The sequence below is a fragment of the Bacillus sp. ISL-77 genome (genome assembly GCF_018613105.1).
This window is the reverse complement of sequence record NZ_JAGGQY010000078.1, coordinates 57,672-106,174: the sequence shown is the minus strand read 5'-3', so window position 1 is coordinate 106,174 and position 48,503 is coordinate 57,672. Positions and strand designations below refer to the sequence as shown.

General features: G+C 37.8%; 43 protein-coding genes and 2 pseudogenes (1 of these 45 only partly in view). 11 read left to right on the top strand and 34 right to left on the bottom strand.

The features are described 5' to 3' along the window. Nucleotides 1-425: 425 nt before the first annotated feature. Both J7E77_RS27070 and J7E77_RS27065 read left to right on the top strand, forming a co-directional pair. The gene (locus J7E77_RS27070) at nt 426-722 is read left to right on the top strand and encodes a hypothetical protein (RefSeq protein ID WP_214718266.1); all 297 of its coding nucleotides are present in this window, start codon (nt 426-428) and stop codon (nt 720-722) included. Between the two features lie 309 nt (nt 723-1,031). Next, nucleotides 1,032-1,502, top strand: a complete 471-nt coding sequence (locus J7E77_RS27065; protein WP_214718263.1) for a DinB family protein — start codon at nt 1,032-1,034, stop codon at nt 1,500-1,502. Nucleotides 1,503-1,794: 292 nt separating this feature from the next. Here J7E77_RS27065 and J7E77_RS27060 read toward each other — a convergent pair. Next, nucleotides 1,795-1,926, bottom strand: a pseudogene (locus J7E77_RS27060) (DinB family protein); the annotation flags it as partial. A gap of 692 nt (nt 1,927-2,618) precedes the next feature. On the opposite strand from J7E77_RS27060, the gene J7E77_RS27055 reads away from it, so the two are divergent. Beyond that, a complete protein-coding gene (locus tag J7E77_RS27055) occupies nt 2,619-3,494 on the top strand; it encodes a DMT family transporter (protein WP_214718260.1) in 876 nt (291 codons plus the stop codon). Nucleotides 3,495-3,796: 302 nt separating this feature from the next. Here J7E77_RS27055 and J7E77_RS27050 read toward each other — a convergent pair whose 3' ends face one another. Continuing rightward, complete coding sequence (locus J7E77_RS27050) at nt 3,797-6,031, bottom strand: SpoIID/LytB domain-containing protein (protein ID WP_214718259.1); 2,235 nt, start codon at nt 6,029-6,031, stop codon at nt 3,797-3,799. Between the two features lie 367 nt (nt 6,032-6,398). Between J7E77_RS27050 and J7E77_RS27045 the strand changes: the two genes are divergently transcribed. After that, nucleotides 6,399-6,824, top strand: coding sequence for a hypothetical protein (locus tag J7E77_RS27045; RefSeq protein WP_214718257.1), 426 nt, complete (start codon nt 6,399-6,401; stop codon nt 6,822-6,824). Nucleotides 6,825-7,052: 228 nt separating this feature from the next. On the opposite strand, the gene J7E77_RS27040 is transcribed toward J7E77_RS27045, so the two are convergent. From J7E77_RS27040 to dapA, 7 genes are all read right to left on the bottom strand, one after another. Then, complete coding sequence (locus J7E77_RS27040) at nt 7,053-8,036, bottom strand: proline dehydrogenase family protein (protein WP_214718255.1); 984 nt, start codon at nt 8,034-8,036, stop codon at nt 7,053-7,055. Nucleotides 8,037-8,147: 111 nt separating this feature from the next. After that, on the bottom strand, nt 8,148-8,834 hold the full coding sequence (locus J7E77_RS27035; RefSeq protein ID WP_214718282.1) for a FadR/GntR family transcriptional regulator: 687 nt from the start codon (nt 8,832-8,834) through the stop codon (nt 8,148-8,150). Between the two features lie 123 nt (nt 8,835-8,957). Then, entirely contained in the window at nt 8,958-10,085 is a 1,128-nt protein-coding gene (locus tag J7E77_RS27030; RefSeq protein WP_214718253.1) for a glycerate kinase, read from the bottom strand. A 155-nt stretch (nt 10,086-10,240) separates the two neighbouring features. Further along, a complete protein-coding gene (gudD, locus tag J7E77_RS27025; RefSeq protein WP_214718251.1) occupies nt 10,241-11,593 on the bottom strand; it encodes a glucarate dehydratase in 1,353 nt (450 codons plus the stop codon). A gap of 87 nt (nt 11,594-11,680) precedes the next feature. Then, nucleotides 11,681-12,565, bottom strand: a complete 885-nt coding sequence (gene garR, locus J7E77_RS27020; protein WP_214718249.1) for a 2-hydroxy-3-oxopropionate reductase — start codon at nt 12,563-12,565, stop codon at nt 11,681-11,683. Between the two features lie 76 nt (nt 12,566-12,641). Continuing rightward, the gene (locus J7E77_RS27015) at nt 12,642-13,967 is read right to left on the bottom strand and encodes a gluconate:H+ symporter (RefSeq protein ID WP_214718247.1); all 1,326 of its coding nucleotides are present in this window, start codon (nt 13,965-13,967) and stop codon (nt 12,642-12,644) included. A gap of 25 nt (nt 13,968-13,992) precedes the next feature. Further along, nucleotides 13,993-14,889: a 4-hydroxy-tetrahydrodipicolinate synthase gene (gene dapA / locus J7E77_RS27010; RefSeq protein WP_214718246.1), complete on the bottom strand. Its 897-nt coding sequence runs from the start codon at nt 14,887-14,889 to the stop codon at nt 13,993-13,995. A gap of 227 nt (nt 14,890-15,116) precedes the next feature. Between dapA and J7E77_RS27005 the strand changes: the two genes are divergently transcribed. Continuing rightward, complete coding sequence (locus tag J7E77_RS27005) at nt 15,117-16,166, top strand: CdaR family transcriptional regulator (RefSeq protein ID WP_214718243.1); 1,050 nt, start codon at nt 15,117-15,119, stop codon at nt 16,164-16,166. Nucleotides 16,167-16,272: 106 nt separating this feature from the next. On the opposite strand, the gene J7E77_RS27000 is transcribed toward J7E77_RS27005, so the two are convergent. Both J7E77_RS27000 and narI read right to left on the bottom strand, forming a co-directional pair. After that, nucleotides 16,273-17,604, bottom strand: coding sequence for a hypothetical protein (locus tag J7E77_RS27000; protein WP_214718241.1), 1,332 nt, complete (start codon nt 17,602-17,604; stop codon nt 16,273-16,275). A gap of 252 nt (nt 17,605-17,856) precedes the next feature. Beyond that, the gene (gene narI / locus J7E77_RS26995) at nt 17,857-18,537 is read right to left on the bottom strand and encodes a respiratory nitrate reductase subunit gamma (RefSeq protein ID WP_214718281.1); all 681 of its coding nucleotides are present in this window, start codon (nt 18,535-18,537) and stop codon (nt 17,857-17,859) included. Nucleotides 18,538-18,787: 250 nt separating this feature from the next. On the opposite strand from narI, the gene J7E77_RS26990 reads away from it, so the two are divergent. Further along, nucleotides 18,788-19,243 (top strand): S1 domain-containing RNA-binding protein, encoded by a 456-nt coding sequence (locus J7E77_RS26990; RefSeq protein WP_166259638.1) that lies wholly within the window; start codon nt 18,788-18,790, stop codon nt 19,241-19,243. 141 nt (nt 19,244-19,384) lie between these two features. Here J7E77_RS26990 and cysI read toward each other — a convergent pair whose 3' ends face one another. The 13 genes and pseudogenes from cysI to J7E77_RS26925 all read right to left on the bottom strand — a co-directional run bounded on the left by cysI (nt 19,385) and on the right by J7E77_RS26925 (nt 34,723). Continuing rightward, nucleotides 19,385-21,103, bottom strand: a complete 1,719-nt coding sequence (gene cysI, locus J7E77_RS26985) for an assimilatory sulfite reductase (NADPH) hemoprotein subunit (RefSeq protein WP_214718239.1) — start codon at nt 21,101-21,103, stop codon at nt 19,385-19,387. A 27-nt stretch (nt 21,104-21,130) separates the two neighbouring features. Next, a complete protein-coding gene (locus J7E77_RS26980; protein ID WP_214718237.1) occupies nt 21,131-22,951 on the bottom strand; it encodes an assimilatory sulfite reductase (NADPH) flavoprotein subunit in 1,821 nt (606 codons plus the stop codon). A 311-nt stretch (nt 22,952-23,262) separates the two neighbouring features. Then, nucleotides 23,263-24,408 (bottom strand): cell division protein FtsZ, encoded by a 1,146-nt coding sequence (gene ftsZ, locus J7E77_RS26975; protein WP_214718235.1) that lies wholly within the window; start codon nt 24,406-24,408, stop codon nt 23,263-23,265. Between the two features lie 448 nt (nt 24,409-24,856). Next, nucleotides 24,857-25,360, bottom strand: a complete 504-nt coding sequence (locus tag J7E77_RS26970; RefSeq protein WP_214718233.1) for a DinB family protein — start codon at nt 25,358-25,360, stop codon at nt 24,857-24,859. Between the two features lie 98 nt (nt 25,361-25,458). Beyond that, nucleotides 25,459-25,986, bottom strand: a complete 528-nt coding sequence (gene hpt, locus J7E77_RS26965) for a hypoxanthine phosphoribosyltransferase (RefSeq protein ID WP_214718231.1) — start codon at nt 25,984-25,986, stop codon at nt 25,459-25,461. Nucleotides 25,987-26,065: 79 nt separating this feature from the next. Then, nucleotides 26,066-28,668, bottom strand: a pseudogene (gene adhE, locus J7E77_RS26960) (bifunctional acetaldehyde-CoA/alcohol dehydrogenase). Nucleotides 28,669-28,828: 160 nt separating this feature from the next. Beyond that, nucleotides 28,829-29,056 carry a hypothetical protein gene (locus J7E77_RS26955; RefSeq protein ID WP_214718228.1) on the bottom strand — a complete coding sequence of 76 codons (228 nt, stop codon included), beginning with the start codon at nt 29,054-29,056 and terminating at the stop codon, nt 28,829-28,831. Between the two features lie 301 nt (nt 29,057-29,357). Then, nucleotides 29,358-30,014, bottom strand: a complete 657-nt coding sequence (locus tag J7E77_RS26950; RefSeq protein ID WP_214718227.1) for a DUF2238 domain-containing protein — start codon at nt 30,012-30,014, stop codon at nt 29,358-29,360. Nucleotides 30,015-30,431: 417 nt separating this feature from the next. Continuing rightward, nucleotides 30,432-31,160 carry an amino acid ABC transporter ATP-binding protein gene (locus tag J7E77_RS26945; RefSeq protein WP_285290739.1) on the bottom strand — a complete coding sequence of 243 codons (729 nt, stop codon included), beginning with the start codon at nt 31,158-31,160 and terminating at the stop codon, nt 30,432-30,434. Then, on the bottom strand, nt 31,157-31,801 hold the full coding sequence (locus tag J7E77_RS26940; protein WP_214718225.1) for an amino acid ABC transporter permease: 645 nt from the start codon (nt 31,799-31,801) through the stop codon (nt 31,157-31,159). The genes J7E77_RS26945 and J7E77_RS26940 overlap by 4 nt, the downstream gene beginning before the upstream one ends. Nucleotides 31,802-31,862: 61 nt before the next feature. Continuing rightward, a complete protein-coding gene (locus J7E77_RS26935) occupies nt 31,863-32,633 on the bottom strand; it encodes a transporter substrate-binding domain-containing protein (protein ID WP_214718223.1) in 771 nt (256 codons plus the stop codon). A 384-nt stretch (nt 32,634-33,017) separates the two neighbouring features. Then, complete coding sequence (locus tag J7E77_RS26930) at nt 33,018-34,208, bottom strand: MalY/PatB family protein (protein ID WP_214718221.1); 1,191 nt, start codon at nt 34,206-34,208, stop codon at nt 33,018-33,020. Between the two features lie 203 nt (nt 34,209-34,411). After that, nucleotides 34,412-34,723 (bottom strand): MerR family transcriptional regulator, encoded by a 312-nt coding sequence (locus J7E77_RS26925; protein WP_088087928.1) that lies wholly within the window; start codon nt 34,721-34,723, stop codon nt 34,412-34,414. A gap of 480 nt (nt 34,724-35,203) precedes the next feature. Between J7E77_RS26925 and J7E77_RS26920 the strand changes: the two genes are divergently transcribed. The 3 genes from J7E77_RS26920 (at nt 35,204) to J7E77_RS26910 (ending at nt 38,313) form a co-directional block, all read left to right on the top strand. Further along, on the top strand, nt 35,204-36,178 hold the full coding sequence (locus J7E77_RS26920) for a 2-hydroxyacid dehydrogenase (RefSeq protein WP_214718219.1): 975 nt from the start codon (nt 35,204-35,206) through the stop codon (nt 36,176-36,178). A 21-nt stretch (nt 36,179-36,199) separates the two neighbouring features. Further along, nucleotides 36,200-36,877: a YdeI/OmpD-associated family protein gene (locus J7E77_RS26915; RefSeq protein WP_214718217.1), complete on the top strand. Its 678-nt coding sequence runs from the start codon at nt 36,200-36,202 to the stop codon at nt 36,875-36,877. A 299-nt stretch (nt 36,878-37,176) separates the two neighbouring features. Then, entirely contained in the window at nt 37,177-38,313 is a 1,137-nt protein-coding gene (locus J7E77_RS26910) for a CAP domain-containing protein (protein ID WP_214718215.1), read from the top strand. A gap of 115 nt (nt 38,314-38,428) precedes the next feature. On the opposite strand, the gene J7E77_RS26905 is transcribed toward J7E77_RS26910, so the two are convergent. The 10 genes from J7E77_RS26905 to J7E77_RS26860 form a co-directional block, all read right to left on the bottom strand. Beyond that, a complete protein-coding gene (locus J7E77_RS26905; protein WP_214718213.1) occupies nt 38,429-39,202 on the bottom strand; it encodes an NAD-dependent protein deacylase in 774 nt (257 codons plus the stop codon). Between the two features lie 442 nt (nt 39,203-39,644). Then, complete coding sequence (locus tag J7E77_RS26900) at nt 39,645-39,992, bottom strand: 2Fe-2S iron-sulfur cluster-binding protein (RefSeq protein WP_214718211.1); 348 nt, start codon at nt 39,990-39,992, stop codon at nt 39,645-39,647. Nucleotides 39,993-40,176: 184 nt separating this feature from the next. Then, on the bottom strand, nt 40,177-40,878 hold the full coding sequence (locus J7E77_RS26895; RefSeq protein WP_214718210.1) for a GntR family transcriptional regulator: 702 nt from the start codon (nt 40,876-40,878) through the stop codon (nt 40,177-40,179). 44 nt (nt 40,879-40,922) lie between these two features. Beyond that, entirely contained in the window at nt 40,923-41,453 is a 531-nt protein-coding gene (locus J7E77_RS26890; RefSeq protein WP_214718209.1) for a chromate transporter, read from the bottom strand. Next, nucleotides 41,450-42,046, bottom strand: a complete 597-nt coding sequence (locus J7E77_RS26885) for a chromate transporter (RefSeq protein WP_214718275.1) — start codon at nt 42,044-42,046, stop codon at nt 41,450-41,452. Before J7E77_RS26885 ends, J7E77_RS26890 begins: the two co-directional genes overlap by 4 nt. A gap of 117 nt (nt 42,047-42,163) precedes the next feature. Next, the gene (locus J7E77_RS26880) at nt 42,164-42,643 is read right to left on the bottom strand and encodes a GlcG/HbpS family heme-binding protein (protein WP_214718208.1); all 480 of its coding nucleotides are present in this window, start codon (nt 42,641-42,643) and stop codon (nt 42,164-42,166) included. A gap of 29 nt (nt 42,644-42,672) precedes the next feature. Beyond that, nucleotides 42,673-44,136 (bottom strand): aldehyde dehydrogenase family protein, encoded by a 1,464-nt coding sequence (locus tag J7E77_RS26875; RefSeq protein WP_214718207.1) that lies wholly within the window; start codon nt 44,134-44,136, stop codon nt 42,673-42,675. A gap of 109 nt (nt 44,137-44,245) precedes the next feature. Further along, a complete protein-coding gene (locus J7E77_RS26870) occupies nt 44,246-44,977 on the bottom strand; it encodes an iron-containing redox enzyme family protein (protein ID WP_214718206.1) in 732 nt (243 codons plus the stop codon). 242 nt (nt 44,978-45,219) lie between these two features. Next, the gene (locus J7E77_RS26865; protein ID WP_214718204.1) at nt 45,220-45,990 is read right to left on the bottom strand and encodes a creatininase family protein; all 771 of its coding nucleotides are present in this window, start codon (nt 45,988-45,990) and stop codon (nt 45,220-45,222) included. Between the two features lie 66 nt (nt 45,991-46,056). Continuing rightward, the gene (locus J7E77_RS26860) at nt 46,057-46,386 is read right to left on the bottom strand and encodes a 2Fe-2S iron-sulfur cluster-binding protein (protein ID WP_214718203.1); all 330 of its coding nucleotides are present in this window, start codon (nt 46,384-46,386) and stop codon (nt 46,057-46,059) included. Between the two features lie 343 nt (nt 46,387-46,729). Here J7E77_RS26860 and J7E77_RS26855 point away from each other — a divergent pair, with 343 nt between their 5' ends. Both J7E77_RS26855 and J7E77_RS26850 read left to right on the top strand, forming a co-directional pair. Then, the gene (locus J7E77_RS26855; RefSeq protein WP_214718202.1) at nt 46,730-47,065 is read left to right on the top strand and encodes a hypothetical protein; all 336 of its coding nucleotides are present in this window, start codon (nt 46,730-46,732) and stop codon (nt 47,063-47,065) included. A 558-nt stretch (nt 47,066-47,623) separates the two neighbouring features. Next, nucleotides 47,624-48,503, top strand: partial view of a hypothetical protein gene (locus J7E77_RS26850; RefSeq protein ID WP_251028204.1) — the 5' portion only. It continues 344 nt past the right edge of the window; 880 of the gene's 1,224 nt are visible here — the first part of the coding sequence; its start codon is at nt 47,624-47,626; its stop codon lies beyond the right edge, outside the window.

The window sequence follows — 48,503 nt, the reverse complement described above, 5'->3', positions numbered from 1 at the left end:
AAGTTAACTGCTCTTGCAACGTGTAGTTGTTGAGCAATATCCACACCAACAATAAGATGTGTATCGGAAATTCTTTCAATTAGTTGATTTTGTTTGTCTTGCATTTTAAAATTCATAGTAGGGCTTCCTCCTTAAGACTCTGAGTTAGATTGGACTCTATACTCGTATCTTACTGAGGGGCTCTATTTTTTTCAAACCTGAAATTTAACGATCTACAGGAATGCTAATCTGCTTCGTTAGTGGAACAAGAAAAAAAGTCGCCGCAGCGACCCTTTATTAAATATAAGCACCCGCACCTTTTCTTCTATTACATATTATGTTCGTACTGTTCACTTAAAGACTTTAATTGGAATTAATGTACACTTGTCCAAAACTTATCCCTCTTTTAAACTAAATATATTCATAACAATAAAGGGAGAAAAAACGTGAACAAAATACTCGCATTTTTAGCAACCTTTTCGATACTAATGGTTCTTAATTTCGGTGCAGCACATCTTTTTCAAGCCAATATTGTTGATTTAACTTTTCCAGTTGGAATACTTGGAATCCTAATTACTGCACCGAATAATCCAATGACCGATTTATTTAACAGCCAAACCTACATGGAAGTTGAGGGAAAAAGAGGCGCTAAATTTGGCAGAATACCAATCTTTGCTTCCGTTGCTTATACTTTATTTGCGATTATCATTACATTCTTTTATTACAAAAGCTATTTCATATAGTTTGAATAAACCGTTCTTACTGTACTGCTATGATTAGCAGCACTTTTGTTTTAGTACGCATTTTAGGTCAAATGCGATAAAAAAGAGAGATGTATTTTCATCTCTCTTCTTAAAGTAAACTGCCCCGTTATTGGAACAAGAAAAAAAGTCGCCGCAGCGACCCTTTTTTAAACATAAGCACCCGGTAGTTGAAGAAGCACCTTCTCTACTTCAAACTGTGGAATAAATTCTAAAAATTCTTTTCAATAAATTTCGCACGAACGTTCATTCGTGTATAATTTATATATGCCTTATTAAGGAGGAATTTTTATGAAGTCAATCGATTTAATTATTCTAAACTTTAATGAAGTAAGAAGGAGAAGCATAAAGGTCTGGACATCTATTCCTGAGGAAAAGCTTTACTGGAAGCCAGATGATGAAGCAATGAATTGCCTAGAAATGATTAGGCACGTACTAGAAAGCGAACATTATTATGACCTTGCAATTAGAAATAGAGGGAGTTTATCTCTTTTCGATTCCCCTTTCGAAAATCAGCCCTTCACTTCTGTAAATGCTGAATTGGAATTTGCAGAACCCTACCGAAAGCAATTCATAGATACTATTAGGTCATTTTCTGAAGGCGATTTAGAAAATATTAAAATTGACCGCTCTGAATCGGGGTACATAAGGGATTTAGGGGATATGCTTTTACGTGTTGCCTATCACGAATCCGTTCATACTGGGCAGTTATTGGATTATTTAAGGACCGCAGGGGTTCCAAGAATCCGTATCTGGGATTAAGCAAATCCATTGGTGCTATCACAAAAGTGGTACACCTTTTTAATTACACAGGTTGTGTCAAATGTGGCATTAACGAGAAAGATATTTTCATTTCTCTTCTTCCACTAATCTGCTCCTTTAGCACAATAGAAAAGCTGCCTTATTACACCTACGATGCAGTTACAATCTTCAACTTTTACACTCAGTTTTTTAACAAGAAAAAAGCCACCAGGATGTAGCTAACTCTTTAATCCTTGCTCCCGTTCGTAGAAATATGGGGAAGAAATCGAATCCATTATGTCTCAAATATTAATTAATCTTCAGTTCCTAATACGTCTGTATATGGGGGGACATACCCCATCTTACGTATCATAGCTACAATTTGTCCCTTGTGATGAAATTCGTGAGTAAAGGTATGCATAAGCAATTTACCTGGCGTATTGGTTATTGTTTATGGTGCTTCTCTCCAAGGGATCATCCTCTGAATCGATTTTCATGTTTATTGGTTTACGCCTCCATCACACCAAGCCTCTTTGGGCATGGGTACGCCTTATTCTTTTTAAGTTCTTTCCCGGAATAATTGTTTCCAATAAATTGCGAAAATACAGTTTCAATTAAACCATAAATCATATGCCTGGCGACAGTATGTTTCTAGTAACTCTGCTTATATGGATGAAGATGGTTATTTTGGGTTTTAGGGCCTTATAGATGATGTAATAATAATAGCAGGCAAGGGTGTTGGTCCCAACGAACCTTTAGGTAATCTCATAGGTGAAACAGGATAAATGAATTGGTTAGATTCATACCTGTCATTTTTTATTATCAATATTCGCACACTTTAATGCAATAAAAAAATAGCTCTATTAACTAGTATAGTAAAAAAGCACCAGGCTTCGTTTGTATAGGGGGTCTCGCTGACATTTCGCGGATTTTATACGTTAAAAAACATAATATTCTGTTATAATAGATCTCAGTTAAATGTAGCTAAATTGAACTAGAGGTGAATCAAAATGTATTGGACTCCATTATTTGAAAATGATGTACCAGTAGTACTCTTCGTCTCTTAATGGAGTGAAGGTGACTACCTCTCTCCGTTAGGGCATTTTCGACCTAAATAAAGGACGGAGGGTATAAAAAATGAAAAACACCATATTAGGTTCTATATATTTAGCTTTAGCTTCCAGTATTTGGGGTGGCATGTACGTTGTTGTAAAAATTGTAGTATCCGTCATACCTCCACTGGAACTTGTGTGGATGCGATATTTAGTGGCTATTGTCGCACTTCTCTTTATCGGCTTAATAACACGACAAAAATGGCGAATCGAGAAACGTCATTTCTTAATAATCATAGCCATTGGAATAATTGGTAATGCCATTTCAATTGTTACACAGGAAACTGGTACAATGCTATCCTCAGCACAAATGGGAGCCATAATAACTTCTTCAACACCAGCATTTATGGTTATTTTTGCTCGCTTACTCCTTAAAGAACGGTTGACGTTAAAAAAGGGACTCTCCGTTTGTTTAGCAACAATTGGGGTTTTTCTCATTGTTGGATTTGGTCATATGGATTTGTCCAATAAACTTGGTGGTATTTCACTGCTTATTGCTGCTTTAACGTGGGCACTCATGTCTGTACTTGTAAAGCGTGTGCCGAGTAATTATTCACAAATTGTAGTAACGACGTATTCCATCTTGGTAGCCATAATAGTGTTGACCCCATTTGTTTTGCCACGGTTACACGCAATTAATATCTCTCAATTGACTCACCCGACTATTTGGGGAGGACTTTTGTATTTGGGTATTGTCTCAACAGCTGGTGGATTTCTACTATGGAATCGTGGATTGCAAATGCTTAATGCCTCAAGTGGGGGGATATTTTTCTTCTTTCAACCCGTGGTTGGTACATTACTTGGATGGCTTATTCTAAAAGAGAACATAGGTGTAACGTTTTGGATTGGCTCTATCCTAATTCTCACAGGTGTTTTATTCGTTATCATCGAGAAGAAATAGTAATGAAACCCCTTCAACTATATTGAAGGGGTTTCAGACTGTCGACAAATCCGAAAAGCTAGGGTTTGCCCGCAGTCTTTTTTATGTCTTTGTTAAATTGTCTGTTNNTTACTTTTGCTGCCATGAATTTGAAAAAGATGGCCAACTGGACATGGAAAAGTCCAGAAATGGTGTAAAAACAGGCATAGGATAGGTCTAAATTTTGCTCTTGCGAGCAAAAAATCTACAAAAAGGCATCCGAATGGGCTCATTCGAATGCCTTTTGTCTACAATCTGAGGCAGAGAGAAAGTCTCTGCCCTTTTTATTTTATATATTTACTTGAAACATAACCTGTTGCTTTACCAAATTTGATTTTTTTCCATGAACCTGTTGTTGAGACAATGGTTACTGATTGATTTTTCTTTAAAGTACCAATTACCTTGCTTTTGGTTGATGTTGTTGCACGTACATTAAGACGTGATACAGTTACTTTTCCCGTTTTTGGTTTGACCACTTTTTTTACAACGAAAGTAGTTGTCACGCTCGAACGGTTTTTACTTGTGTCTGTCGCAGCCATCACTACAGAGTATTTCCCATTTCCAAGGGAGGCAGTGCTGTATCCTAGGTTGATTGTACCTGCTTTTGTTATAACGTCCTTTTTCAGGTAGCTAAGAGTTTTACCAGAACTATTTTTTATATAGACGGTTACATATGCAGTTTCGTTTGTTTTAAAAGAAATACCGGCTTTATTTTTTGTGTTATCTACACTTGCCTTAACGCTGCTAAATTTGGGAGCGGTCTTGTCTTTTACAGCCACAACTTTTTTTACTTCAAAAGATGGCAACGTCGATGATCGGTTATTACTCAAATCTTCAGTAATGATCCCTGCATAGTATTTTCCGTTTGGTAAAGAATTAATGGTATATTCCTTCTTGAGGGTACCTGCATTTATTACAGCTTCTTTTGAAAGATAGGTTATAATATTACCTTTACTGTCTTTAATATAAACAGTTACCTTTGCTTTCTCATTGAAATGAAAAGAGATATAAGCTTTATTTTTCGTGTAATCTACACTGACTTTTACTTCACTTATGTTTGGAGCAATTTTGTCTGAAATCGGAGTTGCTGCCACAGTTGGTTCAGTGGTTTCAGTTGGTGCTTGCACAGCTTTGTCTGCAGGTACCTGTTCATCAGGATCTTCAGAAATTTGGCCAGCTGGGTTTGTAGGTGTTTGTACTGTCTGTTCTTCAGATGCTTGTCCAGTTGGTTCGGAAGGTACTTTTACAACCGTTGTTGGTCGCTCACTATAGTCTTTTACAATTGCTGCTCCTTTATAATAGAAGGCAAGAATCTCATTATATTTTTGACCATCAAGCGCACGGTTCTGGGAACCCCATTGACTTAAACCTACGCCATGACCGTCACCCAGTCCTTCTACGGTGATTGTTTTATCCGTCTCTGTTATGTTCGATAAAAGATAGCTCTTCATGATTCGATTGCCAACCATAGCACGGATCTGTGATGCAGCAACATTTTTGTATTCGAACTTCTGCGGGATATAAGAGCCATTTGCGTTCACTTTATCTTTTCTAAAAAATTCAACCGTAATATTTCCTTTAGACACACGGCCTCCTGATGTTGGTGTGTTTAAAGATAATACAGGTACTGCCGTTATTTTAATTTCTTTTCCGGCATAGCCATGATTTGCCATCCATGCTTTAATCGTGTTTGTTATCGTTGTATCATTTTCATTCATTTGACTCCATGACAAATTGACCGGGTTGAATTGTTGTTTTTTAACAGAAAAATTCCAACCAGTTTTTGCATCAAATTCATCTTCTTTAATAACCAAGTAAGAGACAGGTGTTGAGCCCCAAACATTTGCATTCGATTCTGTTTTCCCGCCATTACTGGCAGAAAAAACCGCACTGATTAAGCGGCCATTTACCTTTAATACTTCCCCTTTTGTTTCATCTACTGCTGCTGTACTATTTGGGTGCCAAACGTAACCACCATACACTTGGTAATTGATCGTATCATCGATGGTGATCGCTTGATAGGATAATGCATACGTTCTAGCTGCAACCGCTTGTGTTTTTAAGGCTTCGCGGTTCCATTCAGCATACATTTCAGAAGGGACGACACCTTTTAAATAATCCTCTAAGAAGATTTCATTAAATGGCCGCACATACTTTGAATTTTCGAGGACAAATTGAAATGAACCTAAATAATTACGATTATTAATAGAAAGATAGTTTGTGTCGTTTAATGGTAAAAGACTTAATGTATCTGCGGTAAAAAGTGGTGTTGTTCCATTTAAAATAGTAATTTTGTTATTATCGTATTTTACGAGATAATTCTTTCCGGTAGTTAAGCGGACAGTTGATTGCTCCACGTTGTAATCGCCTGTAGGTCTTATCGTTATCTCCATTTTATTTCCAAGATAATTGACCAGTTTTACTTTAATCTTTGGTTCTATTTTTTCGGCCGATACACTTAGTATGAGCACGTTAATTAATAATATAAAGGCAAGAAAACCTGCGCCTAATTTTATCAAAATCATTCTCCGTTCTTATGAGGATGAAGTACTTATATAACGATATTACTTTATTAAACTATTAGTTTACAACATGTTATTATTGGTAAGTCGTTCTACTAAATATAAATAATTGTAGAAATAAAAATCCACCAAATTAGGTGAAAAAATAAGTTTTCCGACATATATCTACATATCTCGAGTTGAATCAGCAAACACAATCAAAATATGTTATAATAAAAATAACCTACTGATTTTTCAGTGAGTAACACTAAGGGTAGTAGCTCCTAATCGACTCAAATAGCCATAAGTTTCTTAAAAACTGACTCATTGGAAAATCAACTTAATGACTCGGCAACAGAATTTAAAATATAGAAAGGGTGTTTATATGGAAAATTTTATTGAAACGGTTTATTTCTTAGAAAATCCTGAAAAGAATATTATTAAATTTGCAACTGGCACCCAGCTGCGCTATGAGGACGTAATAAAAGAGGTTTTTGGCGTAGCCTGTATCAATGATTTGCATATGATGATCCAATATAACAAGAGTTTTCAGACAAGCATTTGTAACAGTCATGGTATTAGTGAAAAGAAGATAACTCTTGATAAAATCCTTCGTGTCGCTTCAAAACTGGACATGCTTCGTCTTAAAAAAGAGTTGATGGACCAAAAGAATAACATCCTTTATGAAACTCCTACAGATAGTGATTTAGCCATTACTTGCCCTTTTGATGCCACCATAAAACTTCAAGAAGGTATTTTCCAATGGGATGACAGCAATTTTTCATATAATGCAGTGAAAACTGGTGCCTAATACCTTTGTTGTTAATAAAATAACTAACAAAGGCTAGGTGCCTTTTTTTTGTTTCGGGAGGTTTGGTCCTAAAAAAATCCGATGTTCTAAGGCGACTGCATACCAAAAATAAGTGGTTCCATTGTTTACGCACTTTTTTAGCAGAATTTAAACCCATACAAAAACCCCCCATCTGCTTAAAATGGGAGGTTGAAGGATTGCAGTTAGTTATCGTTGGAATTTAGGTCATTAACGACGTTTTTTCTTATCCGCCTTAGTCATTCTTCCTAATAGAAATGCCCCTGCTGCTACACCAATCACTGTATTCGTTTTTTTATTAAAAACTTGTTTAGCGACAAGATTTAAGTTTTGCGGTCTTTCAGCTAGCCGTCTCATAAAATAACCATACCAGTCATTGCCGAAAGGAACATAGGTACAAAAATTGTAGCCTTCACTGGCAAGTTGCAGCTGCATATCTTTCCTAAACCCATAAAGCATTTGAAATTCGAATTTCTCATTCGAAATATCGTGCTTCTTAACAAATTCTTTCACATGATTAATAATTCGATGATCATGTGTGGCAATCGAAGTGAATTTACCATTTAATAGATGCCATTCGGTAATCTTGATAAAGTTTGCATCAATATCCTTCTTATCTTGATAAGCAATTTCTGCGGACTCTTTGTAGGCACCTTTAACTAGACGAATACGGAAGTTTTTATATCTTTCAAGGTATTCTTGTGCTTTGTGGAAATAAGATTGAATGACGGTTCCAACATTATTATATTCTAGCGACAGGTCGTCCAATAAATTAAATGTTGGCTCAAGATGTTTGAAGTCCTCCATATCAATATTGACAAAAATATCGTATCGATGTGCTTGATCGACGATTTCTCTTACATTATTAAGACAAAATTCATATTCAATATCTAATCCTACTTGAGTTGGTTTTAAGGAGATATGTGCATCCACTTTATTCTCCTGAATCGCGTCGATTACTTTGAGGATTTGTTCTTTCGCAGCTGTCGCCTCTTCTTCTTTAAAAACGAATTCTCCTAAGTTATCAACAGTACAAGAGATTCCTTGAGCATTAAGTTCCTTAATACTTTTAATCATTTCAGGTATATTTGTTCCAGCCACAACACTTTGTGCACCTAATTTAAGGCCGTATTTTTTAGCTGTATTATTTAAAAATTGATTTTGAGATAAGCCGATAAAAATATCTTTCAACATAGCGATTTCTCCTTGCTGTTGTTTTTACCACCATTATAGCATACGCTTTCAATAAAATTTATTTTGAGAATTTTCCAAAATAAAGTGCCTGACACCGCTTAATATTTAGTTTTATTTCAATAGTTTCTGTCGTACAGAATCAAGGTGTAGGAACATGTGATGAAATGCTTCAAAAGGGTCCCTTTTTTCCAAAGCTTCGTATATAGCAATGTGTTGTTGGAGTGTTCGATCACGCTCACGATAGGTAATTTCGCTATCGATTTTTCTAATCGTGATAATTAATGAATCGATCATTCCTTCGACAATTGGATTATCCGCACTTAAGGCAATGATTTGATGAAATTCCTTATCCGCTTCGACATAGTTATTGTCTTTGCTGTTGGCGATAATATCAATCGTCTCTTTTAATTTTGAAAGCTGTTTCTCACCTATTTTCTCTGCTGCAAATGTCACTAATCCTAGTTCTAATGCCATCCGTGCCTCTATGATTGCTGGCAAATTATCATGGGCCAAAGCTAACATGATTGAAAATGGATGACTTCCGATTTTATTGTTAAAAAAAGTTCCTTCACGGGTTTTACGTGTTATTACACCAAGTGTATCGAGTGAACTTAAAGCCTCACGTAACACTGGCCGGCTGACATCTAGAACTTCCATTAGTTCCATTTCAGTCGGTAATTTATCACCTGGTTTCAATTGTCCACTAATTAATAAGTTAATAATACTTTCAACAACCTGCTTCGATAAGGTATTTCGATTTACGGATTCTACAATTATTTTTTTCGGAGAACCAACCATCATTTCGCTCCTTGAATTTTTTGTCTTTATTTGTAAGACTAATAATATTATACCTATATTAGGCAACAATTTATATGAAAAATAGCTGTCGAAAACTCGACAGCTACTTTTTATGGATAAATATTATATTTTTAATACCCGGCAAATATTTTCTGCTGCGAAAGCAAGATTAGCTTCACCTGATTCTAGTGCTTCATTTAAAGATGTAACACCCGTTAAAATTCCAATAATTGCGGTGAATCCATGATCATATAATGGCTCGACACCAGTTCCAATTCTACCTGCAAATGCAATGACTGGAATAGAATATTTCTGTGCGATGGTAGCAACCCCAAACGGTGTCTTCCCAAATAAAGTTTGGCCATCAATACTGCCCTCGCCAGTAAAAACATAGTCTGCACCCTTAACTCTTTCCTCAAGTCCAGTATACTCGATTACAAGTTCGACGCCCTTTTTTAAATGAGCATTTAGAAATGCCATTAACCCTGCACCTAGACCACCTGCGGCTCCTGCACCTTCCGTATGTGCGATATCCTTTCCGAGTTCTTGCTTGATTAAGTCAGCATAAAGAGCTAAATTTTGATCAAGAAGTTGGACTATTTCAGGTGTTGCACCCTTTTGCGGGCCAAAGATTGCGGATGCACCGTTTTCTCCAATTAGTGGATTCGTGACATCACAGGCTACATCAATTTTGACTTGGTTAATTCGGTCATCTAATCCACTTAAATCAATGGAATGTAATTGACCCAACGCACCTCCGCCAAAGACAAGTTCTTCTCCGTTCTTATCCTTAAATGAAACTCCAAGAGCTTGAAGCATTCCAACGCCGCCGTCATTGGTTGCACTTCCGCCAATTCCTATAAGGATACGGGTTACACCCTTGTCTAGGGCAGATTTAATTAACTGACCGGTACCGTATGTTGTTGTGATTAATGGATCGCGATCCTCTGGTTGGATTAATTCTAATCCACTCGCTGTAGCCATTTCAATAACAGCTGTTTGCCCTTCCCCTAAAAGACCAAATTCCGCAAATCTTTTCTCTCCTAAAGGTCCTAGAACTTCAGTTTTGATGATTTCTCCATTAGTCATACTAACAAGAGACTCAACTGTTCCTTCCCCACCGTCCGCCATTGGCACGATTACGCATTCCGCATCAGGGAAAACCTTTAGGATTCCTTTCTCCATAGCAAGTGCAGCATTTTTCGCTGTCATACTTTCCTTAAATGAATCAGGCGCTAACACAAACTTCATAGTAATCTGTCCTTTACATTTAAAGTAGAAAAAATTAATAAATAATTACTCAACCGTTCTATGACAAAGTATGAGTTTAATGGTTTTTTAGTTATGTCCCAACCTTGTATTAAGAGTAAAAAGTTTAGGGTGACCTTTCAGCCACCCTAATTTTTTTATCGGACTAAACAAGGACGTTTATTATCGAATTTCCAGTCTGGAATTAAGAATTGCATTCCGACTGCATCATCGCGAGAGCCTAGTCCCATGTTGTTATACATTTCATGTGCTTTCATAATTTGATCCATATCCACTTCAACGCCTAGACCTGGTTTGTTAGGAACTGTAATGTCACCGTCAACAATTTGGAATGGCTCCTTAGTTAACCGTTCTGTCCCTTCCTGCCAAATCCAGTGAGTATCTATTGCAGTAATCTCGCCAGGAGCTGCAGCGGCAACATGTGTAAACATAGCCAGTGAGATATCGAAATGATTATTTGAGTGGGAGCCCCATGTTAGTCCCCATTCATTACACATTTGCGCTACACGTACTGAACCCTGCATTGTCCAGAAATGTGGATCGGCAAGTGGAATATCTACTGATTGTAAGGAAATGGTATGGCCCATTTGACGCCAATCGGTTGAAATCATATTCGTTGCTGTTGGAAGACCCGTTTGTCTTCTAAACTCAGCCATAATTTCACGTCCAGAATAACCATTTTCAGCACCGCAAGGATCTTCAGCATAAGCAAGAATTCCATGCATATCTTTACATAGCTCAACTGCTTCTTTTAATGACCATGCTCCATTTGGATCAAGAGTGATTCTTGCATCAGGAAAACGTTCTTTTAATGCTTTGATGGCTTTCATTTCTTCCTTGCCGTCTAATACGCCGCCTTTTAGCTTAAAGTCTTTGAAGCCATAAAGCGCTTGAGATGCTTCTGCAAGACGAACAATTGCTTCCGGTGTTAACGCTTCTTCATGACGAATTCGATACCAATCTACATCAGAATCTTGATTACTATAATAAGGTAAATCAGTCTTATTACGGTCTCCAATGTAGAACAGATAACCTAGTGTTTTTACTTTATCACGCTGCTGACCTTCACCTAAAAGAGCTGCAACTGGTACATTTAAATGCTTTCCTAAAAGATCTAGTAAAGCAGCTTCGATAGCAGTTACTGCATGAATCGTGATTCTTAAATCAAAGGTTTGTAATCCACGTCCGCTAGCATCACGACCTGCAAACGTTTTTCTTACATTATTTAAGATATTATTATAGTTTCCAATCGATGATCCTAGTACAAGTGGTTTGGCATCTTCTAAAGTTTTGCGTATCCCCTCACCGCCAGGTACTTCCCCAACACCAACATTTCCATTGCTGTCCTTTAGAATGACAATATTACGTGTAAAATAAGCACCATGAGCACCACTTAAGTTTAAAAGCATACTATCTCGGCCTGCCACAGAGTAAACGGACATTTCTGTGACAACTGGAGTAACATTAACTTGGGTCTGAACTTTATTCATATGGAAGTCTCCAATCTAATTTTTAGTAGATTTTATTGGTAAAGGAAGTGGTATTAATTGAAACACTTCCCTTACCCTAAATAAGAACTAGCGACTTACTTCTACGTTTGCTAACTTTTCATAGAACTTCACAAGACTGCTGTGATCCTCGAACTCATGTCCATCGACTTTAAGTGCATACATCATTTCAAGGACAGATGATGTTAATGGAAGTGGTACCCCAAACTCATGTGAAGTTTCAAGCGCATTTGTAAGGTCTTTAATATGAAGGTTAATTCTAAAACCAGGATCAAAATTACGATCTAGCATCATTGGACCCTTTGCTTCAAGAACAGTACTACCAGCTAATCCGCCGCGGATTGCTTCAAATACTGCTGCTGGTTCAACACCTGCTTTTTGAGATAAAACAAACGCTTCGGAAACAGCTGCGATGTTTAGAGCAACAATTACTTGGTTGGCAAGCTTTGTGATATTTCCAGCACCAATCTCGCCCACTAACACAACGGAACCAGCCATTGCATTTAAAACTTCTTTACATTTTTCAAACACTTCTACTTTCCCTCCAACCATGACAGACATCGTACCATCAATAGCTTTTGGTTCTCCTCCGCTAACTGGTGCATCTAGCATATCAACGCCCTTTTCAGCTAATCTCTGATACACTTCACGGGAAACACCTGGTGAAATAGAACTCATGTCAATATATACTAATCCTTCATGAGCACCTTCTATTAATCCGTTTTCTCCCAAGGCTACTGCTTTTACATTCGGAGAGTTTGGCAGCATTGTAATAACGATATCAGATTTTTCTGCGATTTCTTTAGGAGTAGAACCGAGTTCAGCACCTAATAATTCTAATTCATTAACAGCCTCTTTATTAAAATCACTTACAATTAATTGATATCCTGCTTTGATTAAATTTTTACTCATCGGTTTACCCATAATTCCGAGTCCAATAAATCCAATTTTCATTTTTTATTCCTCCTGAAGTATGATCTAAGAAGAAGTAAAAATGTCTTTTTTACTCCCAGCTTAGTCTTTATTTTTTTTAGCCTACAAACATATTTAGGATTAATACCCCTGCTAAACCAAGGATTGCGAGTGCTGTTGTATAAGTGGTTCTTGTTTTAATCGCTTCACCTACTGATAAGTTGAGATATTCTTTATACATCCAGAACCCAGGGTCAGTAACGTGTGAGAATGCGACACTACCACATGTAACGGCAAGAGTCATTAATTCCATACTAACACCAGAAGATTGTGCGATTGGCAGAACCACACCAGCTGCAGTCATTACAGCTACAGTTGCTGAACCAAGGGCAATACGTAACAATGCTGCAATTAACCAAGCAAGGATGATAGGTGAAATATCCCATCCGCCCGTTAAATCTTTGATATAATCAGCAATGCCGCTATCAACTAGTACTTGTTTAAACGCACCGCCTGCACCGATTACAAGAATGATCATTGCCATCGGTTTTACACTATTTGCACATGATTGCATGACATCTTTTAATGAACGGCCTACTCTAGTGCCAAGAAGATAGAATGAAAGTAAAAGTGAAATCATTAAGGCGATTGTAGCAGAACCAAAGAATTCCATGATATGCCTAAAGCTATTTCCTTCTGGTAGTGCTACTTCACATACTGCAGATATTCCCATTAAGACAACAGGGATAAGGGCAGAAGTAATACTTGCCATGAAGCTTGGCATTTCTTCATCTTTAAAAATTTTCGAACTTCCAAGTCCTTCTGGAATGCTTGGATTCATCTTTTTAATGAATGGCAATCTTGGCCAAGTTAATGCGATAAAAGCACCAACAGGAATGGCAATGATGAGTCCGTATAATAATGTTAAGCCCATGCTTGATCCGAAAACCCCTACTACTGCAGCTGGTCCTGGATGCGGCGGTAGAAAACTATGTGTTGTGGATAATCCAACTGCTGTTGGAATTGCTACCCAAAGTAAATTTAATTTTGTTTGACGAGCAACGGTGAAAACTAGAGGAATCAATAATACAAATGCGACTTCAAAGAACATTGTAATTCCAAGGATATAAGCAGCAATCAACATGGCGATTTGTACTCGTTTAACACCCATCTTGTCAATTAAAGTGTTGGCAATTCGTTGAGCAGCTCCGGCATCTGCCATTACTGTTCCTAACATGGCTCCAAAACCTAGAATTAACAGCAGGTCATCGAGTTGTCCACCAATTCCTCCATAAATGGATTCCATCAACTTTTCTATTGGCATACCTTGGAGAAAACCTACAAATAAAGCAGCAATGATTAAGGCAATAAATCCATTCATTTTAAGTGGAATCATCAAAATAAGTATGAGGGCAACTGCTAATGCAACATATACTAATGGCATAGTGGTTACTTCCTTCCGCTAGGAATTAATGTGTTTGATTTAATTCTAGATCTTTCAGTACATTTGCTAATAATCGCTTACTTTCAGGACTCATCTCTCCTGCTGGTGCTAATGCATAACCTACATCAATGCCGACCATTTTCAATCCTTCTTTTAAGACAACTGGGAAGGTCGCTTTATCGACACAGAGTCGTAATGGTGAGAGCTTTAATTGCAATTCTAGTGATTTTTGATGATCGCCTGACACAAAAGTATTGTAAATCTCTGAAACTAATTTTGGAGCGATGTTCCCTGTACTTGCAATGGCACCAGTTCCCCCGTGACAGAGCCCTGAGTAAATGAGGGTGTCACGACCTGCTAGAACAGAAAAGGTTTCACGATCAGTAACTCGAAGATACTCAGCCATTTTGGTCATGTCCCCGCTGCTATCTTTAATTCCGATAATGTTGTCCACCTTGCTTAATTCCTCGCAAGTCTTGACATCGATTTTCACTTGGGTTCGTGCTTCATTTCCATACAGGATAATTGGTAGATCTGTCGATTTTGCAATCGCTTTAAAATGGTCCATTAATTCACCTTGGTTCGGCGTTAAGAAATAAGGAGTAAGGACAGATAATGCTGACACGCCCCCGATTTCCTGAACCATCTGTGCGGTTTGGATACAGTCTCGAGTGGTAATTTCACTTGCACCACAATAAATAGGGACTCTACCTGCTGTGTGTTCAACTGTAACTTCAACAACACGGCGTTTTTGCTCATTCGTTAATCCATAAATTTCACCGCTGCTTCCTAAAATAAACAGCCCATGGACACCACCTGAAATGGTGTAGTCAATTAATTTTCTGAGTGCATCCTCCATTAATTTCCCACTTTTGTCCAACGGTGTTACTAACGCAGGAATGACTCCTTTTGGTTTAAACATTGTTAATCCTCCTAATCTTCCTTTTCTATGTGGCTATTTTGTTACAATAAATCATAAAAATTTTTAGTTCCTACTAAATTTCTAGTAACCGTTTACATTTCTTATTGTATAATTGTCTTACAAATAAATCATCATTCAAATTACTGATATTTTTACTATTTTTTTGTGCAATCAACCAATTTATATTAATCGTGTATTTTAGTGCTTAATAGTATCGGAGGTAACAAATGAAAATTAACAAAGTTCTAGCTCAAGAGATTGCTAACAAAGTAATGAAGGTCCTCCCCTATAATGTAAATATTATGGATGAAATTGGATTAATTATTGGCAGCGGCGACCAGGACCGAATCGGTACCTATCATCAAGGGGCGATAGCAGCCATCGAGAAAGGCACCATTGTTTCCATTTACAATTCAGATGCTGGAGCAAAGCCAGGAGTGAACATCCCCATCCATTTTAGAAATAAAATTATCGGTGTGATTGGTATTAGCGGCGATCCAAATATTGTTGAGCCTTTTGCTGAATTAGTTCGAGTAACAGCTGAACTATTAATCAACCAAGAGTTTTTATATAAAGAACGTAGAATTAAGGAACAAATGAAGGAAGAATTTTTGTATCACTGGATTTTTCGGAACGAAGAATATGATGAATCATTTATTCATAGCGGTGAAGCCGTTGGGATTAAACTTGAGCTTGAAAGAAAAGCTGTAATAGTTAAAGGAAACAGCATGAAAGAGCCGTTCTTATTAGAACAGGAATACAGCTTCCGGCTTAGTCAAAATACGCTTTTGTTCATTGTCCCAATCGACAGTGATATTTTGAGAAGATTAGAGGATTTTATTTCGAAAGATAACACCAAAATAGGAATTGGTACAAATCACTCTCACATTGGTAAATCAGTACACGAAGCCAAAAGAGCTTTAGAAATTGCTGAAAAACTAGGACTGACTGAATACCACTGTTATTATCATAATTTGAAATTTATCGACTACTTAGCAAATAAAGCGATTGAGTTTGAAGAAATCAGTGGATTCTTTCAGGACCTTGAAGCAAGTCCCAAAGGAACTGAGCTGATTGAGACCTTAATTAGCTTTATTGAAAATAGTGGTGATATGAATGCGATCTCATCGGAACTTCATATTCACCGGAACAGCTTAGCTTATCGACTGCAGAAAATTGAACAATTAACAAACAAAAACCCCAAAAATTTTATTGACTTATTCCAACTCTTCACAGGATATGTCCTTTATAAAATGAAATATTCAATCATCGACTAAAAAGCGCAAGCGCCCATTTAGCGGCGTATGGACTGGAGCGCTTCACCCAATATAAAAACAGCCTTCACACATTGATGATGTGTGAAGGCTGTTTTTATAAAGCATCTTATCCAATAACGGAGATAATGGCAATTCCAATGAGTGCAACGAGCGTTAGATGAAGTCCATTGGAGCGGAGTCCCACCTGAAACCCAGAAATACCAGCAAACCGGCTCACCATTAAATTCAGACCTGAGAATGGGCTTAATGCTGTTGATATAGACCATGTCAGCAAAAGAAGCATCGCCAGGCCTATGTTACTCATTCCGAGCTCGGCCGGATTCAATTGCATTGCTAATGCACCTACTGCAGCAATTTGGTGGATTCCAATATAGGTAATGCAAAGAACAATTACCATGACAGCTAGTGCAAATAAGAGGAAGGATTGATGAGCTAGATCCGAAAGGAAGAGACTGATTCCATTAGCGACACTAGTCCCTTTCATCGCAAAAGCTAACATTCCTGCACTCATAAAAAGCATGATTTCATTGTTCATCATCGGTACCGTCCGGTCACGAAAGTCAACCAATGGAGGAATAATTTGTTTCTTATCTGCTGATAGAATCCCAAATAAAAGAGGGACAACAATTGAAACAAGACAAACAATCACGATCATCGACCAATGGGATAATGACTCGATTAATAAGCATGAACCCATTAGCAAGACCACGAAAAATACTAACTTCATTAATTGATTGCGGTGTGCATTTAATATAGGTACCATTGCTGACAACTCTTCTTTAACAGGGTGATGCTTCACCCAGATTGCAAACAAAATATTCCCGATCAATAAGGATAGTATGGATAAACCGATCCCATACAAAATATACTCTTTGAATGAAACATTCATGTAATGAAGCACAAGAGATACAGACGCAAAATAAGGTGACCACAACACCGCCGTTGAGAAGCCGACAAGATAACTTTTCGCTGACACCTCGGAAGGAAGCTTGAGTTCCTCCAAAAATTCATTTATGATTCTGACTGAGCCTAAACTTAAGATTGGGCTTAATAAAAAAAGCGTTCCAGTTATTCCAGCATACAACTTTTTCGGGTGATGTAATAAATTGCGTAATAGTATCGCAATCGATTCAAAGTAACCCCCGAGCCTTAATGGAATCGACAGAAGCGGTGCCAGAGTAATTAGGCTTAGCAATGGAAGAATTAAGAATATCCCATCACTGATTCCTTCAGCCCCAGTCCCTTTTCTCCATTCAATCATCACTCCAGCCGTCATCATAACAATACCGAGCCAGCGAGGAAAACGGTCTGCTTTTAAAGCACTCCCCAAGAAAGCAAGTAAAGATAGGACCACCACTACATATTGAAGCCAATGCAGTTCCACAAAATATTGAATCAAATATAATGCGCACATCCCCAGAATTAGATAACTTCGCATAAGACAACCTCTCCCTGGTGTAAAAGTGAAAAAGAGGAAACCCCCATTCGCTCATCTATCATCATGTATTTTTTTGTTTTTATCGTAATCCTATCAAAACCTTAATACAATCATTTTTTTCATCCAAACTCAAAAATCAAACCAAAAATCATGCCAATAAGCACTCAAAATTCCTGATTTAGACAAAAAAAAACAGCCAAAAAAATCAATGGCTGTTTTTTCTGTAGGTTCCTTATGGTGTCAGGCACTAATTCAGCTCTTATCATACCCATCACGTGAACGGTATTGCTGTGGAGCTCGTGTTGGATAACGTGCTGGAAAACTAAACATATGAACTAGCTGGGTAAACGGTATGGATGCAAATAAAAAGAATGACAAAATTACATGGACCTTAAAGAGGGTTGGTATCCCTAACATGAGCTCAGAAAGCGGCTGGAAAGTGAATATACTCCTAAACCACGGACCAATCGTTAATCGATACTCATAGGCTACCATTGTATAACTATAAATGAGGGTCATATAGGTGCCAAGGGCTGCAATTATGAGTAACAGAACAATCGTGAAATAATCTCCAAAGGTCGTATGTACGCGTACCTTCGGAAACGACAACTTCCGAATGATCATCACCACCAAGCCAATGACAACCATTAGTCCTGCGACCCCACCGCCTGCAATTGCACCAATATGGTACAGATGTTCACCAACGCCTAGTGCTTCATAGACCCCAATTGGAATCAAGACGCCCATTACATGTCCAATAAAGGCAAAAATAATCCCGTAATGGAAAAGGACGGAACCGAATCGCAACCACTTTTTTTCAAAAATTTCTGTTGACGGGGCATACCAGCTTTTCCCTCGAAAAATAAAGCGATAAAATGTCCCAACGATGAGAATGACACCGCATACCGCCTCATTAAGTGCTGCTTCGTGGATCGACGAATGTGCATCCGGTTTTCTTAAACTTGGTCCTGACAAAGTCACTTCACTCCTTTATTGTCGAATGATATCATTTAACTAAAAATGGAAATCATTATAATCTTTTCCACATAACACATCAATAAACTTTAGAAATTGAGGGTTATATAAAAAAAGATGTCAGGCACTTGATGAAAGAATTGATATTATACCCATCTATTTGTTATAATGAGGTGGTTGTAACATTATTGAGGAGGAACATTTTTTTATGTCAATCGAGGTAGGTACTAAGGTACAAGGTAAAGTAACAGGCATCACTAGTTTTGGGGCATTCGTAGAATTGCCTGGTGGCACAACAGGGTTAGTCCATATCAGTGAGGTAGCGGACAGCTATGTTAAAGACGTTAATGATCATCTTAAAGTTGGCGACCTAATTGAAGTAAAAGTAATTAGTGAGAAGGACGGAAAGACTGCCTTGTCCATCAAAAAAGCTATAGATAAGCCCGAAGGACAAACCTCGTCTTATTCCCAACGTCCACCACGTCAGGGAAGAGTAGATAGCCGTTCTAAAGATTTCCGTTCAAAAGGCGGCAGCAATTTTAAACCTAAAGAAAATTTTGAAGACAAAATGGCTAAATTTTTAAAGGCTAGTGAAGAGAACTTATCCACCTTAAAACGCAGCACTGAAACAAAACGGGGCGGCAGAGGCGGAAGACGCGGATAATTGTATCGTTTTTAATACATCATTATATAGCGAAAGGCAAACATGTATTTAGACATGTTTGCCTTTTTTATTTGCACATAAAAATTCCATTTGAGTTAAACGACAAAAAAGACAGGGATTTTCATTCCCTGTCTCTTTTGATTAATTGTGAAAATTGGTACCGTCAGTTGTAGCTTCGATCACACCGGCTCGAATCACAAAATCACCAAAGTGTTCGCCATCTTCCCGTTCTTTTGCATAGCGAGGGAGCAGCACTTGCAGTTCGTTTAAAATATCTTCTTCTCCAATGTTTTCACGGTACATTTTGCTTAGACGGCTGCCGTCATGGGCGGCACCAAGATACATATTGTATTTGCCTGGTGCTTTCCCGATAAAGCCAATTTCCCCAAGGGCATGACGAGCACAGCCATTCGGACAACCGGTCATACGGATGGTAATCTCTTTGTCGCTCAGACCGTTTTCTTCGACAATGGTTTCGATTTTACTGATTAAAGATGGTAAATACCGCTCTGCCTCCGCCATCGCCAAACCGCAGGTTGGAAGTGCAACGCATACCATTGAACTGCGGCGCAGCGCTGAAGCATGCTTGCCATCTGTTAAACCATATTGTTCAATCAAATCATCAATTTTTTTCTTTTTCTGGGTTGATACATTGGTTATAATTACGTTTTGATTTCCTGTTAAGTGGAAATCACCGGTATGAATTTTAGCGATTTCACGCAAGCCTGTCTTCAACTTGTAATCATCAGAGTCTGCGACACGGCCGCCTTCAATAAACAGTGTTAAATGCCATTTCCCATTTACGCCCTTTACCCAGCCATAGCGGTCACCATTATGGTCAAAATGGTAAGGCTTTGCTTCATCTAATGTCCAACCAAGTCGATGTTCCAATTCAGCCTTAACGGTTTCAAGGCCAAGTCTGTCTACAGTGTACTTGAAACGAGCATTTTTGCGGACAGAACGGTTACCGTAGTCCCGTTGAATCGTAATTGTTTTTTCAGCTATATCATACAATTGATCAGGTTTACAGAAGCCAATGACTTTAGCAAGCTGTGGATAGGTTGCTTTGTCGCCGTGCGACATCCCCATTCCGCCGCCAATCGCTACGTTGAAACCGATAAGCATATCATCTTCAACAATCGCAATAAATCCAAGATCCTGTGAAAAGACATCAATATCATTGCCAGGCGGAACAGCAATTCCAATTTTGAACTTCCGTGGCAAGTAAAGCGGTCCGTACATTGGTTCAACTTCGTCGATTTCCGGTGTTCCGGCTACTTTTTCTTCATCCAGCCATATTTCGTGGTACGCTCTTGTTCGCGGTAATAAATCATTGCTCAATTTTTTTGACCATTCATATACTTCTGCGTGAAGCTCCGATTGGTATGGATTAGAAGTACACATGACATTTCTGTTCACGTCTCCGCAAGCTGCAATCGTATCCATCAGCGCGTTATGAATCCCCTGAATGGTACTCTTCATATTCCATTTTAAAATCCCATGCATTTGGAATGTTTCTCGAGTAGTCAGTTTTAATGTGCCATTCCCATATTTATCTGCAAGCTCATCCATAACAAGCCATTGATCCGGTGAGGCAACCCCACCAGGCAAACGGACACGCAGCATAAATTGGTAGGCAGGTTCTAATTTCTGTTTTTGACGTTCATTTCGGAGGTCCCGGTCATCCTGCAAGTAACTACCGTGATGTTTCATCAGACGGTTATCATCATCCGGTATACCTGCGCTAATCCGATCGAGCATTACTTCTTTAAGAGTTCCGCGCAAATAATTACTTCTTTCTTTTATACCTTCTACATCACTTGGCGGGCCATCCGGCGCTTTTAAAATTTGATTTACCATGTTGTTAAAACTCCTTTCCATCCCAAATCAGTATACATCACGCTGATAACGTTTTTGCTGCTGCATCTCGGCTAAATATTCTTGGGCTAATTCACGGCTCAAACCGCCTTCTTTTTCAATAATCTCAAGTAAAGTGTTATGAACATCATGTGCCATGTGTTTTTCGTCACCGCAAATATAGAGGTGAGCACCTTCTTGAAGCCACTCAAATACCTCTTGACTATGTTCTAACATGCGGTGCTGCACATATACTTTTTGATCCGTGTCTCGTGAAAATGCAACATCCATTTTCGTCAGCACGCCATTTTCCAGCCACTTTTGCCATTCTGTTTGATAAAGAAAATCCGTCACGAAATGCTGGTCTCCAAAGAACATCCAAGATTTACCTGTTGCTCCGGTTTCTTCACGTTCTTGCATAAAGGAACGAAACGGTGCTGCACCTGTCCCCGGACCTACCATGATAATTGGGGCATCTGCGTTCTTTGGCAGCTTAAAGTTTTCGTTATGTTGAATATACACTGGCACTGTTTCGCCTGGCTGCAGACGTTCCGCAGCTAGAATGGAACATACACCCTTTCGCTCACGTCCATGTGCCTCATAGCGGACCGCACCGATCGTCAAATGGACTTCATCAGGATTTGCAGATAAACTGCTCGCGATTGAATATAGACGGGACGGCATCTTTCGAAGGATTGAGACAAACTCTTGAGCTGAGCCAATCCATGGTGTAAAGTCCCGAACCAAATCAAGCAAATCGCGTCCATCAATGTACGTTTTTAATTGATCTTCATTCCCTGCTGATAGAAGTTCCTGTATTTTCTCATTGGCAGAAAGTGATGCTGCCTTCTCAAGAAGCGGTTTGGTTAATGTTGTTATTTCAAAGTGTGAAAGGAGCGCGTCGTTAAGTGAAAGCACCTCACCCTTTTTATTGACTGTCACCTTCTGTTCCGGATCCCAGTTCATTTCGTCTAGCAGTAATTTAACAAGGGCGGGATCATTTTCCGGATAAATACCAAGACTATCCCCTGGTTCAAAGGTAAGTCCAGAACCTTCGAGTGATAACTCGAGGTGACGTGTTTCTTTATTCGAGCCGCGGCCGTTCAAATTTATATTTTCAAGTACTTCTGCTTTAAACGGATTGGTTCTTGAATACGTTGATTCAACTAGTTGTGATGCTAATTCTTGTTCAGGAATTGGACTGACGCCCACGGCTTCATTTAGGCTGATAAGGACACCTGCCAGCCATTCAGCTGCTGGCTCATCATAATCAAGGTCACAGTCAAAGCGGGGATATAGCCTTGTTCCTCCAAGTTCCCCCAGCCGGGCATCAAAGTCTTTTCCCGTTTGACAGAAAAACTCATATGAGCTGTCTCCAAGCGCCAATACGGCGAAGCGGAGATTATCAAGCTTCGGAGCCCGCTTTCCTATTAGAAATTCATGAAATGACAGCGCGTTATCAGGGGGCGTGCCTTCTCCATGAGTACTTGTGACAATCAGCAGGTTTTGGATCTTCTTTAAATTGTTTGGTTTAAAATCGCTCATTGACTGAATCGTTACTTGAAAGCCTTCTCCCTCAAGCTTTTTGCCCGCCTTCTTAGCAAGGCCCTGAGCGTTACCTGTTTGTGAACCAAAAAGGATGGTCACATCTTTTGAAATAGTTGGGGCGGTGTTCCCTGCAGGACCATCTGCCACCTGAATATTTCCTGAAACCGGAACCGAAGCAAATTGGGCTGCTGCCAAAAAACCGCTCAGCCAGACTTTTTGTGATTCTGTCAAGGTAGGCAGAATGCGGTTGAGGAGCTCTGCCTGCTCCTGATTAAAAGGACTGTTCAATACTTGAAGTTGCACCAAAATCCACCTCACAAAGGATTATTAACTTACAGTGATCATTTATTTATCATGACTAGTTTCAACAATCTTACAATACATACTTTTCAGTCAAAAAATGATTAATATAATAATAGTTTTACTATTCCTATAAGTCAAGTCGGTTTTAACGATTTAAACGATTAAAATCAGATTATTTCTTATTTTTATTAAAATATTTTATTGAATATTGCCATATTTATAACAATGGCGCAAGGTAGGAGTCCACAGGGACATCATCTAATTTAGGCTGTTGTCCTATGCACTACTCATTGCGCCGGATGAAGGAAATGCTATCGATTCCTTTTGTTTCGGTTACGCAAAAACGTCGGAATGTCGAGCGAATCCTCTGATTCCTGCCCATATTGATCGTTACCATGAATTGGTTCTTCATGTCTCACTTGCTCACGTCGGGTTGGGGCATTTATTTTTGATTTTGATTGACCTTCCATTTGTGAATGGGTGGATGGTTTGGTTCGTGCCTGTTTATCAACAAAACCAGTTGCAATCACCGTGATCATAATTTCATTTTTAAAATTTTCATTAATAATTGAACCAAAAATCATATTTAGTTCCTTATCTGCTGCAGAAGCCACAAGGTCGGCTGCCTCTTGCACCTCATAAAGACTTAAATCTTTACCACCTGTGATGTTCATGAGTATCCCTTGAGCTCCGTCAATCGATGTTTCTAATAATGGACTAGAAATAGCTTTTTTTGCTGCTTCAACCGCGCGTCCATCCCCTTTTGCAACCCCTATGCCCATTAAGGCTGTCCCTTGATTACTCATGATTGTCTTAACATCTGCAAAATCCAGATTAATTAAACCTGGGACAGCAATTAAATCCGAAATACCTTGAACCCCCTGGCGAAGGACATTATCCGCCTCCCGGAACGCTTCAATCATCGGTGTTCTTTTGTCAACAATTTGCAATAATCGATCGTTAGGAACAATAATTAAGGTGTCAACCGCTTCCCTCATTAATTCAATACCGTTTGCTGCATTTTGCGCACGTTTACGTCCCTCAAATCCAAACGGACGAGTAACGACACCGATAGTCAATGCACCAAGTTCGCGTGAAATTTCAGCAATCGCTGGAGCAGCACCGGTTCCCGTACCACCACCCATTCCGGCGGTAACGAACACCATGTCTGCTCCTTTTAATACATCTTCCAACTGCCTTCTGCTTTCTTCAACTGCTTTCCTGCCTACTTCTGGATTTGCACCTGCCCCTAATCCTCTTGTCAATTGTGCACCAATTTGCATTTTTATCTCAGCTTTTGATAGGTTAAGAGCTTGTGCATCAGTATTCACTGCAATAAATTCGACCCCTTGAACTCCACCTTCAATCATACGATTGACAGCATTATTCCCTCCGCCGCCAACACCAATTACTTTAATTCTTGCAACTTGATCTATATTCATGTCAAAATCCCACATATTCTTCCTCCTCATCATGCGTTTATTAATTGCCTCACTATTCAAAAAAATGATCGTAGACTTATGATCTAATTGAAGATTTTAATGATCTAGTAGTAGAGATTGTTGAATGATTAACTTTACAACTAATCTTTTTGAGTATGTATAATTTTTGCTTATTGATATTTTACCAAAATAATGGAGGATTTAATATAGAAAGGTGACACTTGATTTAGATTATTTTGTAGAAAAATGTAGAAATATTTTACATAAATGCAAAATTAATAAAACGTGCAGATAAAGTAGTTCTTTTGATATACAACCAACGATATATAAAGAGAAACACGTTAATAGGATAGCAATATCAAATATATATTAGTTTGCTAGCACTATGATACATCGTACTAGCACGTTAGGCATAAAAATAGCACACCTTTGTTAGGTGTGCATGAGAGTCTAGTATGTACATTTATAGTGCTGGAGCTTCCATCCCCATTTGACTCCATTCGTTTCTTGATGGGCCATACACTCCAGGGACATTTAATCCAGCTTGGCGCATTAAGACTGTCATTTGTCCGCGGTGATGAATGATGTGTTTGATTAAAAGAGAAAGTGTTACTGCTTTTTGCATATCCATCCCGAAGACATTTTTCATTTCTTTTAAGGATGCATCTGTCCACTGCTTCTTGACAGCGTCTATAGTGTCTTCATTAACCTTGCGAAAGGTGTCCGCTATTTCTTTTGCCGAGGACGGAACCGTACTTGAGTTTTCAACATTTTCAACCGTAACTCCGAACTCGTTAAGCATTTCAGGTGTACTCGTTACGACATGCCATGCGATTCTCCCTAACGTACGATCATCTGGGGACACCGCTTGTTGAAGTGAACCATCTGTCAGAGCATCCAAAACCTTTTGCGTAGAAGCCGCTTCTTGATTCCAATCCTCAATAAATTCCGATATTGAAGTATACATTATTCATTCCTCCATCATTCAACAGTTTTACAGTAAAAAGTATATCATTGATTAATTCGATAGCAAAATTTCCCACACCAAAAAAGTTTTCCGAATCCCTAACACTCCTCAACAGTGAAGATATGAGGTAAATTTCTATACTTTTGGGCATAGTCAATCCCATAGCCGACAATGAACTCATCTGGGATTACAAAGCCGACATAATCCACAGGTAACTCGACTTTTCTTCTTTCGGGCTTGTCTAACAATGTACAAATTTTAATTTGCTTTGGCTTGTGTGATTTTAAATGACCTCGTAAGAATTGTAATGTCAGGCCGCTGTCGATAATATCTTCAACCACGAGGACATTCTGATTGGTAATATTCTCATCAAGATCCTTCAATAACCTTACTTTCCCTGTTGACTCGGTTTCATCTCCATAGCTGGAAACCGAGATGAAATCAATTTTTATTTCCCCCTTCATCTCACGAATCAAATCTGCAGCAAAAACAAACGACCCCTTCAGGACAAAGATGAGGATAATTGCTTCCTTATTAAAATCACTTTCAATTTGCTCGGCTAATTGTTTCACTCTGTCTTTAATCTCTGTCTCGGAAATCATCACATCTTTAATTCTGTACCCCACAAAATACACCCTCTTCTTAAAAAATAAAATGCCAATACGAAAAACCAATTAGTTTGATTTTTCGTATTGGCAATGATTATTATACCCCTTTATAGGCTTGGCGGTAAATTTCAGCCAATTCTGTTACTAATGGAAGCTTAGGGTTTGCAGTGGTACATTGGTCTTCGAAGGCCCGGTCTGCTAAATAGTCAACCTTGCTTTCAAACTCGATTTTATTTATATTATTTGCTTCAAGGCTCATTGGAACTTCAAGTTCCTTCGCCAATTTAATAATGGCTTGAACGAGGCTCTCTACACCTTCCTCATTAGTACTAGCAGGTAAACCTAGTATTCTAGCAATTTCAGCATATCGTTTGTCAGCTTTGAAATGATCATACTTCGGAAAGGCTGTGAATTTCTTCGGTTTAGTCGCATTATAGCGAATCACATGCGGCATAAGCACAGCATTTGCCCGTCCGTGTGCGATATGGAATTCCGCTCCCAGCTTATGTGCAAGACTATGATTAATGCCTAAGAATGCATTTGCAAAGGCCATGCCGGCAATGGTTGAAGCATTATGGACCTTTTCGCGAGCTTCTTCATCCTGACCGTTTTTGTAGGCTCTAGGCAGGTATTCAAATACAAGCTGGATTGCTTTTATTGCAAGGCCATCCGTGAAATCATTGGCCATACAGGATACAAATGCTTCAATCGCATGTGTCAACACGTCCAATCCCGTATCAGCAGTAATATGTTTAGGTACCGTCATCACAAACTGCGGATCGATAATTGCTACGTCAGGAGTCAATTCATAATCTGCGAGCGGATATTTAATATTAGCCTCTTTATCAGTAATCACCGAGAATGACGTAACCTCCGAGCCTGTTCCAGAGGTGGTAGGAATGGCCACAAATTGTGCCCTTTGGCCGAGATTCGGATATTTAACAATTCGTTTTCGAATATCTAAGAATTTTTGTTTCAAGCCAAAGAATTCTGTATCTGGATGTTCATAGAACAGCCACATTCCTTTGGCCGCATCCATGGCAGAGCCACCGCCAAGCGCAATGATAACATCTGGCTGGAAGTTAGCCATCATTTCTGCACCTTTCATCACTGTTTCAATCGATGGGTCTGGTTCAACCTCTGAGAAAATTTCGCAGTGAACATAATCTTGACGCTTTCTTAAATAGTAAAGGACTTTATCCACATATCCTAATTTCACCATTCCAGGTCGGTGACAATAAATGCTTTCGAAATTTTCGGCATTTTCGCAAGATATTGAGTTGAATTTTTCTCGAAATAAATTTTAGATGGAACTTTAAACCATTGCATATTAATATTCCTTTTCGCTACTTTTTTAATATTAATTAAGTGAATAGTACCCACATTTGTAGAGACAGAATTCCCACCATACGTTCCACATCCGAGGGTTAAGGACGGCATATAGGCATTGTAGATATCACCGATCGCACCTTGTGATGATGGAGCATTGACAATAATGCGTCCCGCTCTCATCCGCAGTCCAAACTTCTTAATCACTGTTTGATCAGTGGTATGAATAACAGCTGAATGACCTAGCCCGCCGAACTCCAGCATTTCTTCGGCCCGTTTTAATCCTTCCTCAAGACCACTTACCTTGTAACAAGCAAGCACTGGGCTCAATTTTTCCCTTGAAAGTGGGTATCCTGGTCCGACACCTTTTAATTCTGCGATAAGGATCTTTGTATTATCAGGAACCTTTACTCCTGCTAACTGTGCAATCTTTGAAGCAGCCATCCCAACAATTACTGGATTAACAGCACAGGATTGCTCATTAATAACTAATTTATCAACCTTCGCTTTTTCTTCTTCATTTAAAAAATAACAATTATTTGCTATCATTTCTTGTTTTACAACGTCGTATATTTCTTTATCAATAATGACTGCTTGTTCGGAAGCGCAAATCATTCCATTATCAAACGTTTTTGATAAAATTAAGTCATTAACTGCCTGATGAAGATTGGCTGTTTTTTCAATATAACAAGGGACATTTCCTGGCCCAACTCCGAGTGCTGGCTTACCTGAACTGTAAGCAGATTTAACCATCCCCGCACCGCCAGTGGCAAGAATTAATGATATTTTTGAGTGGTTCATTAGGGCTTGTGTTGCTTCAAGCGACGGTGTTTCAATCCATTGGATGCAATTTTCTGGCGCACCCGCCTTGATTGCTGCATCTCTGAGCACCCTTGCCGCTTCACTACTGCATTTCTGTGCTGATGGATGGAAGGCAAAAATGATTGGATTTCTTGTTTTTATCGAAATGAGTGCTTTAAACATGGTTGTCGATGTTGGGTTGGTTACTGGTGTTACTCCGGCAATAACCCCAACCGGTTCCGCAATTTCAATCATTCCTTCATGTTCATTTTCGTTAATGATACCAACGGTTTTATCATACTTGATATTATGATAGACATATTCAGTAGCAAACATGTTTTTGATGATTTTATCTTCGTACACGCCTCTTCCTGTTTCTTCAACGGCTAGCTTTGCAAGTGGCATATGCTGATCAAGACCAGCCAAGGCCATTTCTTTAACAACATTATTAATCATTTCTTGGTCGAAGCTTCGGAATTCTTTCAATGCTTTTAGACCGTTTTCCACCAAAACATTAACTATTTTTGTTACGGTTTGCTTTTCTTTAACTGCCTTTTCTACTACTGCCATCGTAATACCTCCATTTGATTAAGTGTTTGTGAAGTTTTTCGCAAGTATTTTTAAAAAATAATACACAATCAAGCTGGTATTTTCTCTGAATGTCATGAATCGTAATGTTTGTGAAAAATTTCACATTTTTGATTAAAAATAATAACACTCTACTTGATTTTTACTCACAAACTGGATTGCGTGGAATCTTTTCAAATAAAATGTCAGTTAGAACCTTCGAATACTTTTTAACAATAACCACGTAATTTACGGTCCAGATATAGGCGGGGATTTCTTCATTTTCTTTAAAATACATTGCCTCAAATTCATCCTCAACTGTTTCTTCAAATACTTCTAGGGTATAAGTTTCAGAATCTGTAGAGAAGGTTTTCCATTCACATACCATCATGTCTTATCACTCCTTGATTGTTTATGGATTTATCATAACATGTATTTTGAATAACGGTTTGTGAAGTGTTGAACAAAGTGTGAATTGTGATTAATTTCACTAAAAATAGTACTATATCCTTAGATATCAATGGTTATGAATGATAATTTTGGCATGTATTTGGTGAAATACTATATTATCTGAAAACGGTTACATCTATTTTATTATATCGGAATAATATTAAATAAATGAAGTTATCGATTGTATATGTACGGTTATTGAAAACGAACAGTTAGTGACTGTAACATTATTTGAAAGAGGGTTACGGTCTGATCCCTCTTTCTTTCTTATATTTCATTCCCTTAATTTTTTCTAATAGTCTGTTATGTACTTTTGATAAGATGAGTAACGCGAGGATAGAACCAATAAAGGTTAACAACATATCCCACTGTGCGTCCCAAATATCACCTTGTGCTCCTAAAAACTCAGTGGAAGTCTTTCTGTTCTTTGTTAATTTAGTCGATAACCATTCGATAATTTCATACATAGCTCCAATTGCGAGTGAAAAACTTAATATCACAGAAATTAACCAAGGACCTTTTTTAGTCACTCTTTTTCGGATTAATATTTCTCTTATTACAATGGCAAACAATCCTTTTAAGAAATGCCCAAAGCGATCATAGTGGTTTCGGTTTAATTCAAAATAATCTTTTATCCAAGTAAAAAGTGGAACCTTTGCGTAAGTATAATGACCACCAATGAAGGTAAGAATCGAAAGAATGGCAATTATGATATAGGATAGCGTAGTAAGACGAAACTTATTATAGGTAATAAGTACAATCATACATATCACAATGGCAGGAAGTACTTCCATCGCCCATATTAAATATCCTGCTGGCTTATAGATTGACCAAATAAAAACGGCAATTACAAACAAGATAAGTAGTACATGAAAGTAAGCACTTTTATCTCTTATCACTTAACTCACTCCTAATGATATTACAGTTGTAAAGTTAAAAACTAACTAACTTGCTCTCCGGTGCAAAGGTAAAAGATAACTGTTATAGGTTGTCCATCCATTCTTTTATTAAACAACATAGCTTTTTAAATTTCTGTTCAAAATGAATATCAAAAGCGGTAGGTTTTAAATCAATGGAGTTATCTAGGAGTAGAACGAAATAGGAATATATAAATTGAAGGTGTTTTTCTAACATCACTGGTATCCTCTCCAACAAGGACCACTAATATAGTAAATAAAAAAAGCCATCAAATACTAGATTCGTTCTTACTCTAGTATTTAATGGCTTATATATGCTACGCCTCAATTTAAAAAAATGTATTAACAGGTAATTTGCAAACATGTTTTCCTTATTCAAGTAGGAAACCATGTTATAGTTTAAAGTACCTTGCTTAAAAACGCCTTGGTTCTTTCATGCTGAGGGTTACTGAATAACTCATTCGGTTCATTTTCTTCAACAATGTAGCCTCCGTCCATGAAGATGACCCGATCGCCGACTTCCCTGGCAAAACCCATTTCATGAGTAACAACAACCATTGTCATACCTTCTAGTGCCAGCTGTTTCATTACTTCTAAAACATCACCAACCATTTCAGGGTCAAGTGCGGATGTCGGCTCGTCAAATAGCATAATTTTTGGATTCATGGCGAGTGCCCTTGCAATCGCAACCCGTTGTTTTTGCCCCCCAGATAGTTCCCCTGGAAAGCTATTGGCTTTTTCTCTTAGACCCACTTTATCTAATAGATCAAATGCCAATTTTTCAGCAGCTGCTTTATCTATAGAGTGAATTTTAATAGGTCCCATGGTGATGTTCTCTAATACACTTTTATGAGGAAACAGATTAAATTGCTGAAACACCATTCCTACTTCTTGTCTTACTTTGTTAATATTGATTTTTGGGTCTGTTATATCCTGTCCGTTTATGACTACCTCTCCGCCTGAAATGTCTTCAAGGCGATTTAAGCATCGAAGGAACGTACTTTTACCTGAGCCAGATGGACCAATAACACAAACTACCTCTTTTTCTTTAACTTCTGCATTGATATCTTTTAATACCTCAACATTACCGAACGATTTTCGTAAGTTTTTAACTGTGATCATGCTCATCTAAGTTGAATCCTCCTTTCGATGAAATTAGCAAGCATGGTTAATAAATAAATAATAATAAAGTAAATGATACCTACAGCCAGCCAAATCTTAAATGCTTCGAAGGTGGCAGAAGCTTGAATTTGTCCTTGCTGTGTTAAATCTGCAATCCCAATTACAGATAAAAGTGACGTATCCTTTAAACTGATAATGGATTGGTTTGTAATCGTAGGAAGCATTCTTCTAAAGGCCTGAGGAAGCACCACATATCGCATGGTTTGTGCGCCTGTAAAACCGATCGATCTTGCTGCTTCTGTTTGTCCTTTATCAATTGATTGAATTCCCGCTCTGATAATCTCAGCAAAATATGCACCCGCATTAATGGCAACAGTGATGATCCCAGCAGTAGTGCTATTTAGGGACACCACTTGTAGAGAATTTACACCGAAATAAATAAAAAACAATTGCACAATAAATGGTGTTCCACGAATGGCATCAACATAAACCTTAGCAATCCAGTTCAAAATCTTGATCGGAGCTAAACGAAATAACGCTATTACTAAACCCATTAAAAAACCTAGAATAATGGCGATTACAAATATATATATGGTCACTTGAAGACCTTTTAATAACATTGGCAGTGCTGCAGAAATAATATCCATCCTGTTCATCCCCTTTCAAAAAGAAAGCGCGCATTAAGCGCGCTTAATCATTTCGTATCCTCTATTCACCTAGATACGTTTTAATAATTTTATCATACGTACCATCTTTCTTTAACTCAGCAAGACCATTGTTAATTTTTTTCAAAAGATCTGCGTTTTGTCCTTTTAGAACAGCAATTCCATATTGATCTCCATTTAAGCGATCACCAACGATTTTTAATCCAAGGTCTTTTTGAGCAATTGCATAAGAAATTACAGGATAATCTTCAATAAGTGCATCTGCATTTCCGTTAGATACTTCTTGGAACATGGCAGGACTATCATTAAATTGAACAACAGTAATTCCTAATTTTGCAGCATTATCTTGTGCATATTTTGCACCGGTTGTACCTTTTTTAACAGCAATTTTTTTGCCTTTAAGATTTTCGACTGATTTAATACTCGTATTATCTTTTTTAACAACGACTGTTAAGCCTGCATCAAAATATGGTGTTGAGAAATCTACTACCTTTTTTCTTTCATCCGTAATGCTCATTCCTGCAATGGCCACATCTAGCTGATTTGCTTGCATTGCTGGGATGATACCACCGAAATCCATTGGAGAAAGTTCGATTTTAAAGTCTTGGTTTTTCGCAATTGCATTGATTAACTCAATATCAATTCCCTTATAATCGTTTCCTTCTTTAAATTCAAACGGCGGATAAGTTGTATCAACACCAACTTTATATACTTTTCCACCTTTTTCTTGCTCGTCTGCTGTGTCTTTGCTTCCACAAGCAGCGATAAAGATTGAAAGGATTAATAACAAACTTAATAGACCTAACTTTTTCATTTCATTCTCCCCTTAATTTTCAGATTGTTCTCACTTGCTGAATATAGCAAATTTACTTATTTAATATATCACATATAGTTAACTGAAAAAAGGGATTAAACTATATGAATATACAAAAAAATTTAATAATACACATAATATAATAATATTGATGTTTATGATTTATTGAAATAATAGAGATTTGGATTAAAAAATCAATATTATTAATACTTTTATTTTATCCATACTTTAAGAATGCATTCATTAAAGGAAAAATTTACTTTTCATTTTTTAATCAATTTATATTTCAATATTAAATACCCTAAACTTTTCCTCACTTTTTATCCACAAGACAAAACCACTTGGAATATAGATACCAAGTGGTTTTGGTTATAATTTCACCTATTAATTGACATCCTCGAATTCTCTTGCAATCCTTTCAAATGCTTCCTGGATTAATGGACGAGGGGACGGGATACAAATTCTTTGCCATTGTAACCCTTCTTTACCAAACATCTTCCCATCTTCCAGTAGAACATTTGCTTTATTATAAATCCGATTGTGGACTTCTTCTGGAGTTAGTCCATACTCACTAAAATCCAGCCACATGATATAGGTTCCCTCTGGGATTCTTACCTTAACTTTCGGCATTTTCGCCGCTAAGAATTGGACTGCCCATTCCATTGTCCCATCGATATATTCCTTTAATTGTTCTAACCAATCTTCGCCCTCATTGTATACGGCGATCAGTGCAGAAACGGTAAAAGGTGAGGGTAAATGCATCCCCATAACAGTATTAAAGGTTTTTCTAAGTTCAGGATTTGAGATGATTACATTTGTACAATGAAGCCCAGCAACATTGAATGTTTTATTGATGGCAGTAAAAGTAATAATACGATCACTATGGTCGCTAGCTTTTGCAATCGGAATAAATGTTTGATTACGTCGTACTAAATCTCCATGAATTTCGTCAGCAACGATAAGGACATCATTTTTCGCACAAATATCGGCTAATTTCCTTAGTTCTTCCCGAGTAAACACTCTGCCGGTTGGATTATGGGGGTTACATAGGATGAACATTTTCGTCGTTTCTTCTTTTGCCTTCGCTTCAAAATCCTCGAAATCGATTTGATAATAGCCTTCGCTATTCGCTTTAAGTGCATTATTCCGAACTTTTCGTCCGTTGGCTTCAATTGCCGAAGTAAACGGAGGATAAACCGGTCGTTGGATAATGATGCCATCTCCTGGATTGGATAATGCTTTAACAGCAACATTTAAAGCATGAACGGTTCCTGGGCTAAAGCTAATTTCTTCCTGCGGAATATCCCAATCATGTCTCTTTTTAAACCAATGCTGGATGGCTTCAAAATACTCTTTTGGAAAGATGGTATATCCGAAAATCCGGTGATCGACCGTCTTATGTAAGGCATCTACTAACGGCTGAGGCACTGGTAAATCCATATCAGCTGTAAACAACGGAATCGTCTCATCGTCATATCGTTCCGTCAGACCAATCTGTTTAATTAAATCCCCGCCATCCCATTTGATTGAATAGGTTCCTCTTCGGTTGACAATTTCATCAAAATTATATTTCATTTACATCCACCTTTCATTTTTCATTCCTGCGAATGATTCACATGTAAAAATTTATTGATTACTCCAATTATAACGATTAATAGAAATGATTAAAAATTTGGAAAGCTAAATTTTTCAAAAATGTCGGCGATGACACTAAAAAAAAGAGCAGGCCCAGTATATGAACCTCGCTCTTTAATGCGCGTTAATCTTCCAAAACCTCGTTATTTTATTGGTCCGTTCCGATTAAAATGGGAATTGATTTGACCTATAATCATCTTATGTTTTTCCCGTTTCGCTAAATCCCTGCGAATTTCAAGTGTTTGTACTCCTTCTTCTATTTTTTCCGCAATTTCAATCAGTCTTTCAATATCCGCAAATGAATACTTACGGGTCCCATTTGGGGTCCTATCTGGAAAAATTAGCTTCCGCGTTTCATAATAATGAATTTGTCTGCTTGAAAGACCTGTTAATTCTGTCACAATTCCTATGGTGATAACCTTTTGATCACGATAGGATGGATTTTCGTTTCCCAAGATACCACCTCCTATTTTGTTTTAGTTTATTTGAAAAAATATGAATTTTAAAACAATTATCATGTTATATATTCTAACATAAGATGTAATATACTGAAACAAGAAATTCCTTTCTTACAAAAATTTCATTTTCAAGCTAACGCTACTATTATCTAAAAAAAGATTTAGTCTAAAAATGTAAGCGAATTCAACATTGCACTTATTTAACACGGTAAAATCGTATAAAATTAGATTTGATAATTATGATTAGATTATTAAATATTTTGGTGAACGCTTACACAAATAGAACCTTTTTGATATACTAATATAATCTTGATTCATCAAAAAAATTGAAAACTTTCAACTGACTTGTCGTGATTCCCATGGTTTTTTTATCAATTTTCGATTCCAATTATTTTCTGAATTGTTGACTCTTTAAAAATTCTATGTCACTTTAAAAATATATTCTTACTTACAGCTACAAAAGGAGAACTCATAACGATGAAAAGAAAAATACTTGCCTATAATTTTGAATTCTCTGAAACCCTGGTTCGTTTAAGAGATAATTTTGACGTTGCAATTTTTGAAAGAATAAATCCCAAAACAGACCCGGCTTTTTTACAGGCTCTTAAGCAAGCTGTGGGTATTGTCGGTCTTGCCCTTCCAGTCGACAAAGAATTACTGGATCTTGCCCCAAATTTAAAAATTGTATCTAATAACTCAACTGGATTTAATAACCTTTCCATTGATGAGATGACAAAACACGGTGTTATGGGAACAAATACACCCGGTGTACTTGAAGATACTACCGCTGATGCGATTTTCGGGATTCTTCTTGCGGCGGCTAGACGTATCCCTGAATTGGACCAGTTCGTGAAGGTCGGAAATTGGAAGCAGCATTTAACTAGAAATGAATATGCCATTGATGTTCATCATAAAACCTTAGGAATTATTGGGATGGGAAAAATCGGGTCATTAATTGCGAAACGCGGGCATTTAGGCTTTGATATGAATATCCTGTACCATAATCGCACTCGCAATCTGGAGGCTGAGGAAAAATATCACGCTGTCTACACAGAGCTTGACCGCTTACTTATGGAAAGTGATTTTGTTTGTTTAATGACACCGCTCACACCTGAAACAGAAAATTTAATGGGGCCACGGGAATTTAAATTGATGAAAAAGTCTGCTATTTTCGTGAATGGTTCCCGCGGAAAAACAGTCGATGAAAAGGCACTAATTGAAGCATTAACAACGAACGAGATTCACGGAGCGGCATTAGACGTATTCCAAAGCGAGCCAGTCAATGCGGACCATCCACTTCTCCAGTTTCCAAATGTAGTGACAACCCCGCATATTGGGTCTTCTACTTTCGAAACAGAATTTAAAATGGCCAAGCTTGCGGTGGAGAATTTACTAGCAGGACTGACGGGAAAACGCCCAAGGAACCTGATTAATCCCGAAGTACTGAATTAATATTACGAAGGAGTTAAACACATGAATTCACCGAAAAGTGTTGTTGAAAAACTAAATTTGAATAAATATCCACGGAAGCTTGTTCTGCAGAAACCGGAAGATTTGGATGACTTTCATGAATTAGACTATGACTCATCTATTAATAACGATAAATATGATCTTATATTTATGTTCGTTTTTAGTTTAGAGGAATTTTCGTGGCAACTTCAATCGGTAATTGCAAACCAATTACTCGAGAAAAATGGTTATGTGTACTTTGCCTATCCAAAGAAGAATAATCCAAAATATAAAGAATACATTGAACGCGACAGCTTGTTAAACGTAGTTGCTATGGATGATGAGGGATATACGCTTGACAGTGATATAAAGTTTTCTAGAATGGTCAGTCTAAACGATGTTTTTACAGTGGTGGGCTTAAAGTCTGCCCCAAAAAAGACAAAAAAGGCTGACAGCAGTAAATCTAGCCAATGTGTGGATGACTATATTGTCCATGTGGAGGATATTAAACAGTACTTAAACAAAAATGAGGATCTATTGGGAGCCTATAGTCAATTAACTTTTGGATATCAAAAGGATTGGGCCCGTTATGTCTATAGTGCGAAAAGAAAAGAAACTCAAGATAAGCGTTTGTTAGAAATGGAGACGGTTCTTGGAGAAGGTTATAAATCAATGGAATTATATCGAAGGAAGCAGAAATAGTCAGTGGATGTAATTTCAAATGATCCCGTCTATCTAATTAGATAGACGGGATTTTTTTATTAAGAGGGCAAGAGCAAATTTTATCACAAGTAAGCAGAAGGGTGTCTAAATTTTTTATACAATCAGCTCCTATCAGTTCTATTCCCCACTTTCTTCCTATATTACTTATTAATACCATCCAAATATTATGACATAGCCATCATTTTTCTAAAAAAACCTAAATATCATTCCCCCCAAGCATATTACTTATACATTTTATCTAGATTGGGTACAATTCTAATAGAAATGGAGGAAATATCATGGTTCGTTTACTTGCGATTATCTCATTTATACTTTTATTTTATTTTTCATTGCCAGTTATTGATAAACAGATGGGGAAAAAAGATATAGAAAAAAAGATTGATTCTGTTCAATCTGAAATGAATATAAAAGATAGCTCAGCAGTATTAGAAACACTTAATAGTTTTTATGAAAAGGTTCAACAATTAGTTGGGCAGCTTGGCTTTCAGGCAGGAGAAAATCCTCTCACTAAACAACAGCCCCAACCACAAAAAGAAAAAGTAGAATTAAATATCCCTACGAACCAAGTATTTTCAGTAAATAATATTGAACTCGGTAATCTAAAAGAAGATATTGATCATAATTTAGGCAAGGCAAATCGGTCATCTCTTAATGAATATGGGACGAATTGGTATGCCTATCACGAAGATTACCACGATTTTTTTATGGTCATGTATGATGAAAACAACAAAGTGGCAGGATTATATACAAACCAAGATTTGATTGCATCCACTAAAGGAATCAAACTCGGAAGTTCCAAGATAGATGTTCGCGCAAAACTAGGTGAACCGATCACCAACATCCAAAAAGGATTGACAGTTTATCAATTACAGGAAAATAGTGACTATGATGTGTTCTTGCTTGAGGGAACTTACGTAACCATCTTTTATGATAAACATGAAAATAATACGGTAACTGCGATACAACTAATCAGTAAGGACTTTGAGCAAAAGAAAACAGGCTTTTACACCAAAGCCAATTCAGCGTTAAAAGAAGGCTTTGAATATCAATTATTCGATTTGACCAATGCTGCACGGGTCAATCATCAGCTTACAGTTCTAACATGGGATGAGCATGTTAGAGGAACAGCCCGTAAACATAGCACCGATATGGCGGTCCATCAGTATTTCGATCACACCAATCTGAAAGGACAATCACCGTTTGACCGGATGAAAGAGGATGATATCAGTTTTCATATGGCTGGGGAAAACCTTGCCTATGGGCAATTTAGCAGCATCTTCGCCCATGAAGGTTTAATGAACTCCCTCGGACATCGTGAAAATATTTTGCGGGAGGGTTACGAGTTTTTAGGGGTGGGAGTAGCTTTTAATGACGAATCGCAGCCCTACTATACAGAAAACTTTTTTGCGAAGTAATACGGCCAAGGGGTTATTATTCAGAACACTAAAAAATCCACAAAACCCCATGTTTTGTGGATTTTACTTTTACGATGGAAAAACGAGGAACATCTTATAAAGTTATTGTACGGTTTCAGTTTCCTACTTTTTGATCCAATAAGGTCAAGGTTTTCCCGATAGACTCTTGAATAACATATGTATTCCTTTCAGTATCATAAGGGGTTTCTCCTATATTAATAATAATTAGTGGAATGCCTTTCCTTCTGTATTGGGGGAAAGTGGAGAATGGCGTTACTTTAAGACTCGTTCCTAATACCAACACACAATCCGCCACATCTATCATATGTAAAATCGCATCAAATCCCTCCACAGTAAACCACTTGCCTGTATCACCGAACAAAACGACATCCGGTTTTATAAAACGTTCTCTTTTATCGCTGGTATCACAATGGTCACAGATATAGAATTCATCGATGGTATCGAGACGATTTTCCATCTTTTCTGTCGAATAGCTTTTACCGCAATGCAAGCAAGTTGCTGTTTTTATGGTTCCATGGAATTCTATGACTTTCTTACTGCCCGCTTTTTGATGAAGTCCATCAATATTTTGGGTAATGATATGAGAAACCTTCCCATCTTTTTCCCACTTCGCCAAAATCCTGTGCCCTAAATTCGGCACAGCATCCGGATGGTAAAGATTTTCGAATGCAAATTGATAAAACTCCCTTGGATTTCGATAAAAATAATCCAAGGAAAGGATATATTCCGGCGCAAGTTGATAAACCCCAGACCTTGAACGAAAGTCTTTTATGCCAGATTCTGTACTAATCCCCGCTCCAGTTAGCACAACGATGTTTTTTGCATTTTTAATGACGCTTGTACAGGTTTCAATCAGTTTGTTTTCCATCGATTCCTTCTCCTTTAAATACGCTGTTAGGGCAACAATAATACTACTTAGTTTATAGAAAAAAACCAATTCCTAGTCACATGTCAAGTATAGTATTTACAAATCAGGATTTATATCATAAAAAAACTGCCCCAAGTTAAACTAATGGGACAGCCTTTATAAATGGTGCCTGTCCCTCACTACTTTACAACTTAAAGCACTCGAGGTAGGCCATAATAGATGCTATGCAAATGCACGTAATTTTTTATTTTTTTTCAAATGCAAAGGTTTATGAGTGTAATAGATTTTTGCTAGTGCATGATTATCACAAAGTGAACATTTAATTTGATAAGAAGCTTTGCTAATATGGGGAGTTTCTAAGAAGGATAATATTTCTTTCATATGTTTATCACAGGCCCACATGATCTCACCCCGAATTCATATTTTTCTTTAACTAAGCTTACTAAATGGTAGAGACTTCTTTCTGGAGTTTATCAGGCTTTCTTTTCTTCACTACTTCTGTGAATGCATCATCCCAAGAAATTGAAATATCTCCGTTTGTCACAAATGTTTGACACCCAAGGCGATACCCTTCATTTAACCACTCTTCACCTAATTTTCTTCTTTCCTGTACCTTAACTTTATCTAGGAATTCAGCGCCGTCCTCCGCCTTAAATACGCAGCTGCCGCAAATTCCTCCGCCACATCGGTTTGGGAGTTCTCCATCGTAACGAAGGGACATCCTCAAAATATTCGAATCCTCTGGTACCTCTAATTGTTTATTGCTGTTAATGAAATTTATTTTTGGCATGCCTCGTATCCTCCCTAAAATTAATCTTCTTGGTATACAATATACCATATTTATAATTTTCAGACAATACAAATATTTTAAATCTTTTCATTTTAAAAAAAGATAAATATAAAACCACATCGAGTAGACGGTGTGGTCATTTATATAGAGGATATCTCGCTACGAGAACTTTCATTGGTATTTTTCAAGTGGACATCAATTTTTCTTTTTTATACAGCTTTTCTTTAATATTTTCAATATAAGTGATATACGCTTTTTTCGAGTTTTCAATATGAATTCTCATTAAATACTCTGCCATTTCCGCTTCTTTATCACGCAAAGCTTTCATAATATCAATATGTTCCCCTAGTGATTCTTTTCTTCTGCCTGGTGTCTCATATCCCATATTTGCAGCCATATGTATATAGTCAATCAGACCAGAGAGAATCTCAAACAATTTGGGGCTTTTCGATGCCTTATTAATCAGACGATTCATTTGTATATGTTCAAGATTAAAGTTTTCTTCGGCTTGATCTCTTAACAACATCAGTTCTTCGATCTTTTGATCCAATTCTAGTTGCGTTTCTCTATCCATCCGCCCCGCAGCTAATTTAACGGCCAAAACTTCTAAAGAGGAAAGAATTGTAAATACCTCGATGACTTCACTCTCGGAAATATTGGAGACGACGACACCTTTTCGGGGAACCGTTTTTACAAAGCCTTGGGATTCCAATCGGAACAAAGCCTCCCGAATCGGTGTCCGGCTGATGCCTAATTTCCCGGCAAGTTCTCTTTCAATTAAACGATCGCCCGCTTTTAATTCTCCCTCCAAAATCATTTCCTTTAAATAAATATATGCATGCTCTCGAATCGATAAAAGATTGTTTTCCTCCCATCTTATGTCCATAAATTCCACCCGCTTATTTTATTATTATTTTCTAACATTCATTTTTACGAAAGAAAAACTCCACCATAGATCAAGCAGCAAACAATTAACAGGGATGGATGCATTTTTACTCTAATCAATGCAAAATAACTAACCACAGCCAAAAAGACTAAATGAAAAACACCACTATTCTCATAAGCTGTTAAAAAGAATTGATAGGCCATCACAGCAAGTAAAATCGCAATAATCGGCTGCACAGACTTTGTCATAAGCGCTACTTTTGGAGAACCTTTAAATAGATTCACAAACTTAAATAACAAAATGACAGCAAGAGCGGAAGGAAGAATCGTAGCAATAAGCGCTATAATCGCACCAAGAATCCCCCCCACTTCATAACCAATATAACCGCCCATTTTGGTGGCAATCGGTCCTGGCAAGGCATTCCCAATCGCCAATACATCCCCAAACTCGGATAAACTCATCCAATGGTAATTGTTGACCACTTCATTTTGTATTAATGGAATGGTTGCAGGGCCGCCGCCGTATCCCAATAAATTAGCAATAAAAAACGCCCAAAAGATATGCAAATAGATCATGAACTTTTTTCCTTTCTCTGAAGAAGCAACTCAGCTGAAGCTTTTGCCGCTTTTTCTTTTCGATCCGCAATGAAATAGGCAGTGATGAGAAATACCGCAATCAAGATGCCGGGATGCCAATCAAGAAACTGGACAAATATTAAAGAAACGACCGATAGTGAGAGCATAATCGGAAAACCTAATCCTTTACGGCCATTTTGGAAAAAACGATAGGCCATCTCCAAGAGCATAAATCCGATCACAGGTGTAACCCCTTGAACCATCCCACTGACAATTGGTGATTCTTTAAACCTATAAAGCACACCCAATAAAGCGATCATGGCAATAATTGATGGTAAAATGTGAGTAAGAATAGCCACGGTCGCACCTAAATACCCCTTCACTTTATAACCAATATACGCCGCCATTTTGGTGGCAATCGGTCCTGGCAAGGTATTGGCTAATGCCAGGATTTCGACAAATTCCTGTTCGTTCATCCATTTGTATTTTTTAACAGCTTCAAATTCAATCAGCGGTATCGTCGAGGGTCCGCCCCCATAACCGGTCACACCGGTGCGGGCAAATCCAATAGCTAACTCAACATATGCTTTCAGTTGACTCTCCCCCTTTTTATACCAATATAACATTCTGTCGCATATTTTAATAGAACCGAAGATTAAGATAGACCCCATTCTGCTAAAACAAATGCTTTGAATGAGGTCCTGTTATTATTATTTTTTTATATCGGCTTCTGTAATTACTTCCAGCCCATCACTTTCAAGATAACTTTGCAATGCTTGCAGGGCGGCAGTACCCACAGCCGTGTCTTGCTCGCCGTTTCCGCCACTTACACCAATTCCACCTACCACGTCACCATTGACAACAATTGGGAATCCACCAACAAAAATAGCGAATTTCCCTGGAAGCATCTGTTGAATTCCAAAGGCTTCATTTCCAGGAAGTGCAGGTCCATTCGGCTCCTTGTTAAATAAATGGGTAGAGCGTTTATGGCCAGCAGCTGTATACGCTTTAGCAATCGAGATTTCAGGTCCCGTGATGCGCGCTCCATTCATACGTTCAAGCGCTAGCAGGTTGCCTCCATCATCGACAATAGCGATGGTTTCTAGAACATTGATCTCTTCTGATTTTTTCTTAGCTGCCTCAATCATTAACTTTGCTTCTTCTAGTTCTAATTTCAACACAGATTTCATGGCTGTTCTCCTTTACCTAATGTATTATTTTAATAGCCCATATAGACAGTTTTTAATTGCGTAAAGAACTCTAAGCCCACTCTTCCGGATTCACGGAATGTAGATGTACTTGATTTTTTCAGGCCTCCAAATGGTGCATTCATTAAGTTTCCTGTCGTTGTGCGGTTAACCTTGACTGTTCCCGCTTGGATATCCTTTGTAAATTGGTTGGCGATTTTGAGATTATTGGTAACAATCGAAGCGGATAAACCATACTCGACGTCATTCGCAACGGCAATGGCTTCTTCATATGTATCTACTTCAATCACAGCCACAACTGGGCCAAAGATTTCTTCTTTCGCAATCCGAGAATTAGCGTTTACATTGGTAAAAATAGCAGGCTGGACATAGTATCCCTTTTCGAATTCTCCAGACACTAATGGCTCACCGCCATATACTAATTCAGCACCATCTTCTTTTCCGAATTGGATATATTTCATGACATTCTTCAATTGTTTTTCGTTGGCAAGCGGACCAATTTTCACGCCTGCTTCAAACCCATTACCTATTTTTAGTGCCCTCGTTTTTTCAACAAGTTTCTGAACAAATTCATCTTTTACGTCTTTCAAGACGATGACACGGCTCGTTCCCGTACATGCTTGCCCTGTTAACGAAAAGCCCCCGTTTACAGTCAAGGTTGCGGCTAGATTGAGATCTGCATCATCCATAACAATTAGCGGATTCTTCCCGCCTAGTTCCATTTGTGTCCGAGTGGTAAAGCCTGCCTTTTTATGAATGTCTTCTCCAGCTGCGGTTGAACCTGTAAATGTGACGGCTCTAACAGCAGGATGGGTTACCAGCAAGTCACCGACGTCTGAAGCTTTTCCAGTAACAAAGTTAATCACGCCTTTAGGAATTCCTGCCTTATCTAGTGCTTCGACTAGACGATAAGCTATTAATGGAGTATCTGAGGAAGGTTTAAATACAACCGTATTCCCCGTGATTAGAGCGGGAGCGATTTTTCGGGCTGGTATAGAAAGTGGAAAGTTCCATGGAGTGATGACACTTACTACTCCGAGCGGTTCTCTTTCCGTTGAAACTTTCATATTTGCGTCATCGTTTGGAAAGGTTTCCCCCGTAAAGCTTTGTCCTTCTACTGCATAATAGCGGAGCGTTTGCGCAGAACGTAACACCTCATTCTTGGCATCATCAACATGCTTTCCTTCTTCTCTTGTTAATTCTTCTGCCAAAGAATCTGCATTTTGTTCTAGGATACTGGCTGCTTGATTTAAGATAGCCGCACGCTTGGATGGAGCTGTTAGGGCCCAGCTAGGAAAAGCATTCTTGGCAGATTCAATCGCAATTTTAACATCCAGTTCGTTTGAAGCTTGGAATTCCCCAACAAGATCTTCGGTATTTGCAGGGTTCACACTAAAAAATGTTTTTTTACTCACCGATTCCTGCCATTCTCCATTTATATAATTATTGAATGTCTCTACTTTTGTAGTAATCACTACTATCACCTTTTTTCATTTATTTATTTCCATGTCTTTTATAAAAAAATGGCCGTCACTTAAACCTTTAAAATACAAGATTAATAGGACGGCCGGTAAAGTTTTCTTATTACTTTGTTTCTACTAGTGCTCCTAAATCCTGCTCACAATACTCTCTCCATAACCCATCCATGTACATACGGCGCATTTTTGCACCTGTACGAACGACTTCTAAGCAGCGTTGTTGCAACTCAGGAGTACCGGCGTGGTCAAGAACAATTTTATAACCGCGCTCACCATGGATTTCATCAGATACGATGTGTAAATCAAAGAATTCAATTTCTTCATCTGTAAACCCATATTGTTCACGTAAAGCAGGTGTTTGCTTACGGTAAATATCTGGTACTTGTGATTCCAAGCCTACAACTAGAGCTGCTGTTGCTACGACGAAATTTTCGCGTGCTGCAACTGCGAAACACCAGCTTTGAAGCCCTAAAGTGGTTGGAGCCATATTGTTTGGATCGATAATTCTTTCTGCAGTCGTACCACATGCTTCCGCAAAACGAATCAATAAATCAGTGTGACGGTCAGCTGCAATTTCTTCTTCATACATGTTCTGTAAAGTGAAATCTTTTGCAGCGGCAAATTTTGGATCTGATGGAGTGTTGTGATAAATATACGCTAAATAGTCTGCGAATGGTCCTACATAATGGTAGTGATTTTCAGCCCATCTAGAAAAGTGCTTTCTTCCAAGTTTGCCCTCAGCCCAAGCTACTGTAAATGGAGCCTTCTGGCTATGGTTACCTTTAATTGCTTCTTCTAATTGTTTGCGAAATTCATCTTTAGATAATAATTCTGTCAACTGAAACTCCTCCTCTAATATTATGTAGGTACCCAAGTTTAACTTGGTATTTGATATTTTGTATACCAAATTAGATTAAAAATAAAAAGATTGTGGATTCTTTCCTCTTCCAGCACTCTTTAATTCGGTGAAAATATCATTTTGGTATACCTTACGTTTATACTACCAATATATTGTTTATTTGTAAATATAATTTTTAGAATTTTTTAAAGATTAATAATCTTCCCTCTCTACTACTAAATTTATGGAAGGACATCCACTTTCAGATCTAGTAATTTGAAGAGTTCTTTTGAAAGATTAGCTAAGGATTCCTCCACGATCTGCTGGCCCATTTCCCAGCTTGCTGTTGTGGCATCCCCGATACAGCCGTTATTCGTCATTTCTTCATAATAATAAAATCCTTGAATCGCTTTTCCAGGTCGAAGCTGCTTCCATCTTCCCTCTTCTTGGATATCACCTTTTTCAAGGTCTTCAAGACGGACAAGCTCGGGAGCTAAATATAGTGCTTCGGAAACTTCTCGTTCACAGCTATGTCCATATAATGGTGAAGTGATATTTTCCTTTATCGCCTTTTTAGCAGATGCAGTCGTCTTAGCATAGTAAATTTCAACATCCAGTTCTTTGGTTAACATCATTGAGGCAACATTAAGCGTCGACTGGTTACCTCCGTGAGAATTTAAAAACAAAAACTTTTTAATGCCGTGATGCTTCAATGATGAGATAACATCCTTTAAAACCGCAATTAATGTCGTGGGCTGCAAGGAGATCGTTCCCGGAAAATTTAAATGGTGTTGGGAAACACCCATATTAATGGTTGGTGTGACCAATGCAAAAGGAAACATTCGTTGGCCTAACTTCTTGGCCATCTTTTCAGCTAAGACAGCATCGCAACTTTCTACCATATGGGGACCATGTTGTTCGTGAGCACCAATTGGAATGATCGCGAATTCAACAGTCTTAAGCGATTCTTCTACTTCTTTCCATGTCATGCTGGTTAAATCATAACAATCCATTTTAACTCACCTACTTAAGTTTGTTGTATTTTGTATACCATTAATAAATATAAAATAAATTCCCTATCAAGATTGGATAGCAGATTGTTTCTTCGGGGTTTGGATCGAGATATTTTCTTGAGAAATTTCAATATCTTCTTTAATGGTTAATTGACATGTTAAGCGGTAGCCCTCATTGACCTTATCTCCAAGCATTTTTTCTTCTTTCCAATTCGGTGGAGATAATGACTCAGCCCCGTTTACGACGATACAAGTGCATTTTGTACATCGTCCCATTCCGCAGCCGTACTTTAATTTTGCTAATTGACGGGTCCCTGCTAATACTACTAAATTGGCATTGTCTTTCACTTCTTGTTCAATTGTTGTTCCATCAACATGAAGAATCACTTTTGGCATATTGTTACCCCTCTCTGTTTATTCTAAAAATTTTGATACTTTTCTGAAGTATACAATCTTTTTGTTAGATAAGCAAACTAGAATTTTTAGTTAGTACGAATTTTTTTCATGTAAATCAGTAGTCTATCAACAACTTTGGTAATTATTTAAATATTTAGAATATAACCTTGAACATTTTAACATCCTGATATAAAATACACATAAGTAGTTTGGTATACAATATTCCTTGGAGGTGAGTAAAGAAAAAAATTAACGTAGGAAGTTACTATACTTAGAGTACAGAAATTAAATACTTATCTGACTTGAAATTTAAGGTTATTAAAAACTCAAAGGAGTGTTCTACATGGGGAAATATATTGTCTTAACTAATAAAGATACCTTCCAAACAATTCTCGAAAACGATGGGTTAAAACCGATTGAAACCTACCATTTCTATTTCTTTGACAATTTAAAAGCGAAATATACGATTGCTGAAGTCCTTGATGAAACGATTAAAATTCGATTATTTGAAAATTTTGAAGGAAAAGAATATGTTAATCAGATAGCTGTAAAGTTTTTTGAAAAGTTTGATACAATTGAAGCTGCTCGCGAGGAATTAAATGAGATTGTCAAGGCGTCCGGGAACAGCGAGGATTCTGTCAACTCCAAACTGGTAAAATCTGACGAGGTAGCCGTTTAGAATATTTATTGTGCAAAAAAAAAATAGTTTTTCTATATATAAAATCCGGAGAGGTAGCTTGGCTCTCCGTTTTTTTGTCTTGATATTGTTTTTAAAGCACAAAAAACCGCCGGCTTTTAAGCGGCGGTTGAATAAATAACGTTAGAACTTAAGAGTTTTTCTTAGTGAAGCTAGTTTTTTCTCAGCTTTTTCAACAGCCCTTTTGGATCCAAATAGAAAGTTAAACATTTAAAATCCCCCTATTAATTGAGTTATTTGATAATGTAATTGTATAATGGGATTAACAATAAAACAAGTTTTTTGTATACCAAAATCATAACAAATGGCAAATTTGTGACAAATATAGCCTAAATAATACTATTTGGTATACAATTCATAAAAGATAGGGTGGTTGATATGCTGAGGTATATGTTTTTTATCGTAATTTTATTGTATCTTTTCTCCGTGCTGGTGCCTGTGCTAAATCTTGGTGTACTAATCTCCTGTCTATGTCTTGCGATTGTGCTTATTACCCTATTTCAAGCCAAGCGATTTGTTCAAGTTTTAGGAGGTACATTTTTGCTGCTTGGAGTGGTCTTATTGTGGACAAGCGGGGCTTCCTGGCATCAATATATTCTTTCTTTCGGCCCTATGCTGGACTTGCTTACCATGTTTACACTGATTCCGATTTTAGGGATACCGATAAAACTAGGCGGTTATAGCGGGGGCATACAAAATATTATTCAAAAAAGAGTAAAAACCTCTGGTCAACTGTATATGATTACGTCTGGCATATCGTATTTTTTTAGTATTTTTATGAATCTGGCCACATTACCGATGACTTACTACTCGATTAGGCCTGCTTTGGATGTCATTCCCGTTGAGAATAAAGAACGGTTTATGAGCAGAGCGATTACGCGCGGGTTTGCCATGCCTTTACTTTGGGCACCTGTTACACCGATTGTTGGGATCGTCATCACGATGACGGATGTAAGCTGGGTCTCGATTCTTCCTTATGTTATTCCCTTAAGCATCGTGGGTATGGGGGTGGATTGGTATATCGGCTCACGTAAGGCAAATTTCATGATCCAAAACAAAAAGGACCTATCCGTCCACGAAACCGCTGCTACGATAGAATCATCGGGTCAGATGAATCGTTCGGTTAGAGTCTTTCAAATTCTCCTGGCAATCATCATTTTTAACGTGGTCATTTCTTTAGTAGAAAAAAAGTTTCCTTATCCGTTTTTAATTTTAGTATCCTTACTTGTCATTCCATTTTCCTTTTCTTGGTCTCTATTCTTAAAACAGGGGAAAGAGTTCGGGGCCCAATTGGTTAAGCATTTTCAAACCTTCTCTGTAAGTATGAAGGATCAATTTTTTATTTTTTTATCGACAGGATTTTTTATCTCAACCATTAATGTTTCTCATACCAATGTATGGCTGGATACTTGGGTAAATA

Excerpts from the sequence above, each read along its gene's own strand:
- J7E77_RS26920 (WP_214718219.1), top strand. The coding sequence starts at position 35,204 with ATGAAAAGAAAAATACTTGCCTATAATTTTGAATTCTCTGAAACCCTG.
- J7E77_RS26915 (WP_214718217.1), top strand. The coding sequence starts at position 36,200 with ATGAATTCACCGAAAAGTGTTGTTGAAAAACTAAATTTGAATAAATAT.
- garR (WP_214718249.1), bottom strand. The coding sequence starts at position 12,565 with ATGAAAATTGGATTTATTGGACTCGGAATTATGGGTAAACCGATGAGT.
- J7E77_RS27030 (WP_214718253.1), bottom strand. The coding sequence starts at position 10,085 with ATGAAGTTTGTGTTAGCGCCTGATTCATTTAAGGAAAGTATGACAGCG.
- J7E77_RS26970 (WP_214718233.1), bottom strand. The coding sequence starts at position 25,360 with ATGTATACTTCAATATCGGAATTTATTGAGGATTGGAATCAAGAAGCG.
- J7E77_RS26860 (WP_214718203.1), bottom strand. The coding sequence starts at position 46,386 with ATGCCAAAAGTGATTCTTCATGTTGATGGAACAACAATTGAACAAGAA.
- J7E77_RS26955 (WP_214718228.1), bottom strand. The coding sequence starts at position 29,056 with ATGATGGTATGTGAATGGAAAACCTTCTCTACAGATTCTGAAACTTAT.
- J7E77_RS26905 (WP_214718213.1), bottom strand. The coding sequence starts at position 39,202 with ATGGAAAACAAACTGATTGAAACCTGTACAAGCGTCATTAAAAATGCA.
- J7E77_RS26945 (WP_285290739.1), bottom strand. The coding sequence starts at position 31,160 with ATGAGCATGATCACAGTTAAAAACTTACGAAAATCGTTCGGTAATGTT.
- J7E77_RS26855 (WP_214718202.1), top strand. The coding sequence starts at position 46,730 with ATGGGGAAATATATTGTCTTAACTAATAAAGATACCTTCCAAACAATT.
- J7E77_RS27065 (WP_214718263.1), top strand. The coding sequence starts at position 1,032 with ATGAAGTCAATCGATTTAATTATTCTAAACTTTAATGAAGTAAGAAGG.
- J7E77_RS27045 (WP_214718257.1), top strand. The coding sequence starts at position 6,399 with ATGGAAAATTTTATTGAAACGGTTTATTTCTTAGAAAATCCTGAAAAG.
- cysI (WP_214718239.1), bottom strand. The coding sequence starts at position 21,103 with ATGGTAAATCAAATTTTAAAAGCGCCGGATGGCCCGCCAAGTGATGTA.
- ftsZ (WP_214718235.1), bottom strand. The coding sequence starts at position 24,408 with ATGTGGGATTTTGACATGAATATAGATCAAGTTGCAAGAATTAAAGTA.
- J7E77_RS27055 (WP_214718260.1), top strand. The coding sequence starts at position 2,619 with ATGAAAAACACCATATTAGGTTCTATATATTTAGCTTTAGCTTCCAGT.
- J7E77_RS26910 (WP_214718215.1), top strand. The coding sequence starts at position 37,177 with ATGGTTCGTTTACTTGCGATTATCTCATTTATACTTTTATTTTATTTT.
- J7E77_RS26890 (WP_214718209.1), bottom strand. The coding sequence starts at position 41,453 with ATGATCTATTTGCATATCTTTTGGGCGTTTTTTATTGCTAATTTATTG.
- J7E77_RS26930 (WP_214718221.1), bottom strand. The coding sequence starts at position 34,208 with ATGAAATATAATTTTGATGAAATTGTCAACCGAAGAGGAACCTATTCA.
- J7E77_RS27035 (WP_214718282.1), bottom strand. The coding sequence starts at position 8,834 with ATGGTTGGTTCTCCGAAAAAAATAATTGTAGAATCCGTAAATCGAAAT.
- J7E77_RS26990 (WP_166259638.1), top strand. The coding sequence starts at position 18,788 with ATGTCAATCGAGGTAGGTACTAAGGTACAAGGTAAAGTAACAGGCATC.
- J7E77_RS26935 (WP_214718223.1), bottom strand. The coding sequence starts at position 32,633 with ATGAAAAAGTTAGGTCTATTAAGTTTGTTATTAATCCTTTCAATCTTT.
- J7E77_RS27005 (WP_214718243.1), top strand. The coding sequence starts at position 15,117 with ATGAAAATTAACAAAGTTCTAGCTCAAGAGATTGCTAACAAAGTAATG.
- J7E77_RS27015 (WP_214718247.1), bottom strand. The coding sequence starts at position 13,967 with ATGCCATTAGTATATGTTGCATTAGCAGTTGCCCTCATACTTATTTTG.
- dapA (WP_214718246.1), bottom strand. The coding sequence starts at position 14,889 with ATGTTTAAACCAAAAGGAGTCATTCCTGCGTTAGTAACACCGTTGGAC.
- J7E77_RS26865 (WP_214718204.1), bottom strand. The coding sequence starts at position 45,990 with ATGGATTGTTATGATTTAACCAGCATGACATGGAAAGAAGTAGAAGAA.
- J7E77_RS27040 (WP_214718255.1), bottom strand. The coding sequence starts at position 8,036 with ATGTTGAAAGATATTTTTATCGGCTTATCTCAAAATCAATTTTTAAAT.
- J7E77_RS26940 (WP_214718225.1), bottom strand. The coding sequence starts at position 31,801 with ATGGATATTATTTCTGCAGCACTGCCAATGTTATTAAAAGGTCTTCAA.
- J7E77_RS26900 (WP_214718211.1), bottom strand. The coding sequence starts at position 39,992 with ATGCCAAAAATAAATTTCATTAACAGCAATAAACAATTAGAGGTACCA.
- J7E77_RS27000 (WP_214718241.1), bottom strand. The coding sequence starts at position 17,604 with ATGCGAAGTTATCTAATTCTGGGGATGTGCGCATTATATTTGATTCAA.
- gudD (WP_214718251.1), bottom strand. The coding sequence starts at position 11,593 with ATGAATAAAGTTCAGACCCAAGTTAATGTTACTCCAGTTGTCACAGAA.
- J7E77_RS26895 (WP_214718210.1), bottom strand. The coding sequence starts at position 40,878 with ATGGACATAAGATGGGAGGAAAACAATCTTTTATCGATTCGAGAGCAT.
- J7E77_RS26880 (WP_214718208.1), bottom strand. The coding sequence starts at position 42,643 with ATGAAATCTGTGTTGAAATTAGAACTAGAAGAAGCAAAGTTAATGATT.